Source organism: Lentzea rhizosphaerae (assembly GCF_042649515.1).
GTDB lineage: Bacteria > Actinomycetota > Actinomycetes > Mycobacteriales > Pseudonocardiaceae > Lentzea > Lentzea aerocolonigenes.
On record NZ_JBHRZI010000011.1, the window covers coordinates 854,395 to 910,093 of the forward strand.

Genomic DNA, 55,699 nt, shown 5'->3' on the forward strand with positions numbered 1-55,699 from the left:
CGGAGGCGCGATGACCCCAGGTAGTCCTGAAGCAGCGGACAACGAGCCGCAGACCCCAGCCGAGAAGTTCGATGACGAGCACTATCCCGCCTACACGATGGGCCGGGCCGCGGAACTGCTCAACACCTCGGCGAACTTCCTGCGCAGCCTGGACGAGGCGAAACTCATCGAGCCGCAACGTTCGGCCGGAGGGCACCGCCGCTACAGCCGCTTCCAACTGCGTCTGGCCGCCCGCGTCCGCGCCTTGGTCGACCAGGGCACCGGCCTCGACGCCGCCTGCCGCATCGTCACGCTGGAAGACCAGCTCCAGGAAGCTCGGGCGCTCAACGCCAGGATGACGCCTCCGCCGGCGCCCGAGGAGCCGAGCCCGCCGTTGCAAGGCGTGTGACCCCACATACCGGACCGTACAACGACGGCGTCCAGCAGAAAGCTCGTTCCAGGCCTCCATGCGGCGCTCGTGGCGACGTGAGACCGCCCGTGGAGCGTGACAAGAACAGATCTGCGCTGGTCAGGACCTGTTCAGGTCTCCAACCAGCGCAGATCAGGTGACTACGTGGGCGAGGTCCAACCGCGCAGTTCCGTGCGGCGCTTGATAGTCGATGGCAGGCCACGCTCGTCGGTGAACGTACCTACTTCGGGTCGTCAGAGTGCCACGGGTAGACGAAGCGTTCCGGACGCAGGCCCCACTCTCCGAGGGCTGCAGTCAGTTCCAGTTCGCTGGTGGCAGTCCTGGCTTTGACCAGGACTGCTCCCATGTCGTAGTCGAAGCCGTCGAGGCGATCAGCCTCGTAGTCCCAGTGCTGCAGGGTGAAGGTGCGAGCATCATCGGATCGTTTCCGGCCTTGGCTGCCGGCTTTGGCATCCGCCGGAGTGGCCACGGGCGTGATGTCGACGAATGCTCGACGGCCTGATCTGGAAGCCGGTACCTCGGTGACCAGTCGCTGTCCGAGCCGCAACGCGGTCAACTTGTCGGTGGGCCACTCCCCTCCGCCACTGGCCGGCCGGGACTGCAAACTCACGACGTCACCGCCACTTCGTGCTTCTCTGCCCGTTGTGGACGGGTGCAACGACCAGGTTCAGCACAACACCGGGCACGGCGAACCCGCAACGACGTTTCCAGTCTCTCCACGACGAAGGCCCCCGGCGTTGTTGACGGGGGGCCTTCGAAGCGGTCTGCGTGGGCGAGGTCAGCCGCGCAGTTCCATCGTGCAGCACTTCGGGCCGCCGCCCGACTTGCGCAGTTCCGAGATGTCCACGAGCACGGGCTCGAACCCGCGCCGCGCCACCTGCTCGGCCAGATGAACGGCCTCTACGGGCATCACCACGTGCTTGCCGTCGGAGACCGCGTTCAGGCCCAGGCAGACCGCGTCGTCGTCGTTGGCGATCACGGCGTCCGGGAAGAGGCGGCGCAGGACCTGTTGCGAGCCTGGCGAGAACGCCTCCGGGTAGTAGGCCACCAAAGGCGACGAAGACTGGTCGTCGAGCATGAACAGGGCCACGTCGAGGTGGTAGAAGCGCGGGTCGACCAACTGCAGGGAGACGACCGGGACGCCCAAGACCTCCTGGGCCTCCGAGTGGGCGTGCGGGTCGGTGCGGAAGCCTGTGCCGGCGAGCAGCAGGGAGCCGGTCCAGGTGAAGTCGCCCTCGGCCTCGTTCACGGCGGTGGGCATGACCACGGACTTGTAGCCGGCGCCGAGGAACCAGCGGCGGAAGTGGTCGGCTTCGGCCGCGCGCTGCTCTGCGCGGAAGCGGGAGCCCAGGACTCGGCCGTCGATGACCGTGCCGCTGTTGGCCGAGAAGACCATGTCGGGGAGGCCGGCGACCGGATCGATCACGTGGACCTCGTGGCCCAGGCGCTCGTAGGTCTCCTTCAGGGCCGTCCACTGCTCCACTGCCAGCGAGGTGCTGGTGGGCTGGGTCGGATCCATCCACGGGTTGATGGCGTACTCCACCGTGAAGTACGTCGGCGGGCACATGAGGTACCGACGGGTCGTCGGCATGCGCGTCGGCGCGAGGGGTGCGGCGATGTCGAGCGTGATCGGCTCGCCGGGCCCGGAGATGGATACCGTCATGGATCGAAATGTAAAGCCCAGCTAGACCATCGATCAACGCCGCGACATTGCGTCAACTAGGGCAGAATGTTGCGTGTGGACAGCATCGACCAGCGAATCATTTCGTGCCTCATGGCCAACGCTCGATCTAGCTACGCGGAGATCGGCAAAGAGGTGGGGCTGAGCGCGCCCGCGGTGAAGCGACGGGTGGACAAACTCCTGGACACCGGGGTTCTGCGCGGCTTCACGGCCGTGGTGGATCCGGAGGCGCTCGGGTGGGGTACTGAGGCCTTCGTCGAGGTGCACTGCAAGGGGAACGTGGCGCCGCACGACATCCAGCACCGGCTGGAGCCGATGGCCGAGGTCAGCGCCGCCTACACGGTGTCGGGGGCGGCGGACGCGATCGTGCACCTCAGGGCCGCGGACATCCACCACCTGGAGACGGCGCTCGAACGTCTCAGGGCCGTCGAGATCATCGACCGGACCGTGTCGACGGTGGTCCTGTCCCGGCTCCTGGACCGGCCGCTGGCACCCTAGGGCCATGGCTGAGGTTCTGCTGGAGCTCAACGACTCCGTCGCCGTGATCACGATCAACGATCCGGACCGGCGCAACGCACTCACGATCGACCTGTCGCAGGAGCTCGCGGACAAGGTTGCCCGAGCCGAGGAATCGGCCAACGCCTTGATCGTCACCGGCGCGCCGCCCGCGTTCTGCGCCGGTGCCGACCTCACGCAGCTCGGCGAGTCCAAGGACGAGGGGCTGCGGAAGATCTACAAGGGCTTCCTCGCCGTGGCCAACGCGACGATCCCCACGATCGCCGCGGTCAACGGGGCCGCGGTGGGTGCCGGCCTCAACCTCGCACTGGCGGCCGACGTGCGCGTCGCCGGGCCGAAAGCGCGGTTCGACGCGCGGTTCCTGCAGCTCGGCATTCACCCTGGTGGCGGCATGACCTGGATGCTGCAGAGGATCACCGGGCCGCAGACCGCGACGGCCATGACGTTGTTCGGGCAGATCCTGGACGCCGACGAGGCGGTGCGCACCAACCTCGCACTCACGAAGGCCGAAGACCCACTCGCAGTAGCAAAAGAGCTGGCCAGGGCCGCTGCTGAGGCTCCAGCTGAACTCGTACGGACCATCAAGGCGACCATGCGGGCGACCGATGCAATGCACGACCACGCGGAGGCGGTCGAGACCGAGCTGAGGCCACAGGTCGCTTCGATCGACACTCCAGAGTTCGCTGCCAGGCTTGCCGCGATGAAGGCTCGGATCAGCGGGCGGTAGGTGTTACCTTGAGTAACAGGTTTCGGGGGTGACGTCTGCCGCATTCGGGTATCCACTGGTAGTGCGGTGCCTACCGTCTAGTTAAGGACCCGGTGCGGCGAATGGGACGGTTTGTCTCGCCTGGTGGTACACGGCCGGTCTGGCGGGCGGTCCTGGCGACTACCCTCGATGTGGGGCACAGCCACCCTTGGAGAGAGGTATCGGCGTAGGAATGAGCACTGAGACCCGCAAGCTGGATCGCGTCGTGATCCGCTTCGCCGGCGACTCCGGTGACGGCATGCAGCTCACCGGAGACCGGTTCACGTCGGAAGCGGCGGCGTTCGGCAACGACCTCGCCACCCAGCCCAACTTCCCGGCCGAGATCCGCGCTCCACAGGGCACCCTGCCCGGCGTTTCGTCGTTCCAGCTGCACTTCGCCGACTACGACATCCTGACGCCCGGCGACCGTCCCGACGTCCTCGTCGCGATGAACCCGGCCGCGCTCAAGGCGAACGTCGTCGACCTGCCGGACGGCGGCATCCTCATCGTCAACACCGACGAGTTCACGAAGCGGAACCTGACCAAGGTCGGGTACGACTCGAACCCGCTCGAGGACGAGTCCTTGGAGCGCTTCCAGGTCCACAAGGTCGCCATGGCCACGCTGACCATCGGCGCGCTGGAGGAGACCGGGCTCGGCAAGAAGGACGCCGAGCGCGCGAAGAACATGTTCGCGCTGGGCCTGCTGTCGTGGATGTACCACCGGCCGACCGAAGGCACCGAACGGTTCCTGCGCGAGAAGTTCGCGAAGAAGCCGGACATCGCCGAGGCCAACGTCCTGGCGTTCCGCGCCGGCTGGAACTACGGCGAGACGACCGAGGCCTTCGCCGTCACCTACGAGGTGGCGCCCGCGAAGCTCAACGTCGGCACGTACCGCCAGATCACCGGCAACACGGCCACGGCGTACGGCATCGTCGCGGCGGCGCAGCGCTCGAAGCTGCCCGTCGTGCTCGGCACGTACCCGATCACGCCGGCGTCGGACATCCTGCACGAGTTGAGCAAGCACAAGAACTTCGACATCACCACGGTGCAGGCCGAGGACGAGATCGCGGGCATCGGCATCGCCCTCGGCGCGTCCTACGGCGGTGCGCTCGGCGTCACGTCGACGTCGGGCCCCGGCATCGCGCTGAAGTCCGAGACCATCGGCCTCGCGGTGATGACCGAGCTGCCGCTGCTGGTGATCGACGTGCAGCGCGGTGGCCCGTCCACCGGTCTGCCGACGAAGACCGAGCAGGCCGACCTGCTGCAGGCGATGTTCGGCCGCAACGGCGAGTCGCCGGTGCCGATCGTCGCGCCGCAGTCCCCGTCGGACTGCTTCGCCGCCGTGCTCGACGCCGCCAGGATCGCGCTCCAGTACCGCACGCCGGTGCTGTTCCTCTCCGACGGCGCGGTCGCGAACGGCTCCGAGCCGTGGCTGATCCCGGACGTCGACGCGCTGCCCGACCTCACCGTCGAGTTCGCGACCGACCCCGAGACGTTCCAGCCGTACTCGCGCGACCCGGAGACGCTGGCCCGCCCGTGGGCCGTGCCCGGCACGCCTGGTCTCCAGCACCGCATCGGCGGTCTGGAGAAGCAGGACGTCACCGGCAACATCTCGTACGACCCCGAGAACCACGACCGGATGGTCCGCCTGCGCCAGGCGAAGATCGACGGCATCGAGGTCCCGCACGTCGAGGTCGACGACCCGAGCGGCGAGGCGAAGGTCCTGGTCGTGGGCTGGGGTTCGTCGTACGGCCCGATCGGTGCCGCGGCACGCCGGGTCCGCAAGCTGGGCCTGCCGGTCGCGCACGCGCACCTGCGCCACCTCAACCCGTTCCCGAAGAACCTGGGCGAGGTGCTGCGCAAGTACGACAAGGTGATCGTGCCGGAAATGAACCTGGGCCAGCTGGCGTTGCTGTTGAGGGCGAAGTACCTCGTGGACGCCGTCTCGTACACCAAGGTGCAGGGCCTGCCCTTCAAGGCGGAGGAGCTGCAGGACGTGCTCGCTGACGTGATCAAGGGGGTGTCGGCGTGACCGCTATCGACCTCGGGATCCCGGGACTGACCGGAGTTCCCACCACCGACGAGAAGCAGACGGCCAGGGACTACAAGTCGGACCAGGAGGTCCGCTGGTGCCCCGGTTGTGGCGACTACATCGTGCTCAACACGATGCAGTCGTTCCTGCCGTCGCTCGGCCTCAAGCGCGAGAACATCGTGTTCGTGTCGGGCATCGGGTGCTCGTCCCGCTTCCCGTACTACATGAACACGTACGGCATGCACTCCATCCACGGCCGTGCGCCGGCCATCGCCACGGGTCTCGCCGTGTCGCGGCCGGACCTGAGCGTGTGGGTGGTGACCGGTGACGGTGACGCGCTGTCGATCGGCGGCAACCACCTGATCCACACGCTGCGCCGCAACGTGAACCTCAAGATCCTGCTGTTCAACAACCGGATCTACGGCCTCACCAAGGGTCAGTACTCGCCGACCTCCGAGGAAGGCAAGATCACCAAGTCGACCCCGGCCGGATCGCTGGACCACCCGTTCAACCCGGTGTCGCTGGCGCTGGGCGCGGAGGCCTCGTTCGTGGGCCGGGCGCTCGACTCGGACAAGGCGGGTCTGACCTCGGTGCTGCGCCAGGCGGCCGAGCACCGCGGTTCGGCGCTCGTCGAGATCTACCAGAACTGCCCGATCTTCAACGACGGCGCGTTCGACGTGCTGAAGGACGCGGACGAGGCACAGCGGCGGATCATCAACGTCGTCGACGGCGAGCCCATCCGGTTCGGTCGCGAGGGCGAGTACTGCGTGATCCGCGAGGGCTTCGGACTCGCGGTCGCGAAGTCCGCGGACGTGGACGCGAGCGACATCGTCATCCACGACGCGTCGGACCTGAACCTGTCGTTCGCGCTCTCGCGGCTGTCGACGCAGGACCTCTCGCACACCGTCACGGGTGTGTTCCGCAGGGCGAACAGGCCGACGTACGACGACAGCGCGCGGGCCCAGGTCGACGAGGCCAAGGCCGCGAAGGAAGCGGACCTGAGCAAGCTGTTGCACGGCAAGGACACCTGGACCGTGGTCGGCTGACCCGGACCGACGAGAAAGGCCCCCACCGAACGCGGTGGGGGCCTTTTTCACATGCGTTCAGGGAGCCGGGCGGAACCCGGCCTTCTCCGCGTCGGCCTCGGTGCGGAACCACACGTCCGCCCTCGTGTCCACGAAGTTCGCGGATCCCTCGGTGTAGTAACGACGACCGGTCAGCGTCGCCTTCACCGCGAAGTCCGCGGCCGGCGCGTGGCCGTCCGACTTCGGCAGCACCGAACCCGGACCGAACGGGGAGCGCGGGTTGAAGCCCTCCGGCTGCTGGTAGCGCGCCGACGGACCCGCCGCGCCGTTCGGGCGGCCACCCGTGGACGGCGAGAAGCCGACCGGGCGTGGGCGGGCCGGGAGTGCGGCGGGTGCGGGCGGGGCCTCCGGCTTCGGGGACTCGAAGGCCTGGAACGCCGGGAAGCTCTGCTGGCGCTGTGCCGTGGTGCGACGGGCCTCGCGGATCGGCAGGCCCGCCTCGGTCACGCGCTGGGGCAGGTCGGTCTCGACGACGACGGGCTCGGGTTCCGGCTCCGGCGGGGCGGCGAGCAGCGGCTCGTCGCTCGGCACGAACTTCGGCACGAACGGCTGGTCGTTGCTCGTGTCCGGGAGCGAGCGGGTCTGCCCGGTCGGCGGCAGCGGCTCGTCGGCGTCCAGCAGCGGTTCGAACAGCGAGCGCGGACGGTCGGCCACCGGCGCCGGGGCCGGGGGCGCTTCCGCGGCGTGCGAGAAGGCGGCGCCGACGCCACGCGGCGTGCGTTCCGGAGCCTCGTCGACCTCGGTCCGCGGCTCGAACGCCGAGAACGGCGCGGGAGCCGGGGCACCGGGAGCCGTGAACGGCTGGGAGTAGGGCCGGACAGGCTCTTCGTGAGCCGGCTCGGGCTCGCGGTAGGCGTGCGCCGGAGCCGACTCTGGCTCGGGTTCGGGCTCGGTGAACGCCTGCTCGTCGGTGTACGCCTGCTCGTCCGCGAGAGTCGTCTCGAAGACGCCGTTGCGCACGTGCGGCGCGTCCAGGTCGATCGGCTCGATCAACCCGGTCTGCTCGGCGGCCGTCTCCGGCTCCGGCTCCGGCTCGGTGAACCCGTCCAGCTGGCCGGAGATCTCGTCGCGCAGGCCGGGATACTCGCCGGTGAGGTCGGTGTCGGGCCAGCTGCTCTCCTCGACGGCGATGAACGTCGTCTGCTCGGAGCGGGTGCCGGCGGGCTCGTCCTCCTGCTCGTCGGCCTCGTCGAGGAAGACTTCCTGCTCCTGCTCGGCCCACACCTCGCGCGGCTGGTAGATGAAGTCGTCGGGGTGCTCGACCTCGGCCGGCGCCGTCGGCTCGCGGGTCGGCGGAGCGACCTCGGCGACGGGCTCGACGGTGGGCACGTACGACGTCTGCTCGACCGGGAGCTCCGGCTCGTCGTCGAAGTCGGCGGCCTCGAGACCGGACCGCGGCAGCACCGTCGTCATCTCGGCCGGGGTCTCCTCCGGCACGTCCTCGGGCGCGAGGCGCTCGAACAGCGAACGCGGACGGTCGTCCTCGGCGTCGGCCATGGCCTTCTGCTCGGCCAGCTGCTCCTCGAACCGGCGCTGCGCCTCCTCCGGCTCCAGGTACTGGCGGACCGGAGCGGACGGCTCCTCCTCCACGACCTCTTCGACGGGAGCCTCCACGGGCTCCTCGACGACCGGAACGGGCAGCGGGGCCGGGATGGGCGCCGGAGCCGGCACGGGCTCACCGAAGTAGGCCGGCGGCTCCACGTACGGCGCGGGTGCAGGCGCGGGCGTCGGCGCCGCAGGCGGGAGGGCCAGCACCTCGTCGGTCAGCGACCGCGGCGGCGCGTCGTCCCACTCGTCGACCTCGAAGTCGTCGGTGCGGACGGCCGTCGCGATCGGCGGGGCCGACCGGCGAGCGTCCTGAAGTTGATCTTCGAGGTCGGCGATCTGCTTGCGCGCGGGTCGGACCATCACCACCCAGGTGAGCAGCACTCCCGCGACGAACGCCAGCAAGCTCCACAGCCAGACCTGCCCGAAGACATTCACGGGTAAGCCCCTTCTACGACCACACTCGGCCCCCACTCACTCGGAAGGGTGAGCATGGCCAAACTACAGTGCCTTCGATGATGCTCCGTCACTACGCCGTTCAGCGCAAACAACCAGAGGAAACGCCAGCGTAGAGTGGGATTCTGTGCCGCCGCTGACGACTTCCTCCATCACTTCGCCAGAAGTTCACACCCAGGGGCGAGGAGTCACCTACGGCGCACTGGCCTACGTCCTTTGGGGACTGTTCCCCGCGTACTGGCCACTCCTCGTACCCGCCCAGCCGGTCGAGGTGCTCGCACACCGGATCGTCTGGTCGTTCGTCACGCTCGCCATCGTCGTCGCGGTGCTCAGGCGGTGGCGTCCTTTCCTTGAGTTATCAGGAAAAGGCTGGCTCATCGTTACCGCCGCGGCCATCTTGATCACGGCGAACTGGGGCACCTACATCTACGCGGTCAACAGCCAGCACGTCGTGGAGTCCGCGCTCGGCTACTTCATCACGCCGTTGCTCAGCGTCGCGCTCGGAATGATCTTCCTGAAGGAGCGGCTGCGGCTGCCCCAGGTCGTCGCGATCGCCGTGGTCGTCATCGCTGTGATCGTGCTCACCGTCGACTACGGCAGGCTGCCGGTGATCTCGCTGATCCTGGCCTGCTCGTTCGGGGTCTACGGGCTGCTCAAGAAGAAGGTGCCGCTCGACGCCATCTCCAGCCTCACCGCGGAGAGCGCCGTGATCGCCCCGATCGCGTTCGTCTACCTGCTCACGCTCGGCAGCGCGAACACCTTCACCACCGAAGGCACCGGCCACACGCTGATGCTCCTCAGCACCGGCATCGTCACGGCGGTCCCGCTGGTGCTGTTCGGCGCGGGCGCGCAACGGATCCCGCTGACCACCATGGGCATGCTGCAGTACCTCGCGCCGATCCTGCAGTTCGTCTGGGGCGTGTTCGTCGTGCACGAGCCCATGCCCGCGAGCCGGTGGATCGGGTTCGCCCTGGTGTGGCTGGCGCTCGCGATCTTCACGTTCGACGCGGTGAGGAACCGGCGCAAGCAGTCCCTCACCTGGCCTGAATGATTGGCGCGAAAAGCACGTTCGGGCCATCTATCGGCCCGAACGTGCTTTTCNNNNCCCCGCCAAAACAGTTAGCGGGAGCGGGCTACGCAGTAGGTGGCTAGCTCTTCGAGGGCGTCGCGGGCGGGGCACGGCGGCAGCTTGCCCAGCTCCGTGCGGGCCCGGTCCGCGTACTCGTCGAGGGTCTCGCGCGCCTTGTCCATGCCGGACGACCGACGCAGCAGCTCGAGAGCCTCGTCCACCAGCGCGTCGTCGTGGATCGGGCCCGCCAGCAGCTCGACGAGCCGCGTCTCGGACGGGTCCGCGAGCGCGTAGAGCATCGGCAGCGTCTTCACGCCCTCGCGCAGGTCGGTGCCCGGTGTCTTGCCGGACTGCGCCGACGGGGAGGCGATGTCGATGACGTCGTCGGAGATCTGGAACGCCGCCCCGATCACCTCGGCGTACCGGCGCAGCGCGTCCGTCTGCTCGTCGGTCGCGTCGGAGAACATGCCGCCGAACCTCGCCGCGGTGGCGATCAGGACGCCGGTCTTCTCCTCGATCACCCTGAGGTAGTGGGAGATCGGGTCCTCGCCGGGCTGCGGGCCGACGGTCTCGCGCATCTGACCGGTCACCAGGACCGAGAAGGTCTCCGCGATGATCCGCGCCGCGTCCGTCCCCAGATCGGCGGTCAGCCGTGACGCGTGGGCGAAGAGGAAGTCACCCGTGAGGATCGCGATGCTGTTGTCCCACTTGACGTTCGCGGACACCGCGCCGCGGCGCATGGTCGCCTCGTCCATGACGTCGTCGTGGTAGAGCGTCGCGAGGTGGGTGAGCTCGACCACAGTGGCCGCCTTGATGACCTTCTCCCGGTCCCAGTCGGCGCCGAACTGCGATGCGAGCAGTGTGAAGAGCGGGCGGATCCGCTTTCCGCCCGCCTCCACAAGGTGAAGCGAGGTTTCCGTGACCGGGTGGAACTCGCTCTGCACGACGTCGTGCAGGTTGCGCTCCACCTCGGCCAGGCCGACCTGGACTACCTCGGAGAGCACGGGGTCCACCAACGCGAACCCCGGTCCCTCATGCTCGCTACTGGTCACACCAGCAGCCTACGTACACCTAGCTGAGGAACGTGCCGGTACCCGCCCAATCGAGCACGAACGTGGGCCACAAACCGAGCACCAAGGTCACAACCGCACCCAACGTGATCGCGATCGTGGTGAACGCACCCGGCACGGTCACGGTCGGGCCGTCCGGAGCGGGCTCGCTGAAGTACATCAGCACGATCACCCGCAGGTAGAAGAACGCCGCGACGGCCGAGGCCACCAGGGCGATCACCACGAGCGGCGCCAGGCCGGCGTCGATCGCCGCGCTGAACACGACGAACTTGCCGATGAAGCCGGACGTCAGCGGAATGCCGGCCAGCGCCAGCAGCAGGAACGTGAAGACGCCCGCCACGATCGGCGACCGCTTCGCGAGACCCGCCCACTGCGACAGGTGCGTCGCCTCGCCGTCCGAGTTGCGGACCAGCGACACGATGCCGAACGCGGCGATCGTGGTGAAGCCGTACGCCAGCAGGTAGAACAGCGTCGCGCTCACGCCGGGCGCGGTGCCCTCCGGCGTCAGGGCGATCGAGCCGATCAGCAGGAAGCCCGCATGCGCCACCGAGGAGTACGCGATCATGCGCTTCACGTCGGTCTGCGTGAGACCCAGCACAGCACCGATCACCATCGACACGACCGCGACGCCGTACAGCACGCCGCGCCACTCCCACTGCGTGTTCTCGAACGCCACCGTGAGCACGCGCAGGATGCCGCCGAACGCGGCGACCTTGGTGCACGCGGCCATGAACGCCGTCACCGGCGTCGGCGCGCCCTGGTACACGTCCGGGGTCCACGCGTGGAACGGTCCGACGGCCGCCTTGAACAGCAGGCCCACCACCAGCAGGCCGAAGCCCGCGAACAGCAGCGTGTCGGAGCGGTCCGTGCCGGCCGCGGCCGTCGCGATCGCCGAGAGCTTCACCGAACCCGCGTAGCCGTAGAGCAGGGCCACGCCGTAGAGGAAGAACGCGGACGCGAACGCGCCGAGCAGGAAGTACTTCACGGCCGCTTCCTGCGAGAGCAGGCGACGGCGGCGAGCCAGGCCGCACATCAGGTACAGCGGCAGCGACAGGACTTCCAGCGCGACGAACATGGTCAGCAGGTCGTTCGACGCGACGAACGTCATCATGCCGCCGAGCGCGAACAGCGTGAGCGGGAAGACCTCGGTCTGCATGCCGGTCTTCGTCGCCTGCGCGCGGTCCTGGACCGTGCCGGGACGGATCGCGGCCTGGGCCACGAACGCACCACCCGGCTCCACCGAACGGTCGGCGATCAGCAGCACGCTGCCGAACGCCAGCACCAGCAACGTGGCCCACAGGAACAACGACGGCGAGTCGACCGCGATCGCACCCGCCAGCGTCGCCACGCCCTGGGCGGGGCGCTCCGACGTCGCGTAGAAGATCAGCGCACCGGTGGCGCCGACCAGCGTGGCGAGCGTGAGCACGAGCTGCACGGCCCACCGCTGGTGCTTGGGCAGCAAGGCTTCCAGCAGCACGCTCATGCACGCCGCGCCGAGTACGACGAGCAGCGGCGCGATGGCGCCGTAGTCGATCTGCGGCGCCTCGATCTGCTGCGCCTGAGCGACGAGAAGGTTCACGTCACTTGCCTTCCTGCACGGAGACCGGGTCGGTCACGCCGACCTCGGTCAGCGTCGCCCCGACGGACGGGGTGATCACGTCGAGCACCGGCTGCGGGTAGAACCCGAGTGCCAGCACGATGACTACGAGCGGTGCGAGGACCGCGATCTCGCGCCTGTTCAGGTCGCCGATCGCCGTCTTCTTCTCCGGGTCGCCGACCGCGCCCGGACCAGCGGCGGCACCGATGAGGGCGTCACCGCGCAGCGGACCGGTCATCACCCGCTGGTAGAGCCACAGCACGTACAGCGCCGCGAGCACCATGCCGACCGTCGCGATGATCGTGTAGACCGGCTGCGTCGGGAACGAGCCGATCAGCACCAGGAACTCCGAGACGAACGAGTTCGTGCCCGGCAGCGACAGCGTGGTCAGACCCGACAGCAGCAGCATGCCCGCGAGCAGCGGCGCTACCTTCGACATGCCGCCGTAGTCGGCGATCTTCGACGAACCACCGCGGGCGATCACCATGCCGATCACCAGGATCAGCATGCCGGTCGAGACCGAGTGGTTGAGCATGTACGACACCGAGCCCACGCCCGCCTGGGACGTGAACGCGAAGATGCCGAGCGCGATGAAGCCGAAGTGGGCGATCGAGACGTACGCGAGGAACCGCTTCATGTCCCGCTGGCCCGTGGCGAGCAACGATCCATAAAGGACACCGGCCACCGCCAGCACGAGCACGAGCGGCGCCAGGTTCTTCGACGCCGTCGGGAACATCGGCAGCAGGTAGCGCAGCATGCCGAACGTGCCGACCTTGTCCAGGATGCCGACGACGATCACCGTGACGCCGATGGGCGCCTCGGCGGCCGCGTCCGGCAGCCAGGTGTGGAACGGCACCAGCGGCGCCTTGATCGCGAACGCCAGGAAGAAGCCGAGGAACAGCCAGGTCTGCGTCGTCGCATCGGCGTCGCGGACCACGGTCACGAGCGTCGCCCAGTCGAACGTGCCCTTGCCGAGCTCGTCCGACGCCATCGCGTAGGCGCCGATCGCGGAGGCCAGCATGATCAGGCCGCCGAGGAACGAGTACAGGAAGAACTTGACCGCCGCGTACTGCCTGCGCGCGCCGCCGTAGCCGCCGATCAGGAAGTACATCGGGATCAGCATGACCTCGAACAGCACGTAGAACAGGAAGACGTCGGTGGCGGCGAACACCGCGACCGTCACGGCCTCCTGCACCAGGATCAGCGCGAGGTAGCCGCCCTGCGAACGACCGGCGGGCAGCTTCTCCGTCCAGCCGGCCCCGATGACGAGCGGGATCAGCAGCGCGATCACCGCGATCATCACCAGCGCGATGCCGTCGATGCCGAACGAGAGCCGCACGCCGAACGCCGGGATCCAGTCCACGCCGAACGCGAGCTGGATGCGGTCGCCAGAAGGCTTGTAGGCGAACCACAGCAGAACGGCGAGCACCAGTTCGACGACCGAGAACGCCAGTGCGACGAGCTTGGCCTTCGCGTCGTCCTTGCGCAGGAACGACACCACCAGCGCGCCGACGAGCGGCACGACCAGCAGCGCGATCAGAACCCAGGTCACGAGAACCTCACCACCAGGAGCGCCCCGAGCACGAAGATCGAGCCCAGCAGCATGGACAGTGCGTAGGAGCGGACGAACCCGGTCTGCAGCCTGCGCAACCGGCCGGAGCTACCACCGAGCAGCGCCGCGGTGCCGTTGACCAGACCGTCGACGCCCTTCAGGTCGAGGAACACCAGCGCGCGGGTGAGCCAGGTGCCCGGCCGCGCGAAGAGGGCCTCGTTCAGTGCGTTGCCGTAGAGGTCCGCACGCGCCGCGCGCACCGGGAACGACACCCGCGCCGGCCGCTCGACCGGCTGCTTGCCGCGGCCGAAGAGCAGGAACGCGAGACCGGCGCCGACGACCGCCAGCACGACGGTCAGGATTCCGACCATGCCGTGCGAGATGACGCCGTGCTCTTCCTTCAGCTCGCCCAGCGAGGGCTCCAGCCAGCCGGCCAGACGCCCGCCGGACGAGAGGAACCAACCGCCACCGACCGAACCGACCGCCAGGACGATCATCGGAACGGTCATCGACAGCGGGGACTCGTGCGGGTGGTAGTCGCGGCCGTCCTCGGACTTCAGGTCCTTCCAGCGGGGCTGGCCCAGGAAGACGAGGATCAGCAGGCGCGTCATGTAGAACGCGGTCAGCGCGGCACCGAGCAGGGCGACACCGCCGAAGACCCACGGGCGCCAGCCTTCGCCGGTGAACGCCGCCGCGATGATGGCGTCCTTCGAGAAGTAGCCCGCGAACGGCGGGATGCCGATCAGCGCGAGGTAGCCGAGCGTCCAGGTGACGAAGGTGATCGGCAGGAACTTGTACAGCCCGCCCATCCTGCGGATGTTGCCCTCGTCGTTCATGCCGTGCATGACCGAACCGGCACCGAGGAAGAGCCCGGCCTTGAAGAAACCGTGCGTCAGCAGGTGCATGATGCCCAGCGCGTACCCGATCGGGCCGAGGCCCACGGCGAGGATCATGTAACCGATCTGCGAGACCGTCGAGTACGCCAGGACCTTCTTGAAGTCGTCGTAGGCGCAACCGATGATGCAACCGATCAGCAGCGTGACGCCACCGATGATCATGACGACCAGGCGGCCGTCCTCGCTCAGGTTGTAGAGCGGGTTCGAGCGGGCGATCAGGTACACGCCCGCGGTGACCATGGTTGCCGCGTGGATCAGGGCGGACACCGGGGTCGGGCCGGCCATGGCGTCGGGCAACCAGGCCTGGAGCGGGAACTGACCGGACTTGCCGCAGGCGCCGAGGAGCAGCAGCAGCGTGATCGCGAGGACCTCGGCCGAGGAGAACTCGCTGACGCGGCTGAAGACCTCGGTGTACTGCGTCGTCCCGAGCTTGTTGAACATCAGGAAGATCGCGATGGCGAGGCCCAGGTCGCCGACGCGGTTCATCAGGAAGGCCTTCTTGGCCGCCGACGCCGCTTCCGGCTTGTACTGGTACCAGCCGATCAGCAGGTACGAGGCGAGACCGACGCCCTCCCAGCCGAAGTACAGGGTCACGAAACCGTTGCCCAGCACCAGCAGGAGCATCGCCGCGACGAAGAGGTTGAGGTAGGCGAAGAACTTCCGCCTGCCTTCCTCGTGCGCCATGTAGCCGATCGAGTAGATGTGGATCAGCGAGCCCACACCGGTGATCAGCAGCACGAACGTGAGCGACAGCGGGTCGATCCGCAGTCCGAACTCGACGGTCAGCGCGTTGACGTCGATCCAGTTGAACAGGTGCACGTTCTGCACCCGCTCCTCCGGCGACAGGCCGAGCGTCGAGAAGAACAGGGCGAGTCCGTAGCCGAACGCGCCGAGAATCGTGGCGCAGCCGAGCAGGTGGCCCCACTTGTCGGTGCGCTTGCCACCGACCAGCAGCACCGCCGCGCCGAACGCGGGCAGCGCCAACAACAGCCAGGCGAGAGAAGCGATCCCGCTGGCGGCAACAGGTTCCGTCACCGGTGACCCCTCAGTACTTCAGCAGGTTCGAGTCGTCGACCGAGGCCGAGCGACGCGTGCGGAAGATGGACATGATGATCGCGAGGCCGACGACGACCTCCGCCGCGGCGACGACCATCACGAAGAACGCCATCACCTGACCGTCGAGCGAGCCGTTGATCCGCGCGAACGTCACGAGGCTCAGGTTGACCGCGTTGAGCATGAGCTCGACGCACATGAAGACCACGATCGCGTTGCGGCGCACCAGGACGCCGACGGCGCCGATGCTGAACAGCAGAGCCGACAGCAGCAGGTAGTAGGTGGGAGTCACGACTCACTTCCCTTGAGCGCGTGCGCGTCGGCCTCGTGCCCGGTGCCGGCCGCCCCGGCGATGTCGTCCGACAGGGTGGACTTGTCGGTCGCCTCGATGACCTCGAACAGCGACTCCTCCGACACGCTGCCGTCGGGCAGCAGTGCGGGGGTGGCCACCGAGTTCGCGGTGGCGAAGACACCCGGACCGGGGATGGACCCGACCCGCTTGCCCTCCTGGAAGCGCTCCTCGACGAGTTCCTTCTGCGTCTTGCGGGCGGGCTTCCCGTCGCGGCCGACGAAGGCCAGGATCATCGCGCCGAGCGCGGCGGTGATCAGCAGCGCCGACGTGAGCTCGAACGCGAACAGGTAGTCCGTGAAGAGCTTCGTGCCGATGTTGCCGACGTTGCCGCCGTTCGTGGTGTTCGCCTCGGCGAGGCCCCTGGACTGGACCGAGGTGAGCGCGCGGCCGACGGAACCGATCATCAGCGCGGCGAACCCGATGCCGAGCAACGCGGCCGCGAGCCGTTGTCCGCGAATGACTTCGACCACGGAGTCCGAACTGTCGCGGCCGACCATCATGAGCACGAACAGGAACAGCATCATGATCGCGCCGGTGTAGACGATGATCTGCACGAAGCCGAGGAACGGCGCCTGCTGGATCATGTACAGCACACCGAGGCTCAGCATCGTCACCACGAGCCACAGCGCGGAGTGCACCGCGTTGCGCGCGAAGAGCATGCCGAGCGCGCCGGCCAGCGCGAGCGGGCCGAGCACCCAGAACGCGATGGCCTCACCAGTGGTGACGGTGTCGACCACGCGCTGCACGGGCTCCGGCTGCTGGGCCAGGAACTGCACGAGAAGGCTCACTGTCCGGCCTCCTTCGCCAGCTGCGGGCCGTTCACGTAGTAGTCGGTCTCGTTGTTGCCCAGCCGCATCGGGTGCGGCGGCTGCTCCATGCCGGGCAGCAGCGGCGCCAGCAGGTCTTCCTTGGTGAAGATCAGGTCCTGGCGGTTGTCGTCGGCGAGCTCGTACTCGTTCGTCATCGTGAGCGAACGGGTCGGGCACGCCTCGATGCACAGGCCGCAGCCGATGCACCGCAGGTAGTTGATCTGGTAGTCCATGCCGTAGCGCTCACCGGGCGAGTAACGCGCTTCCTCGGTGTTGTCGCCACCCTCGACGAAGATCGCGTCCGCCGGGCAGGCCCACGCGCACAGCTCGCAGCCGACGCACTTCTCCAGCCCGTCCGGGTGCCGGTTCAGCTGGTGACGGCCGTGGAACCGCGGCGCGGTCACCTTCTTGACCTCGGGGTACTCCTCCGTCACCACCTTCTTGAACATGGTGCCGAAGGTGACGCCGAAGCCTTTGAGGGACTCGAACATCCCTACTCAGCCTCCTTACCGGTGGTGACGGCTGCCGTGTCCTTGGGGATGTTGGCGACCTTGACCTTGCGCTTGGGCGCTGACTTGGGGACCGCGAGGTCGAGCGGAGGCACCGGGAAGCCGGAGCCGGCGAGCGGCACGCCCTTGGTGTCCTGGACCTTCTTGTCCGGCAGCAGGAACGAGACCAGCAGCACCAGGCCGACGACCACACCGAGCGCGATGAGCCGCTGTGCCGTGGAGAGCTGCTGGATCGCGCCGGTGCGGATGACCGCGACGGCCATGATCCAGACGAGGCTGGTCGGGACCAGCACCTTCCAGCCCAGCTTCATGAACTGGTCGTAGCGCAGGCGGGGAAGCGTGCCGCGCAGCCAGATGAAGAGGAAGAGGAACGCCAGCGTCTTGATGATGAACCAGAGCAGGCCCCACCAGCCGGTGTTCAGGAAGTCGCCGCTCCACGGCGCGTGGTAGCCGCCGAGGAAGAGCGTGGTCGCGAGCGCGGAGACGGTGACCATGTTGACGTACTCGGCGAGGAAGAACAGCGCGAACTTCAGCGAGCTGTACTCCGTGTGGAAACCACCGACCAGCTCCGACTCGGCCTCGGGGAGGTCGAACGGGGCGCGGTTGGTCTCGCCGACCATCGACACGACGTAGATCGCGAAGCTGGGGAACAGCAGCAGGCCGAACCAGGCGGGCGCGAACCCGAGCACGGTGGACGCCTGGGCTCCCACGATGTCACCGGTCGACATCGAGCCGGTGAACATGATCACCGCGACGATCGACAGGCCCATCGCGATCTCGTAGGAGATCACCTGTGCGGCGCTGCGCAGGGCGCCGAGCAGCGGGTACGGCGAGCCGGAGGCCCAGCCGGACAGCACGATGCCGTAGACGCCGAGCGACGAGCAGGCCAGCACCACCAGCACGCCGACCGGGAGGTCGACGAGCTGCAGCGCGGTCTGCTGGCCGAACATGTTGACCTCGCCCGCGAGCGGGATCACCGAGAACGCGAGGAACGCGGGGATGCAGGAGATCACCGGCGCGAGGAAGAACACCCACTTGTCCGCGAGGACCGGGCGGATGTCCTCCTTGAACGCGAGCTTCAGACCGTCCGCGAGCGACTGCAGCCAGCCGTTCGGGCCGACCCGGTTGGGGCCGGGACGGTGCTGCATCCTGGCGACGACCTTGCGCTCCCAGTTGATCATGAACAGGGTCATGACCACCAGGAACGCGAAGATCCCGACGACCTTGATCAGGACCAGCCAGATCGGGTCGTCCGCGAGGAGCTTGGCGGTGTCGCCGATCTCCGCTGCGAAGACGTGCTGGGTCATGACTTCACCCCAAAAGAAGTTCCGCCGCTGACGGAGACGATCGAGCCGTGGCCCGCGCCGAGAGTGGCCCGGACGGTCACGTCACCCGAGTTGGTGGGCAGCCAGATGACGCCCTCGGGCAGGTCGTCGGTCTCGACCGGGAGCGTGATCGCGCCGCGCTCGGTGGAGACCGTCACGTAGCCGCCGGTCTCCAGGCCGAACTGCTGCGCGGTGGCCTCAGCGACCTTCGCGACGACCGGGCGGGCGGTGCCGGCGAGGTGCGGTTCGTCCACCTGCAGCGAACCGTTGCCGATCAGGCGGTGCCACGTGGCGAGCACTGCCTTGCCGGCACCGGCCGGGGACTGCAGCGGCGCGGCGACGTTGAGCGAGGAGCCGCTCGGAGCGCCTTCGCCGAGGCGGGCCAGGTCGGCCGCCGCGGCCGCGGGCGTCTGCGTGAACAGGTCCGCGTCCATCTCCACCGCGAGGGTGTCGAGCACGCGGCAGTCCGGCAGCGCGCCGGTGCCTTCGAGCGTCGTGCCGAACTCGCGGCGGCGACCCTCCCAGTTGAGGTAGCTGCCGGACTTCTCGACCGCCGGGGCGATCGGGAGCACGACGTCGGCGTGCGCGGTGACCGCGCTCGGCCGCAGCTCCAGGCTCACGACGAAACCGGCCTGGGCCAACGCCTTCTCGGCCAGCGCCGGGTCCGGCAGGTCGAACGGGTCGACGCCGCCGACCACCAGGCCGGACAGCTGACCGTTCGCGGCGGCCTCGAGGATTCCGGTGGTGTCGCGGCCGGGGTTCGCCGGCAGCGAGCCCTCCTCGACACCCCAGGTGCGCTCGACCTCGGTGCGGGCCGCGGTGTTCGCGACGTGGCGGCCACCGGGCAGCAGGTTCGGCGTGGCACCGACCGCGAGCGCACCGCGCTCACCGGCACGGCGCGGGATCCACGCGACCTTGGCCCCGGTGCGCTCGGCCAGCTTCGCGACCGCGGTGAACGCGCCGGGGATCTCGGCGGCGCGCTCGCCGACGAGGATCACCGCACCGGGCTTTCCGAGCAGTTCGACGACGTCGGAAGCGTGCTCCGGCAACGCGTTCAGCGCGTTCGCCTCGGCACCGGGCACGCAGGCGAGCAGCGTGCCGAACGTCTTCTCCACGGCCGGGGTCGTGAACTGGCCGAGGTGGAAGACCTTCGTGGTGCCCTTGCGAGCCGACTTGCGCAGGCGCAGGAAGACGATCGGCGCTTCCTCCTCGGGCTCGAACGCGACCAGCAGCGCGGCCGGTGCCTTCTCGATGCCCTGGAAGGTGACGCCGTTGTCCGGGTTCGTGAACACCGTGGTGCCGGACAGGAACTCCAGCTCCTCGGCGCTGTGCGGCCGGGCGCGGAAGTCGATGTCGTTGGTGTGCAACGCGATCCGGGCGAACTTCGAGTACGCGTAGGCGTCCTCGACGGTCAGCCGGCCACCGGTGAGGACACCGACGCCGTTCGCGTCCCGTGCCGCGAGCAGACCGGCCGCCGCGACCTGCAGCGCCTCCGTCCACGACGACTCGCGCAGCTCACCGGTCTCGGCGTCGCGGACCATCGGCCGCGTGATGCGGTCGTCGGCCGTGGCGTAGCGGAAGGCGAACCGGCCCTTGTCGCAGATCCACTCCTCGTTGACCTGCGGGTCGTCACCGGCGAGCTTGCGCTGCACCTTGCCGCGCCGCCAGTCGGTGCGCTCGGCGCAACCGGAGGAGCAGTGCTCGCAGACGCTCGGCGTCGACACGAGGTCGAACGGCCGGGCGCGGAACCGGTACGCGGCGGACGTGAGCGCGCCGACCGGGCAGATCTGGATGGTGTTGCCGGAGAAGTAGCTCTGGAACGGCTTGTCCTTCGCCACACCGATCTGCTGCTGCGCACCGCGCTCCAGCAGCTCGATGAACGGGTCACCGGCGATCTGCGCGGAGAACCGGGTGCAGCGCTGGCAGAGCACGCAGCGTTCGCGGTCGAGCAGCACCTGCGTCGAGATGTTGATCGGCTTCGGGAACGTCCGCTTGTGCTCGTGGAACCGGGAGTCCGCGCGGCCGTGCGCGATCGCCTGGTTCTGCAGCGGGCACTCGCCGCCCTTGTCGCAGATCGGGCAGTCCAGCGGGTGGTTGATGAGCAGCAGCTCCATCACACCCTGCTGGGCCTTGTCCGCGACCGGCGAGGTCAGCTGGGTCTTCACGACCATGCCGTCCGCGACCGTCATCGTGCAGGAGGCCTGCGGCTTCGGCATCGGCCGGCCGCCCATCTCGACCTCGACGAGGCACTGGCGGCAGGCGCCCGCGGGCTCCAGCAGCGGGTGGTCGCAGAAGCGCGGGATGACCGTGCCGAGGCGCTCGGCCGTGCGGATCAGCAGCTCGCCCTTGGGCGCCACGACCTCGACACCGTCGATGACGAGCTTGACGTGACCCTCCGGGACCACCAGCTCGGTGCTGTTCTTGTCAGGGGCGATGGTCATGCGTTCGCTCCAGCCAGGACCTTGGAGTTCTGGTCGCAGAGAGCCAGGAACTCGTCCTTGAAGTACTTGATGCCACTGGTGATCGGGCTGACGGCACCGTCACCGAGCGCGCAGAAGGAACGGCCGAGGATGTTGTCGCAGACGTCGAGCAACGTGTCGATGTCGCTCGCCGTGCCGTTGCCCGCCACCATCCGCTGCAGGATCTGCACGAGCCAGTACGTGCCCTCGCGGCACGGCGTGCACTTGCCGCACGACTCGTGCTTGTAGAACTCCGTCCACTTCATGACGGCCCACGGCACGGACACGGTCTCGTTGAAGATCTGCAGCGCCGTCGTGCCGAGCATCGACCCGGCCTCGGCGGCACCCTCGAAGTCCAGCGGCACGTCGAGGTGCTCCGCGGTGAACAGCGGGGTGGACGAGCCGCCCGGCGTCCAGAACTTCAGCGGGATGCCGTCCTTCATGCCACCGGCCATGTCCAGCAGCTGCCGGAGCGTGGTGCCCATCGGCGCCTCGTACTGGCCGGGGTTCGTGACGTGACCGGACAGCGAGTAGATCTTCGGACCGGGCGAGCGGTCGCGGCCCATCTCGCGGAACCAGTCCGCGCCACCGTTGACGATGAAGGGAACCGACGCGATGGTCTCGACGTTGTTCACGACGGTGGGCGACGCGTACAGGCCCGAGGTCGCGGGGAACGGCGGCTTGAGTCGCGGCTGGCCACGACGGCCCTCCAGCGAGTCGAGCAGCGCGGTCTCCTCGCCACAGATGTACGCGCCGGCGCCGGCGTGGACCACCAGGTCGAGGTCGAACCCGCTGCCGAGGACGTCCTTGCCCAGGTAGCCCTTGGCGTAGGCCTCCTTGACGGCCGCGTTCAGCCGCCGGATGCAGTGCAGGACCTCGCCGCGGACGTAGATCGCCGCGAAGTTCGCGCGGATCGCGTACGACGTGATGATCACGCCCTCGATCAGCGAGTGCGGGTCCGCCATCATCAGCGGGATGTCCTTGCAGGTGCCCGGCTCGCCCTCGTCGGCGTTGATGACGAGGTAGTGCGGCTTGCCGTCGCCCTGCGGGATGAAGCCCCACTTCATGCCCGTGGGGAAGCCCGCGCCGCCGCGGCCGCGCAGCCCGGAGTCCTTGCACTGCTGGATGAGCTGGTCCGGGTGGGCCTTCAGCGCCTTGGGCAGGGCGGTGTAGCCACCGGTGCGCTCGTAGGTCTCGATCGTCCAGGACCTGGGCTCGGTCCAGCGCTTGGTGAGAACGGGAGTCAGCGGGTTGACCATTTGATCCCTACTTCTTTTCCGGCAGTGCAGGGAACTCGGCGTTCGCCGGCATCTTCGGGGCGTCCCAGCCGCGGTCCTTCGCGATCTGCGCGCCCCGCAACGTCTCCGGTGCCGCCGACGGGCCGTCGAGGTCCGCGTCGCGGCCCTCGAAGAACCCGGCGAGCTGGAGCTCGGCCTGCTTGAAGTCGGTGAGCGGTGCGCCACGGGTCGGGGCGGGCTTCTCCCCTGCCTGCAACGACTTCACCAGCTGCAGCGCCTTCTCCGGCGTCTGGTTGTCGTAGAACTCGTAGTTCACCTGGAGAACCGGGCCGAGGTCGCACGCGGCGAGGCACTCGGCGTGCTCCAGCGTGATCGAGCCCGGCGTGCCCGGCTCGCCCGCGGTCTCCTCGTGGCCCACGCCGAGGTGGCTCTTGAGCGTCGAGTAGATGTCGTCGCCGCCCAGTGCCGCGCACAGCGTGTTGGTGCAGACGCTCACGAGGTGCTCACCGCACGGGCGGCGCTTGTACATCGTGTAGAACGTCGCGACCGCGCTGACCTCGGCCTCGCTCAGGTCGAGCTGCCCGGCGCAGAACCGGATGCCGTCCTGCGAGACGTAGCCCTCCACCGACTGCACCAGGTGCAGCATCGGCAGCAGCGCGCTGCGGGACTGCGGGTAGCGGGCGATGATCGCCTGCGCGCGGTCCACAGTGGACTGGCCGAAAGTGGTGTTCTCAGCAGCCTGAGTCATCGGTCGCAACCACCCATCACCGGGTCGATCGAGGCGACGGCGGCGATCACGTCGGCGACCATGCCGCCCTCGCACATCGCGGGCATCGACTGGAGGTTCACGAAACTGGGCTCGCGCAGGTGCACGCGCATCGGCCTCGTGCCGCCGTCGGAGACGAGGTGGTAGCCCAGCTCGCCGCGCGGCGACTCGACCGGCACGTAGACCTGGCCCGCCGGCACCTTGAAGCCCTCGGTCACCAGCTTGAAGTGGTGGATGAGGGACTCCATGGACTGGCCCATGATCTTGCGGACGTGCTCGAGCGAGTTGCCCATGCCGTCGCTGCCGATCGTGAGCTGCGCGGGCCACGCGATCTTGGCGTCCTCAACCATCACCGGACCGGTCGGCAGGCTCTTCACGACCTGCTTGACGATCTTCAGCGACTGGTGCATCTCCTCGAGCCGCAGCAGGTACCGCGCGAAGCAGTCCGCCGCGTTCGAGGTCGGCACGTCGAACGTGTAGTTCTCGTAGCCGCTGTACGGCTCGATCTTGCGCAGGTCCCAGGCGAGGCCGGCGGAGCGCAGGATCGGGCCGGTGATGCCGAGCGCGAGGCACGCGTCGACGGGCAGGTAGCCCACGCCCGCGAGGCGGTTGCGCCAGATCGGCTGGCCGGTGAGCAGCTTGTCGTAGTCCGGGAGCCGCTTCTCCATGACCTTGACGAACGCGTTGATCTTCTCGACCGCGTCGTTCGGCAGGTCCTGGGCGAGACCGCCGGGGCGGATGAACGCGTGGTTCATGCGCAGACCGGTGAGGTGCTCCAGCAGGTGCAGGACTTCCTCGCGCTCGCGGAAGCCGGAGGTCATGCCGGTGAGGGCACCGAGCTCCATGCCGCCGGTGGCGAGCGCGACGAGGTGCGAGCTGATGCGGTTGAGCTCCATCAGCAGGACGCGGATCGCCTGCGCCTTGTCCGGCACCGTGATGCCGAGCAGCTTCTCGACGCCCATGCAGTAGGCGGCCTCGTGGTGCAGCGGCGCCAGGTAGTCCGTGCGCGTGACGAACGTGACGCCCTGGACCCAGGTCCGGTACTCGCAGTTCTTCTCGATACCGGTGTGCAGGTAGCCGATGACGCTGCGGGCGTGCGTGACGGTCTCGCCCTCGAGCTCCAGGACCAGGCGGAGCACGCCGTGCGTCGACGGGTGCTGCGGGCCGAGGTTCATGACGATGCGCTCGTCGTGGACGGCGTCCGCGAGCACCTCGTCCCAGTCGCCGCCGGTGACCGTGTAGACGGTGCCCTCGGTGGTGCGCCGTGAGTCGGCGATCTCCGGGGTCTCGGTGCGGGTGTTCACGTCGTCCGTGCTGTCGCTACCGGTCGCGCTGGTGTTCGTCCCGGTGGTGACGTCGGAAAGCCGCTCGGTCATGAGTACGACCGCCTCTGGTCCGGCGGAGGAATCTCCGCGCCCTTGTACTCGACCGGAATGCCGCCCAGCGGGTAGTCCTTGCGCTGCGGGTGGCCGTCCCAGTCGTCCGGCATGAGGATTCGGGTCAGTCCGGGATGACCGTCGTAGATGATCCCGAACATGTCCCAGGTCTCGCGCTCCTGCCAGTCCGCCGTCGGGTAGACCTCGACGAGGCTCGGCACGTGCGGGTCGTCGACGTCGACCGCGACCTCGAGCCGGATCCGGCGGCGGTAGGTCATCGACGTCAGGTGCGTGACCGAGTGCAGGCGCTGCGGCACGTCGGCGCCGTAGTCCACACCGGAGACGGAGCTGCAGAGCTCGAAGCGCAGCGACGGGGTGTCGCGGCAGATGCGCGCCACCTCCAGCAACGTCTCCGGCCTGAGGTAGAAGGTGATCTCGCCGCGGTCGACCGTCACCTGCTGCACCGTGTCGGCGGGCAGGCCCTTGTCGCTGATCGCGGCGAACAGCTCGTCGGCGACCTCGTCGAACCAGCCGCCGAACGGGCGCTCGGACGGAGCGGCCACGTGGGCGGGCAGGCGCAGGCCACCGAAGCCGGACGTGTCGCCGGAGCCGGTGACGCCGAAGAGGCCCTTGCGCTCCTTGCCCGCGAAGATCGGCGCTTTGGCCTCTGCGCCGTTGGTCTTCTCGAGGCCCTCGACAGCGCGGTCGGCGCTGGAGTGCTCTCCCCCTGGCTCGGTCACTTCTTCCTCGCAAAACGCTCGGAGGACGGGATGAGATCGGTGCGGTAGCCCGAGTCGGCGAGTGCCTTGGCGCGCACGGCGTTCAGCGGCTCGTCCATGATCTTGGCGTGGATCTTGAGGATCGCGTCCATCAGCATCTCCGGCCTCGGCGGGCAGCCCGGCAGGTACATGTCGACGGGCACGACGTGGTCGACGCCCTGCACCACCGCGTAGTTGTTGAACATGCCGCCACTGCTGGCGCACACGCCCATGGCCAGCACCCAGCGCGGCTCGGGCATCTGGTCGTAGATCTGCCGCAGCACCGGCGCCATCTTGTTGGTGACGCGGCCGGCGACGATCATCAGGTCCGCCTGGCGGGGTGAGGCCCGGAAGACCTCCATGCCGAAGCGGGCGAGGTCGTAGCGCGGACCACCCGTCGTCATCATCTCGATGGCGCAACAGGCCAGGCCGAAGGTGGCAGGCCACAGCGAGGACTTGCGGGTCCAGTTGACCAGCTTCTCGACGCTGGTCAGCAGGATGCCGTTCGGGAGCTTCTCCTCGAGACCCATGACTTCCTCAGTTCCAGTCGAGGCCGCCGCGACGCCACACGTAGACGTACGCGAAGCCGAGCGTGGCGACGAACAGGACGATCTCCACCAGCCCGAACAGCCCGAGCTTGTCGGCAGCGACGGCGAACGGGTAGAGGAAGACCATTTCGATGTCGAACAAGATGAAGAGCATCGCCGTCAGGTAGTAGGCGACGGGCATGCGCCCACCGCCCACGACCGGCTGCGGGCTCGGCTCGATGCCGCACTCGTACGCGTCGAGCTTCGCCTTGTTGTAGCGGCGGGGTCCGATGTAGGGCGCTGCGGTCACCGAGAACAGTGCGAACGCCCCGGCGAGCGCGAACATCAATACGAGGGGGAGGTAAGGGTCAAGCACGCTCCGTCGTCCTTTCCTCGCGGTCGACCGCACCCTAAGGGTGTTGTTGTCCGACTCGATTGTTAGGCGAACCTAACAACCGCTTGTGAAACAGTTCACAAGCTTGTGCACACTGTTGTGAAGTGATTCACAAGGTCGCTCGCCAGTGTAGAACGCCTGTAAATGACCTAGATCACAGGGTCTGACCTGGGGCTTTAACTTGGCCGACACATGCGAAACGGCACCGGCTCGTATTGAGCCGGCGCCGTCACCTATTCGGAGTAATTTATGCCGTCGGCGCGAGCTTCGTGGCGGCCACGATGAGGCGGTCCATTGAGTCGCCGTCCTTGGGGTCGTAGAGGCCCGCGAGCAGCTTGAGCACGAGTTTCATCAGGCGTTTCCGCGGCATTCCGTACTTCGTTGCGGTCCGCATGATCGCCGGGTTACCGATGAGCTTCGAGAAGACGTTCCCGAGCCGGTAGTAACTCCCGAGCGCCTGTTCGATCCGAACGGGGTAGCCGTGCAGCGCGCGTTCACGGTTGACGCCGGTCCGCGCGAGTGCCTGGACGATCGACTCGGACGCGATCTTGGCCGACTCCATGGCGTAGCCGATGCCCTCGCCGTTGAACGGGTTGACCATGCCGCCCGCGTCGCCGACGAGCACGAGACCCGCCCGGTAGTGCGGCTTGCGGTTGAGGCCCATGGGCAGCGCGGCACCACCGATGCGGCTGGTCGCGTTCTCCTCGCGGAAGCCCCACTCCTCCGGCGTCGCGTCGAGCCAGGAGCGCAGGAGCTGGCGGTAGTCCGTCGTGCCGTAGGCCTTCGACGTGCTGAGGATGCCGAGGCCGACGTTCACGCTGCCGTCGCCCATGCCGAAGATCCAGCCGTAGCCGGGCAGCAGCTGGCCGTCCGGCGCCCACAGCTCGAGGTGGCTTTCGAGGTAGTCGTCCTTGGTGCGCGGGCTGCTGTAGTAGCGGCGGACCGCGACACCCATCGGCTTGTTGTCGTCCTTCTGCAGGCCGACCGACAGGGCGAGCCGCGCGGACACGCCGTCGCAGCCGACGACGATGGGCGCCCGGTACGTGACCGGGTTCTTCTCCGGTCCCTGCTTGGCCTCGACACCGACGACCCGGCCGTTCTCGATGATGGCCTTGGTGACCGTCGTGTGCTCGTGCATGCGCGCGCCGGCTTGTTTGGCCGCGTTCGCGAGCATCTCGTCGAAGTCCATGCGCGGCCGCACGACACCGTAGTTGGGGAACGTGGCCAGGTCCGGCCAGTCCAGCTCCAGCGTGACACCGCCGCCGACGACCCTGAGCCCCTTGTTGTGGAGCCAGCCGTTGCTCTCGCGGGTGTCGATGCCCAGGTCGATGAGCTGCTTGACGCCGCGCGGGGTGAGCCCGTCGCCGCAGACCTTCTCCCTGGGGAAGGTGCTCTTCTCCAGCAGGAGGACGTCGAGGCCTGCCCTGGCGAGGTAGGTCGCCGCGGTCGAGCCCGCCGGTCCCGCCCCCACCACGATGACGTCGGCGTCCTCGTTGATCCCGCGCCTGCTCATCCAGACTCCCTAACGTGTGCCGTGACTCCCTCGCGACTCTAACCGCCCCTCCCTGAGACCCCACCGCCTCCGCCCGCTGCCGGACAGCACGCGGGGCCCCAACGTGTTCCCAGAGCGAACGAAAGCTCCCCGCGTGCACTTGAAGATCGCGAGTTGTCCACATGTCGATCAAGAGGCGGTTGAGGTCTGCGGCCGCATGCCGATGATTGATCGAGTGACATTTAAACGTTCGATCGACTACGGACTGCTCGCCGACGCCTTCGAGGATGCCGTGGCCACCCGCAGGCATCTACTGGCGCTCGGGTTCAGCAGCGCCACGCTGGCGAAGAAGTGCCGCCCAGGCGGAGGCTGGACCCGACTGTTCCTCGGTGTCTACCTGGTCACTGGCGGAACGCCGAGCAGGCGACAGCTTGTTAGAGGTGCGCTGCTGCGAGCCGGTCCGTTGACGTATCTGACCGGTTGTGAAGCCGCCCGCATGTACGGAGTGCGTCGAGTGCCGGCCGATCAACGCATCCATGTTCTGGTTCCTCATGGCCGCCGGGTGACGAGCCAAGGTTCACTGCTCGTGGAACGCAGCAACCGGCCGTGGGATGGAACGCTGATCAACGGGTTCCCCGTGGTGACGCTTGCTCGTGCGCTCATCGATGCTGCACGTAAAGAGAGCGGTCTCGACGTTGTGCGCGCTGTTATCGCGGATGCCGTTCAGCGCCGCCTCTGCTCACCTGGTGCACTCGCCGAAGAGCTCAAGAACCTGAGGCTGGGCGGCACCTCGCTGCCAAGACGGGTGTTGGACGAGGTCAGTGACGGCGTCCGTTCGGCCGCCGAAGCGTGGTCGCGCTCGTTGGTCCAGAGGTCCTCCTTGCCACTCCCGCAGTGGAATGTGCTGATCAGGAGCGCATCCGGGGCTCAGCTCGCCATCGTTGACGGCTGGTGGGACGAAGTGGGGCTCGCATGGCAGATCGACTCGGTGGAGTTCCACCTTGGCCCTGATGACTACGCACGAACGATGGCTCAGCACTCGGCGCTCTTGGCCAACGGCGTGATGACGATCCACACGGTGCCTTCACGCCTTAAGACGGACCCAGCGGGCGTAGTCGCAGAACTTCGGGGTGCCTACCGTGCTGCGGAGCAACGCGGCCGACCTCGGGTTTCAGCGACGCTGTGGCGTCCCGTCTAGGACACGCGGGGAGCTTTCGTTCGCTCTGAGAACACGAGAGGGCCCCGCGTGCGGCAAAGCAAGCGGGGGGTGGTTAGGGGGTTGGGGTGGGCGGCTCAGCGGGGGTGGGCTCCGGCTTGGTCGCGCGGTGCAGGGCCACCATGCCGCCCGTCAGGTTGAACCAGGCGACGTCCTCCCAGCCCGCCTGCGAGATGAGCTCGCCCAGCGCGCGCTGGTCCGGCCAGGTCGCCATCGACTCGGCCAGGTAGGAGTAGGCCGCCGGGTTCGAGGAGACGAACTTCGCGATCAGCGGCAGGAGCTTGAGCAGGTACCGCATGTAGACGAAGCGGAACGGCTTCCACACCGGGGTGGAGACCTCGCAGATCACCATGCGGCCGCCCGGCTTCACCACGCGGGCCATCTCGCGCAGGGCGACGACCGTGTCGTTGAAGTTGCGGATGCCGAAGGACACCGTGACGGCGTCGAAGGAGTTGTCCTTGAACGGCAGGCGCAGGGCGTCGGCGGCCACCTTCGGGACACGGCGGTGGGCACCGGAGGCGAGCATGCCGACGGAGAAGTCGGCGGCGACGCACCAGGCGCCGGACTCGGCGTACTCGACGGTGGACACAGCGGTGCCGGCGGCCAGGTCGAGGACCTTCTCGCCGGGGCGGGCGTCGAGCACGCGCCTGCTCCACTCCCGCCACCGCCGGTCGAAGCCCAGCGTCATGACCGAGTTCGTGCGGTCGTAGCCCTGGGCCACGCCGTCGAACATCTCGGCGACCTCGCGGGGGTTCTTGTCCAAGCCGGCTCGCGACATGGCCCAAGACTAAGTCAGGCCAGCTGAGATCATCTTCAGGGCACCTTCAGGGCCGTCAGCATGCCGTCGACCGCCGCGTGCCACGGGTACTCCTCCGCACGCGCGCGGGCGGCCTCCCGTGACCCCGACTCGAGGAGCTGCCGGGCGGCGAGCGCGAACGCCGCGGCGTGGTCGTCGACCGCCGCGCCGCACGACGGCTGGACGATCTCCTTCAGCGCGCTGCTCCTGCTCACGACGACGGGGGTTCCGCTGGCCAGGGCCTCCAGTGCCGCGAGGCCGAACGTCTCGTGCGGGCCGGGCGCGAGTGAGAGGTCCGCCGAGGCGAGCAGCGAGGCGACGTCCAGGCGTGACTTCACGAAGCCGAGGAACGTGACCGGCAGGCCCGCCGCGCGCTTCTCCAGGAAGGCACGGCGAGGGCCGTCGCCCGCGATCACCAGGCGTGCCGAGTGGCCCTGCTCGTGCAGTTCGGCGAGCGTGTCGACGGACCGTTCGACGTGCTTCTCCGGCGACAACCGTCCACAGTGGACGAGCAGGCTCTCCTCGCCCCGCAACAGGTCCCGCCGCAGATCGGCAGAGTGGCGGCGGGGCGTGAACGTGGTCAGGTCGACGCCGAGCGGCACCTGGGTGACGTTGCGCGCGCCGATGCGGTCGAACTCCTCGCGGGCGAACCCGGTCGTGCACACAACCGTGTCGTAGCTCGCGGCCATGCGCCGGTTGGCCCAGTCCGCGGCCCGCACCGCCGGGTGCTCGGGCAGCACGAACCGCAGCAGCCGGTCGAGGCGTTCGTGGGAGATCACGACGTTCGGGATGCCGCGCTCGCTCGCCCACGCGCCCATGCCGCGCAACGTCAGCCGGTCGGAGACCTCCAGCCGGTCCGGCTCCAGGTGCTCCACCAGCGCCTTCACCCGCCACGGGTCCACGACGCGGTAGCCGCCGGTGTACGGGATCTTCACCGCGGGCAGGGTGATGCGCCGGACGCCGCCGGGCAGCACCTCGTCGGCACGGCGGTCGCCCGGCACGACCAGCACCACCTCGTGGCCCGCCTGCGCGTAGCCGGTGCCGAGGTGGTGCAGTGCCGTGCGGAGCCCGCCCGACTTCGGTCCGTAGAAGTTGGCGAGCTGGACGATCCTCAAGCGGCTGCCCGGTGAGCGAGTCCGGTGACCGCGGCGTAGTGGCCCATCAGCTCGTCGCAGATCGCGGGCCAGGTGCGGGAGAGCACCGACCTGCGTGCCGCGAGACCGAACCGCTTGCGCCGCAACGGGTCCCGCAGCAGGTCCAGGTACTGCACGACGTCGTCCTCGAACAGGTACCCCGTCCGGCCGTGCCGCACGAGGTCGCGCGGACCGCCCGCGTCCGGCGCGAGCACCGGCAGCCCGGTCGCGAGCGCCTCCTGCACGGCCTGGCAGAACGTCTCGTGCGGTCCGGTGTGGATGAAGACGTCGAGCGACGCGTAGGCCTCGGCGAGCGCCTGACCGGTGCGGAAGCCCAGGAACTCGGCGTCGGGAAGATCGCGTTCGAGCTGTTCGCGGTCCGGGCCGTCGCCGACGATCCGCAGCTTCACGCCCGGCAGGCCGTGGAGCTCCCGGAGCCGGTGGACCTGCTTCTCCGGCGCGAGACGGCCGACGTAGCCGACCGTGAGCTCGTCGTTGTGCTTGGGGCGCGGGTGGAAGAGGTCGACGTCGACACCGCGGCCCCACCGGTGCACGCGCGGAACACCGTGCCGCTCCAACGCTTCCACCGCCGAGCTCGACGGCGCCAGCGTGCGGTCGGCGAGTGTGTGCAGGCGCCTGGTCCACCTCCACGCCGCGCGCTTGGTGAGCCCGAGCCCGTAGTTGCCCGCGAACCCGGCGACGTCGGTCTGGTAGACGGCGACGGTCGGCACGTCGAGCCTGCGGGCGGCCCGCAGCCCGTACGCGCCGAGCACGAACGGTGAGGCGAGGTGCACGACGTCGGGCCCGAAGTCCGCCAGCGCGTGGTGGACTCTGGGGCTCGGCACCCCGATGGGCAGGCTGGTCACCATGGGCACGTCGACGGAGGAAACTCTGACGACTGGCGTGCCGAGGTGGTCGTCGGCGCCGGAACCGGGCGCGACCACCAGAGCCTGGTGGCCACCTCGCCGCAGGTGTTCCAGCACGCGGAGAACGGAGTTGGTGACCCCGTTCACCTGGGGCAGGAAGCTCTCGGTAACGATCGCTACGCGCACAGAGGACACCCTGGGGTGCCAGCGTGAAGTCCACGTGACACTCAATTTGACGCGGTCCGAACACCTCACGTCGTGGCCAGGTGATCGTCGATTCGTCATCTTCGCGTCGGCTCCCGGTCACCGGACGCGGTGAAACTAGGCCAGCATGACCGTCTTGTCGTCCCGTCCCGCGCACCCGGTGGACCCCGGCCTGGTGTCCATCGCCCTGGAAGTGGCCGGTCGCCTGGCGAACGACGCCTCGGACGTCATCATGGCCACCGCCGGCCGCGGCGTGCGTCCCGACTCGGACGAGTCACCGTTCGACTGGGTCACCGACACCGACCGCACCCTGGAACGCCACACCCGCCGCGTGCTCACCAAGGAGTTCCCGTCGATCCCCGTGTTCTGCGAGAACTCCGACGCGGTCCCCGACGACTCGGAGTTCCGCTGGGTGGTCGACCCGGTGGACGGCACCGCGAACTACACCGCGGGCATGCCGTGGTGCGCCTACAGCCTGGCCCTGGTGGACCGCTGGGGCCCGGTCGTCGGCGTGGTGGCAGACCCGTACCGCTCCCAGATCTACGCAGCCGCCCGAGGCCGCGGCATGCGCGCGAACGGCACCCCGGTCCGCCTGACCGAACGCCAGGGCGACTCCCTGGTCGTGTGCACTGAGATGACCCGTTCCGGCCCATGGCCAGGCATGGGCGAATTCATCTCCACGGCCGCAACAGCCGGCACGGGCGTGCGCGTGCTTGGTTCGAAATGTCTGGCGGTGGCACAGGTGGCGTTGGGCCACGTCGCTGCCGCCGTGCTGCACGGCTACCACGAGTGGGACGTGGCCGGTGCAGTGTCACTGGCCGTGGAGTCCGGTGCGGTCGTGTTGGACAGACGAGGCGAGGGAGCCCAACTGCCCGTGGACGGCCTCCTGGTGGCCGCACCCGACGCCGCGGACGAGGTGCTGGGCTGGTGGCAGTCAGCGCTTCAGGTCGACAGCTGAGGCAGCTGCTTCTCGAGCATCTCGAGGTGGGTGCGCGCGTCGTCCAGCTCCGGGTGGTCGAACATCTGCAGCGCGACCCGGCCGACCTGGTTCTCGAACTGCTTGAAGTCGTGCGCGGCCTTGAGCAACCGCTGGTAGACGGGGTGCTGCTGGTCGACCGCGCCCAGCGCCCTGCCCAGCTGCGCGATCCCGCGCACGTCGTCGAGCTCCTTGGTCAGCTGCTCGCTGATCCGCTGCAGCCAGTCCTTGGCCGCCGACTTGGGCACGGTCTGCACGGCCGCGGAGACCCTGCGCGCCGACTCGGCGCAGCGTTCGACCTGCTCGGACCACATGTCGTAGGGCTGCTGGGGAGCCAGCGGGAAGTACGGCACCGGCGGGCGCGGCCGGTTGATCGAGCGACGGATCAGGCCGATGACCAGGCCGATCAGTGAGCCGGGGACCCCGCCCATCATCACGCCGGAGATGATGACCGCCGCGATGGAGATGCCGACCGAATCGGTGCTCTTCGCAGTGGCGGTCACGCCGATTGTCATGAGGGCACCCATGAGCACGAAACCGACCGCGGATCCCCACAGCACTGAACGAACGACGACACCCATGACTGGTGATCGTGCCACTTCCACGCCGTGTTGGTGGTCAAGCGTCGAAGTCGACCGTCACGGATTCGCTGGTCGGCAACGCCTGACACGTCAGCACGAACCCGGCCTCCACCTCGGACTGGTCGAGCGCGTAGTTCCGCCGCATCTCCACCGTGCCCTCCGTGACCAACGCACGGCACGTGCCACACACACCGCCCTTGCACGCGAACGGCAGGTCCGCACGCACGCGCTGGGCAGCGTCGAGGATCGGTTCGTCGGCGGGCAGCGGCAGCGTGGTCGACTTGCCATCCAGCACCACCGTCACGGAGGCGGCGGCGTCCACCACGGCCGCCGCACGACGTGGCGGGGGCGGCGGCTCGTCGACGTAGAAGAGCTCGTGGTGCACGTGTTCAGGGGCCACGCCGCGTGTGCGCAGCACGGCCGTGGCGTCCTGCACCATCTCGTACGGGCCGCACAGCCACCACTCGTCGATGCCGTCGAACGGCACGATGGTGTCGAACAGCGCGTTCAGCTTCGTAGCGTTCAGGCGGCCGGTGAAGAGCTCCACGTCGCGTGGTTCGCGGGACAGGACGTGGATCAGCTGGAACGTCGCCGGGTAGCGGTCCTTCAGGTCGGCCAGCTCGTCGGCGAACATCACCGTGTTGGTGCTGCGGTTGCCGTACATGAGCGTCACGCGGGCGCCGGTGGCGAGCACGGTCGCGGCGATCGACAGGGCCGGGGTGATGCCGGAGCCCGCGACCACCAGGCCGTGGTGCGTGCCGGTGCCAGAGGGCGTGAACTTGCCCAGGGGCGGCAGGACCTCGACCACGTCACCCGGAGACAGGCGGTCGACCAGCCACGTCGAGAACTGGCCGCCGTCGACGCGGCGCACGCCGATGCGCGGGGCGGCGCCGGTGGGGGCGCAGATCGAGTACGAACGGCGCTCGTCGCCCTGGCGCAGGGTCAGGTACTGGCCCGCGGTGAAGGCGAACTCGTCCGACAGGTCGGCGGGCACGTCGAACGTGACGGCGACGGCGTCGTCGCAGAGGCGGTCGACGCGGGCGACCGTCAGCTTGTGGAAAGCGGCTCGGCGCGACAACTCAGATCTCCTTGACGTGCTCGAACGGTTCGGCGCACGCGTTGCAGCGGCGCAGGGCCTTGCACGCGGTCGAGCCGAAGCGGGAAATCTCCGACGTGTTGGGCGAGCCGCACTGCGGGCAGGCGACCTGACGTGACGGCGGCACGAGGTTCAGCGGCACCGGGCCAGCAACGGAAGGTCCCACGCGCGCAGGGGGTGCGATGCCCGCCGATGCGAGCTTCGAGCGGCCCTCGTCGCTGATCCAGTCCGTCGTCCAGGCAGGCGACAGCGACAGGCGCACCTCGACCTCCGAGTAGCCCGCTGCGGTCAACGATCGGCGCAGGTCAGCGCCCATCTCGTCGATCGCGGGGCAACCCGAGTAGGTCGGGGTGATGGTGACGACCACGCGACCGTCCGCTTCCGACACGTCGCGCAGCACGCCGAGGTCCGCCAGCGTGAGGACCGGGAGCTCCGGGTCCCGCACGGCCGACGCGATCTCGAGTGCCGTCGTCACCAGACCGCTCCCGGCAGCGAGCGGTGCAGGTGCTGCATCTCGGCGAGCAGGTAACCCATGGCCTCGGTGTGCACGCCGTCGCGACCGGCCATGCCTGCGACGCGCGCGGCTCGGGTGTCCGCCGGGCGCGTGAGACCCGCGGCCGACAGCACCGCGTCGAGCACACCGTCCACTTCGGACTTCACCGAGGCCGGGTCGACCGCAACACCGGGAAGACGCGTTTCAACGGCGTGCGTGGCGAACAGCTCGTCCACGAACGGCCACACGCGCTCAAGACCGGCCTGCACGCGGCGGTGCGACTCGTCGGTGCCGTCGCCGAGCCGGACGGTCCACTGCGCGGCGTGGTCGCGGTGGTAGGCCAGCTCCTTCAGGCCCTTCTCCGCGATGGCGGCGAGCACCGGATCGGCCGAGCCGCGCAGCCGGGAGAAGAGCGCGAGACGCCACGACGAGAACACCAGAAGGCGCGCGATGGTCGTGCCGAAGTCGCCGCCGGGGCCCGGACCGCAGTCGATCTCGGCCAGGTGCACGTTGCGGAACTCGCGTTCGTCGCGCAGGTACGCCAGCTCGTCCTCGGACTTCCCGAGCACCTCGCCGGCGCGCGTCAGCAGCATGCGAGCCTGGCCCAGCAGGTCGAGGGCGATGTTCGCGAGAGCGATGTCCTCTTCCAGCTCGGGCGCGCGCGAGCACCACTCCGCGAGCCGCTGCGAGAAGATCAACGCGTCGTCGCCGAGCATCAGGCAGTACGCGGCCAAAGCGTCTTTGTCGACATCGGCCGGGAACTCGCGGTTCACGCCGGACAGGGCCTCGGAGAAGCCCGTCCCGAACGCCCAGTGCGCGTCTTCGTGGCCGAGAAGCGACTCGTAAGCGTTGTCGAAGCTCATAGGTGCGGCACGTCCTCGGGAATCGCGTAGAACGTCGGGTGCCGGTAGACCTTGTCCCCGGACGGCGCGAAGAACGGGTCCTTCTCGTCCGGCGACGACGCCGTGATCGCGGCCGCGGGCACGACCCAGATCGAGACGCCCTCGTTGCGACGCGTGTAGACGTCACGGGCGTTGCGCAGCGCCATTTCGGCGTCCGGCGCGTGCAGCGAACCGACGTGCACGTGGTTCAGGCCGCGCTTGCCGCGCACGAACACTTCCCACAGAGGCCAAGACGTGCTCACGCGGCACCTTCCTTCACAACAGCCTGCTTCTGGGCGTGCGCGGCAGCGGCCTCGCGAACCCAGGCGCCGTCCTCGTGCGCCTTGCGGCGGTGGGCGATGCGCTGCTCGTTGCAGACGCCGCCACCCTTGACGACCTGCCAGAACTCGTCCCAGTCCGGCGAGCCGAAGTCGTACTGCCCGCGCTCTTCGTTCCACTTGAGCTCAGGGTCGGGGAACGTCACGCCGAGCGCCTCGGCCTGCGGCACGCTCATGTTCACGAACTTCTGCCGCAGCTCGTCGTTGGTGTCGCGCTTGATCCGCCACGCCATGGACTGCTCGGTGTTCGTGGACTCCGAGTCCGGCGGGCCGAACATCATCAGCGCCGGCCACCACCACCGGTTCACCGAGTCCTGCACCATGTCGCGCTGCTGCTGCGTGCCGCGCATCATCGTCATGAGCAGCTCGTAGCCCTGACGCTGGTGGAACGACTCTTCCTTGCAGATGCGGATCATCGCGCGCGCGTACGGCCCGTACGACGTGCGACACAACGGCACCTGGTTGCAGATCGCGGCGCCGTCGACCAGCCAGCCGATGACACCGACGTCCGCGAACGTCAGCGTGGGGTAGTTGAAGATGGAGGAGTACTTCTGGCGGCCCTCGATGAGCTTGGTCGTCAGGTCCTCGCGGTCGGCTCCGAGCGTCTCGGTCGCCGAGTACAGGTACAGGCCGTGGCCTGCCTCGTCCTGCACCTTCGCCAGCAGGATCGCCTTGCGCCGCAGCGAGGGCGCGCGACTGATCCAGTTGCCCTCAGGCTGCATCCCGATGATCTCGGAGTGGGCGTGCTGGGCGATCTGCCTGATCAGGGTCTTCCGGTAGCCGTCGGGCATCCAGTCGCGCGGCTCGATGCGCGCTTCAGCCTGCACCGTGCGCTCGAAGCGCAGCTCCAGGTCATCCGCCATGCCCCGATGTTACACCTGAGTGCCGAATCTGCGTAGAACTGTCACAACTGCCCCGACGACCAGCCAAACAGCCACGAGGAACGAGCCGACGGGCAGCAGGCTGAGCACCGCCGTCCGTCCGGCGACGCGGGTGAGTTCGGGGTTGGTCTGGTCGTACTCGACCCGCACGTTGTCCCCGACGTTGAGCCCAGACGGGTACAGCACTCCCTGGGACGGGATGATCACGCGACCGTCCGGTGTGGCGTAGCGCACAACCGTCCTGTTGAAGGAGACGGAGTCGACCTGCGCGATCGCCTGCCCCATGTGCTTCTCGATGGCCACGTCGTCCCGCCAGCACGCTATGGGCAGAAGCACGCACACGAGCGTGACCACCCCACCGACGACGAGCAACGTTCTGCAGACCGCACGGCGGACGCGTACGCCGAGCGGAGGCTTGGTCAGTGCGTCGTCCACCACAACTGAGAAGTCTAGAGCCGGGCGGATGCCGCGCTTTCAGGTTGAGGTCCATACAGTCGGAGAGTGACCTCTGCACCCACATCGCGAGCACGGCAGCGAATCCGCGTCCGGTCGAGGCGGGACACAGCCTCCGACCTGCTCGGACTGCTGCCGGACCCGGAGCACGCGCTCGCCTGGGTGCGCGACGGGTCCGGCCTGGTCGGCTGGGGCGAGGCCGCACGGCTGGAGGTCAGCGGTCCAGACCGGTTCGCGCAGGCCGACAAGTGGTGGCAGGAGTTCTGCGCCCACCTCGACGTGGACGACGAGCTGGGCGTACCGGGCAGCGGCCCCGTCGCGTTCATCTCGATGGCCTTCGCCGACTCCCCCGGCGACTCGGTGCTGATCGTCCCCGAGGTGGTGGTCGGCCGCCGCAACGGCGAGCAGTGGGTCACCACGATCGGCGCCTCGGATCCGGCCCCTTTCGTCGCCCCTCTCTCGCGCCCGTCAACGGTCCGATACGCGAACGGCCAGCTGCCGGTCACGCAGTACCGCGAGGCCGTTCACGAGGCCGTTCTGCGGATGCGCGGCGGCGAGCTCGACAAGGTCGTCCTGGCCCACGACCTGGTCGCTCTGACGGACCGGCGCCTGGACCAGCGGTTCGTGCTGCAGGGCCTCGCGCGCCGGTATCCGGAGTGTTGGGCCTACGCGGTGGACGGTTTGGTCGGCGCTACCCCTGAGCTGCTGCTGCGCCGAACCGGCTCGGTGGTCGACTCACGCGTGCTGGCTGGGACGACGTGGCCACACGACGGTGTTTCGGACGAAGAGCTCGCTTCGGCGTTGATGTCGTCGGAGAAGAACCTCGAAGAGCACGACTACGCGATCACCTCTCTCGCGGAGACGTTGCGCCCTTTTTGCACGACGATGTCCGTGGAGGGACCTTCCGTCCTGCGGCTGCCGAACGTGTCGCACCTGTCCAGCGACGTGATCGGCACTCTCGAGTCGTCGGTGTCACTGCTGCACCTGGGTTCGGCCGTGCACCCGACGGCCGCGGTCGGGGGCACGCCCCGGCTGGACGCGACTCAGCTGATCTCGCAGCTGGAGGGCATGGACCGCGGGCGGTACGCCGGGCCGGTCGGGTGGATCGACGGCAACGGCGACGGGGAGCTCGGGATCGCACTGCGGTGTGCGCAGATCTCCGGCTCGACGGCGCGGCTGTTCGCGGGGTGCGGGCTCGTGGCGGACTCGGATCCGGACATCGAGGTGCAGGAGGCGCACGCGAAGATGCGGCCGATGCGTGAGGCGCTAGAGGGGCTTTAGGACGCTCGCGACGAAGGCCGCCTTGCCTTCCGTGTAAGCCTCACGGTCGTGGTCGCTGGTTTTGGCTAGTTGGCGTTTTAGTGCTTCGTACTGCCGGGCTTGGTCCGGGTTGTTGCGGAGGGCGTCGCGGAACCGGATCTGGTCGGTCCACCGCTGGTGGCCTGCTGGGATCACGTGCAGGTGGGCTACTCGGTGTTGTTGGGATGGGTCCGGCTTCACGAAGAAGCGGCGCCACGGGCGTTGGTCGAGTTCTGGGGGCACGTAGGACCAGCCTTCGGCGGCCAGGCGTTCTCGGGCCTGCTCGACGACGGTGTCCAGGTCAGTCACCGACGCCATCAGGTCGATGATCGGTTTGGCTGCCAGGCCGGGGATGGCTGTCGAGCCGATGTGCTCGATGCCGTCGACGAGCCATGGGGCGAGCAGGTCGGCCAGGTGGTCGGACTCCGCCTTTGCTCGGGCGGTCCATCGGGGGTCGTGCGGACGGACTTCTGGCCGCTCGTAGGCCCACGCTGGGGCTTCGCTCACGTTTCAGATCTGTTCGACGAAAGCGCGCCAGGCCGAGGTGCTGAAGGTCAGCACCTCACCGGCCACGTTCTTCGAGTCGCGGACACGCGCGTCGCGGGTGAGCGAGACCTCGACGCACTCACCCTCCGGCGTGCCGTTGCTGTAGCTGCTCTTACGCCAAGTGCGGTCCTGGGGCATCGAGATCCTCTCGCGGCAGGTTGACGTACTCCGCCAGCTTCCTCCGCGATTGTTCCTCATCCAAGGCGACCTCAGCCAAGCGATCGAAAACCAGTCTCGTGCGTGCGATCGCACCTCGATCCTGCACGAAAACCTGGGTCAGATCGGTCTCGCTGTAGGCGACCGGCATCGCCTTGTCGTACTCCCAGAGCAGGATTCCAGCCGAGTTCACAATCACGTCCGCAGGCACGACACGAACGATGTGTGCGTTGAACATCAGCTGTAGGTACTGGTCCGCCATGACCTGCTCGTCGCCGACACGTTGACGCAGAGCTAGCTCATGGATGTAGAACACGCAATCCGGCCGATCGTGCCGCCGCAAGATCGCCTGGCGGTCCATCCGGGCCTGCACGAGCGCCGGGATCTGCTCTTCGACGGTCATCCCGGCCGCTCGGCAGAGGCACTCGGCGTACCTCGCTGTTTGCAGGAGACCTGGCACGGTGAGCGTGTTGTAACTGAAGATCTTCGTGGCGGCCGACTCGGCCATCGCAACGGTGCGCAGGTTGCCCGGCAGCTGCACGATGTACTCGTCGAACGCGTAGCGGTAGCGCCGTTTGAAGTCCTCGAAGAAGTCGATGTCCTTGCCGCACATCGTCAGGAACTGGACCAGGTCGATCTCGCTGGGCCGCGCCTTGCCGTGCTCGATGGTGGAGACCTTGCTGGGGTCCCAGCCGAGCTGGGCGGCTACCTGGGCGCCTTTGAGGTTGGTGCAGGTTTCGCGTAGCCGGCGCAGTTCGTCACCCAGATCCCGGCTGTACGCGGTGGATGGAGTGGTTTGAGACATCCACCGAAGCTATGACTTGGATCTGATCCACGATACGGGCTCGTTCGGGTGAAAACGCTGACGCAGGGGTCCCCTCGAACCGGGAACCCCTGCGTCATAACGTACTCAGCAGGTCTGACAGAAAATCGCCGTCAAACAACCAATCACTTGTGCGCGTCCAGCAGCTCGTGCGTCAGCTGGATCTTCGCCCGCGACTTGGGCTCTGCCGCCTTGCCCACCGACAACGTCTGCGCCGCCACGTCCGACGAACGCCCCGGCGCCTGCGCCGGCTTGCCCTTCGTGAACAGCCACGTCTGGAACAGCTCGTCGAGCTGCTGCCCCGACACCCGCTCCGCCAGCGCGATGAACTCCTCGATCGTGGCGTCCGAGTACTTCTTCTCGGCCGTCCACGTGCGGAGGATCTCGAAGAACTTCTCGTCGCCCACGGCCACGCGCAGCGCGTGCACGGCCAGCGCGCCGCGATCGTAGACGGCGCCGTCGAACACCGCACCAGAACCGGGGTCGCCCGGCAGGACCTGCCAGAACGGGCTGTCGGCCGGGTACAGGTCGTAGGTGAAGTCGGCGTTCTCCTGTGCCGTGCCCTCACCGACGTGCTCGGACCAGAGGAACTCCGCGTAGGACGCGAAACCCTCGTTCAGCCAGATGTCGCGCCAGTGGTGGACCGACACGGAGTCGCCGAACCACTGGTGGGCGACCTCGTGTGCGACGACGTACGTGTTGGCGCCACGGCGGAAGAAGGCCGTGTCGTAGGTCGAGCGCGTCTGGTTCTCCAGCGCGTAGCCGAGGTCCGGGGTGACGACGCCGCCCTGCGCTTCGAACGGGTACGGGCCGAAGTTCTCCGCCAGGAAGTCGGTCACCTCGGGCGTGCGCTCGATGCTCGCCTTGGCCGCGTCGGCGTTGTCGCCGAGGCGCTCGGAGTAGGCGTTGACCGACGGCTGGCCGGACGGCGTGGTCGACTGGCGGATCTCGAACTGGCCGATCGTCAGGAACGTCAGGTACGTCGCCTGCGGCTTGGTGCTGCGCCAGTTCCAGCGGGTCCAGCCGTTGATCTGGCGGGTCTGGCCGACGAACGTGCCGTTCGAGATCGCCTCGACGCCGTTCGGGACGGCGACGTTGACGTCGAAGGTGGCCTTGTCGGTCGGGTGGTCGTTCGACGGGTACCACCAGGAGGCGATTTCCGGCTCACCGATGGCCAGGGCGCCGTCGGTGGTCTTGGTCCACGCCGTGAAGCCGTTGCGGTCCTTCACCGCGGACGGCGTGTCGGCGTAGGTGACGACGATGGTGAGGTTCTGGCCCTTCCTCACGCCACCGCGCGGCGTGAGGATCAGCTCGCCGTCGTCGGAGACGAACGAGGCCGGCGCGTTGTTCACCCGGACCGACTTCACCTTGAGCAGGAAGTCCAGGTTGAACTGCGTGAGGTCCTCGGTGGCCTTCGCCAGGATCGTCGTCGTGCCCGACAGCTGGTCGCCGTTCGGGTTGTAGTTGAGCCTGATGTCGTAGTGGGAGACGTCGTATCCGCCGTTGCCGTACTTCGGGAAGTACGGGTCACCGGCGCCAGGTGCACCCGGAGACGCGGCCAGCGCCGTCCCCGCGAAGAGCGTCATCGCGGCCGCGGACGCCACCGCGGTCGTCGCCTTGGATCTGATCGACATGCGCGGGACGCTATCCACCCATTTGCGGCACGAACCACCGACTTACGTATGTTTCCTATCTGCTGAAAACGTTTGACACAGTCGCCTTGAGACGTTGGTGCAACCCGCGCAGATCGTCACGTTTTGCCTGCACTTCGACCACTTGGAGGCCCTTGGGTGACGCAAGTGCGCTACGGAACTCCTCCTGGCCGTCCACTGTGGAGTGCGGAATTCGGTAGCCCGCGCACAAAGCGGTCAGATCCGTCCCGTGCGGCGTTCCGAAAATCCTCTCGAAACTGCGGCCGTACTCCGGGGCACCCTGTTCCAGCAAGGAAAAGATCCCGCCGCCGTCGTCGTTGAGCACGACGATCGTCAGGTCGGGCGCGCGGTCGGCCAGCAGGCCGTTGCTGTCGTGCAGGAACGTCAGGTCGCCCATCAACGCGTAGGCGGGCCCCTGGTGGCTCAGGGCGAGCCCGATGGCCGTGGACACGCTCCCGTCGATGCCCGCGGCGCCGCGGTTCGCGTGCACGGTGATGTCCGGACGCCGCTCGCCCGCGAAATCGACGTCGCGGATCGGATTGGACGAGCCGACGAACAGCAACGAGCCCGAGGGCATCGCCTGGGTGAGGTCGCGCGCGACGTGCAGGCCGGTCGGCCACGGCTCGGTGTCCAGGAGGTCGTCGACGGCGGCGCTGACGTTCTTGACCGCGCTCTGCCAAGCCTGAAGCCACTCGGCGTCGTGCTCGGACGGTTCGGGCAGCCAGGTCGACGCGTGCGTGGCGCTGAACTGCGTGTCCGGCCAGAAGGCCTGGTCACCGACAGCGTGGACGATCTCGGTGTCCTTCAGCAGCGCCTGCTGGCCCCTGGACAGCGTCACGCGGCCGACGACGAGCACCGCGTCCGGCCGCAGGTGCTCGGGCAGGCCCGCGTTGAGCAGCAACGTGCCGTGCCGCAGGCCGTTCGGCGCGGTCGGCTCGGCGATCACCGGCCAGCCGAGCTCGGACGCCCTGCGAAGACGTTCCGGACGGTCGTCGCCGAGCAGCACCAGCGTGCGCGCGGGCAGCTCGGACGGGCGGGTCTCGACGGTGACCGCGCGGTCGGTCGCGGTCCACGGGCCACCGCGGGCGGACACCGGCCACGCGTCGTCGGAGGGCGTCAGCGGCGGGCGGAACGGCACGTTGACGTGCGACGGGCCGTCGGTGGCGATCGCGCGGCAGACCAGCGAACGCGTCGTGGGCTCGTCGGCGCCCTCGGGCATGTGCAGGGTCGGGATGCCGAGGACGTCGTGCTGGTTGATCGTCTGGCTCGCCCCGGCGCGGTAGAGGTCGACCGGGCGGTCGGCGGTGAGCGCGATCAACGGCACGTTCGTCAGCTGCGCCTCGATGACGGCCGGGTGCAGGTTCGCGACCGCGGTGCCGCTGGTGCACGTCACGACGGCCGGCGTGCCCGTCTTCGCGAGGCCGAGCGCGAGGAACCCCGCGCTGCGCTCGTCGATCCGCACGTGCAGCGTGAGCAGGCCCTGCTGTTCGGCCTGGTGCAGTGCGAACGACAACGGGGCGTTGCGCGAACCTGGGGACAGCACGACGTGGCGGACGCCGTTGCGGACCAGTTCGTCGACGATCACCCTCGCCTGCGTCGTGGACGGATTCATACCGCCTAGAGTCTCAGATCGTGGCAGACCAGGAGCTCTTCGACCCGTCGCTGTGGAAGTCCGTCGAGGGCTTCGACTTCACCGACATCACCTACCACCGCGCCATCGACCAGGGCACGGTGCGCATCGCGTTCAACCGGCCCGAGGTGCGCAACGCGTTCCGGCCGCACACCGTGGACGAGCTGTACCGCGCGCTCGACCACGCGCGCATGTCGTCCGACGTCGGCTGTGTGCTGCTGACCGGCAACGGCCCCAGCCCCAAGGACGGCGGCTGGGCCTTCTGCAGTGGTGGTGACCAGCGCATTCGTGGCCGCAGCGGCTACCAGTACGCGTCCGGCGAGACCGCGGACACCGTGGACCCGGCGCGGGCGGGGCGGTTGCACGTCCTGGAGTGCCAGCGCCTGATCAGGTTCATGCCGAAGGTCGTCATCGCGGTCGTGAACGGCTGGGCCGCGGGTGGCGGGCACAGCCTGCACGTCGTGTGCGACCTCACGCTCGCGAGCGAGGAGCACGCGAAGTTCAAGCAGACCGACGCGGACGTCGGCTCGTTCGACGGCGGCTACGGGTCGGCCTACCTCGCGCGGCAGGTCGGGCAGAAGTTCGCGCGCGAGATCTTCTTCCTCGGCCGCACGTACTCCGCCGAGGAGATGCACAGGATGGGCGCGGTCAACGCCGTCGTGCCGCACGCGGAGCTGGAGACCACGGCGCTGCAGTGGGCGCGTGAGATCAACGGCAAGTCGCCGACCGCCCAGCGGATGCTCAAGTACGCGTTCAACCTGATCGACGACGGACTGGTGGGACAGCAGCTGTTCGCCGGTGAGACGACCCGGCTCGCGTACATGACCGACGAGGCCGTCGAGGGCCGGGACGCCTTCCTGGAGAAGCGCGACCCCGACTGGTCGAACTACCCGTACTACTTCTGATGATCGACGAGCTGCGCGCCGCGCTCAGCGGCGGAGAACCGCTGGTCGAGGGCCCGCTCGACGGCTGGGAGAAGCGGGCCGTGCTCGGCGTGCCCACCTCCGGGTCGACGGGCGAGCCGAAGACAGTGCTGCTCGACGCCGCGGCCCTCACCACCTCGGCGGAGGCCACCCACGAACGGCTCGGCGGGCCCGGGACGTGGCTGCTGGCGCTGCCCACCAGCCACATCGCCGGGGCCCAGGTCCTGGTGCGGTCGATCGTCGCCGGCACCACGCCCGGCGTGCTCGACATGTCGAAGGGCTTCCGGGCCATGGGCTTCGCGCACGCCGCCCGGCCGGTGCTGGCCCAGCCGGGGCGCCACTACACCGCGCTGGTGCCCACGCAGCTCTCCCGGCTCGTCGTGGGAGAGGGGCCGGGTCTCGAGTCGCTGCGGCAGTTCGACGGCGTGCTGATCGGCGGGGCCGCCACCCCGCCGAAGCTCCTCCAGCAGGCGCGCGCGCTCGGCGTGCAGGTCGTCACCACGTACGGCATGAGCGAAACGGCCGGTGGGTGTGTGTACGACGGTGAGCCGCTACGAGGCGTACGCGTGCGCACCGACGACGTGATCGAGATCAGCGGACCGGTGCTGGCGCTGGGCTACCGCGGCAGCCCGGAGCCGTTCGGCGAGTGGTTCCGCACCGGTGATCTCGGGCGGCTGCGGGACGGGCGGCTGGAGGTGCTGGGCCGCGCCGACGACGTGATCGTGACGGGCGGCGAGAAGGTGCCTCCGGTGCTGGTGGAACGGGCCCTGTCGACGGTCGAGGGCGTGCTGGAGGCGTGCGTCGTGGGCGTGCCGGACGACGAGTGGGGCCAGGTCGTGGCCGCGGTCGTCGTTGCTCGCGGGGTGGAGCCGTCGGTGGACGAGCTGAAGGCCGCCGTTGCGGACGCCGTGGGGCGGGCGGCGGCGCCGAAACTGGTGCGGTTCGTGTCCGAGCTGCCGTTGCGGGGGCCGGGCAAAGTCGACAGAACGGCTGTAGCGGACCTTTTTAGGTGAACCTTTACCGCTGAGGACGACCCTGCCCGCGAAGCGCGCGGACCCCACCGCGCGCGTTGGCGATGGGGGTTTCTCATGCGCTACCTGTTACCGCTGGTCGTCGGAGCCACGTTGGTGGTCGGACTGGCCTCTCCCGCCCAGGCCGCGGGCAACGAGTGGTCCGCCGACCTCAGCGGCCACGCCGTCACCTGGGGCGGCTCTCCCCGGACGGGCCTGATCGAGCTCGGGTCGCACAGACTCGCTGAGCCCGCCAACGCGGTCACGGCGGCGGTGACCGGCGATGGCGTGGTCGACGTGCGCGGTCTGCGTCCGGACGGTCAGTGGACCGAGTGGCTCCAGGCGCCGGCGACGTTGCCGGTGACCACCTCGACCGTCCAGACGCGCGTGGTTCTCAGCGGTGGCAAGGCGTCGCGCGTGAAGCTGACGGCTTCCAGCGTGCCCGCGGCTTCGGAGGACGTTTCCGTTGCTGCTGCTGGACGTTCGTACCGCGTGTACGCGACGCGCGAGGGTCTTGTCGGTGGCACGACGGCGAACGGGCACACGATCCGTTCGCGTGACCACTTCGTGGCGTTGCCATCGCGGCGTGGCCTGGCGCCCAACAACTCCGGCAGCTACAGCGTGCAGGTGTGCGCGTCGAACGGCCGTTGCGAGTGGGCGCCGGTGTGGGACGTCGGTCCGTGGAACACCAAGGACGACTACTGGAACCCGTCCTCGACGCGGGAGATGTGGAAGGACCTGCCGCAGGGCAAGCCGGAAGCACAGGCCGCGTACGAGAACAACTACAACGGCGGCAAGGACCAGTACGGGCGTGAGGTAGCGAACCCCGCCGGCATCGACCTGGCCGACGGCACGTTCTGGGACGGCCTCAAGCTGACCACGAACTCCTGGGTGACCGTGACCTACCTGTGGACCGGCTCCGGTCCTGTGGGGACGGTGCGCACGTCCGCGGCCAACGGCACGGTGAACGTCCGCAGCGGCGCGAACTCCTCGACGTCGCAGGTGGGTCTGGCCGCGAATTACGCCCAGGTCAGGGTCACGTGCCAGCTCACGGGCGAGTCGGTGACGGGCACGCAGGGCACCTCGAACGTCTGGTACCGCATCGCGTCCGGCAAGCACGTCGCCAAGGCGTACGTGGCGGGCGTCTCCGGAGCGACCAACTGCTGATAGGCCCGTTGGCGGGTCCTCAGTGGTCATGGCGGAGGATGGAGGCATGGCCTCAGTCGTCCAGTGGATCCAGGGGACCCGCCCCCGCACCCTGCCGAACTCGATCGCACCCGTGATCGTGGGCGCGGCGGCGGCACACCACATCGACGAGTTCAAGCCCGTCTACACGGCGCTCGCGCTGCTCGTCTCGGTGGCGTTGCAGATCGGCGTGAACTACGCCAACGACTACTCCGACGGCATCCGCGGTACCGACGACAACCGGGTGGGACCGTTCCGCCTGACCGGTTCCGGTGCGGCGGAGCCCTCCAAGGTGCGGCTGGCGGCGTTCATCTCGCTCGGCATCGGCGCGCTGGCGGGGCTCGCGCTGGTGGCGCTGTCCGGGTACTGGTGGATGATCGCGTTCGGCGCGGTGTGCATTGCCGGGGCGTGGTTCTACACCGGCGGCAAGCGTCCGTACGGCTACGCGGGGCTCGGCGAGATCGCGGTGTTCGTGTTCTTCGGCCCGGCCGCGGTGCTGGGCACGCTGTACGTGCAGACCGGTGAGATCACCGGGATCGGCATCGGCGCGTCCATCGCGATGGGGTCGATCTCGGCCGCGGTGCTGGTGGCGAACAACCTGCGCGACATCCCCACGGATGCCGTGTCGGGCAAGCGAACCCTGGCCGTCGTGCTGGGCGACAAGGACACCCGCCGGCTGTACCTGGCGCTGGTGGCCGTGCCGTTCCTGATCGCTCTCGGCATGACCGTGCGGGTGCCCTACGCGTTGCTCGGGTTCCTCGCGGCGCCGGTGCTGCTGCCCGCCGTGCGCCGGGTGGCCGCCGGGCGTGGCGGCCGCGACCTGATCCCGGTGCTGCAGTTCACCGGGATCGCGATGCTGGCCTGGGCGGTCCTGGTCAGCGCCGGTCTGTTCCTCGACTGAGGCCTGTCACCACGCGTCTTCGGTGAACTGCGTCGGCTCGTCGTCCTCGGTGCGCGCGGGCCGGCGCGGCGGTGGTGGCGGGGCCGTCTCGCCCTTGATCAGCTCGTCGAGCCTCGCGCGGTCGGCCTCCAGGGCCTGACGCACCAGCGGATCGTGGCTCGCCTCGCCGGTGAGGACCTGACGCCAGCTCAGGCCCGCGCCGCGCGCGATGCGGTCGGCGAGCTGGCGCATCGCCGGTGAGGCCTCGCTGGACTTGGCGAACTGCACGACCCTGCGGACGTCCTCAGTGGACGGTTCCCTGGCCTTGAGCCCCTGCTGGGCGGACCGCATCGCGCGGTCCGTCTCGGCGACGGCGTTCGTCAGGAAGTCCTCCGCCGCGAGGATGTCCGGTGTCCGCCAGGCCGTCATCACCACTTGTCCTCCGCGAAGATGTCGGGGTCGTTCTCGTCACCGTCGTCGCCCCGGCCTCTGCGCGGACCCTGCGCGTTCATGATCTCGTCGGCGGTCATGCCCTCCTGCAGCATCTGGAACGCCTGCTTCATCTTCTTGACGTTCTCCTGCTGCATGGCCTGCACGTCAGGATCCTGGGCGGCCTTGCCGGAGACGACGTCCTCCCAGGAGAACTCGCCCGCGTCCACCTTGCGCTTCAACGCCTTCAGCGCTTCCGGCGCGTCCTTCTCCTGCGCCGCGCGTTCGACCTGCTGGGCGATCGCCTTGAAGTCGACGGGCGGGATCGGCGGCAGCGGCGTGTCCTTGAGGCGGTTCGCGAGGTCCTGCGCCTCCTTGAAGCGCGCGTCGACCTGAGCCTCCGCCGCGCGCAGCTCCGGCGTCTTCCAGCTGTCGTTCGGGGTGGTCATCTGCTAGTTCTCCCTGCCGAAGAGACCGCGCCGGATCGGCCTCGCCTCGCCGCGGATGTCGCTCACCTCGGCGCGTTGGCCGAGGGTGCGCCACTGCCGGAAGTCTACTTCGGACAGACCGAGCCGCTGGGCCGTTTCGTAGTTCTCACCGACGAAGTGCAGCACGGCCTGGTCGCCCAGGACGCCGATGATCTCGAACTCGGCTCCCCGGTACGTGCAGAGCGTGCGCACGAATTGGAGGTCCTCGACGACCGCGTCCGGCACCTCGAGGAACCCCTCGGTGAAGTCCGGCGGTGCGGGCTGGCCGGCCAGCGGGTGCAACAGAACCGAGCCGGGCGTGGGCCCGAAGTCGACGTCGAAGTCCTGGCCGCGGTACCTGCCGATCAGTCCACGACGGACGGTCGGACGCAGCGGAACCGGTGCCTGCCAGTACCTTCCGGGTCCGAAGCCGACGTCACCGGTGGGGATCCAGCCGGTCTGGCGGTTGACGTACTTGCCGACGCTGCGCCCCTCGCCGTTCGGCTCGAACCGCCACAGCTCGGTGCCCGCGGGGAGCTCGGCGAGCTCCATGACGTACTCGGGGATCGGCTGCGCGCTCGGGGTGTAGCCGGTGCCGGTGAACGGCACCGGGTAGACGCGCGTCGTGCCCATCTTCTGCGCGCCTCCGAGCGTCGGCCCGCCGAAGCTCGTGTCGAAGATCTCCGTGGTGTGGGCGAGGAAACGCAGCAGGTACTGCGTGCCCTTCGGCCAGTCGTCGACCTTGTCGACGCCGAACGCCTCGGCGAACTCCTCCGACGTGCCCTGCGGGAAGTCCTGCCCACGCGTGACGAACCCGGCGGCGCGGTGCGGCTCGAACTTGCCCGGCACGACGACGTTGCCCAGGTAGAGCTGCGCGATCGCGGGGTGCACGATCTTCTGCAGGATCGTCTCCGGCCCGATGCCGGCCGCCTTGCGCACGGCCTGTGGAGTGCTCATGCCGGGTTGTTCTCCTTCCACCGCGCCAGGAAGTCGGTGCGGTCGACCTGCACGTCCGCGAGCTCGTCGACGTCGAGCGTGGCGTGGTAACCGTTGTACTGGTCGCCTTCGAGACCGTTCTCCGCCGCCCAGACGTACTCGCCGCCCGCGTACCCGGCCTCCGCCTTGCCGTTGTCGATCTTGACGACGTTGAACGGCTGCCCGCGCCAGGTCGCGGTGCAGGTCTCGCGGTACCAGGCGTCGAGTTCCCTCGTGGCGACCGTCTTGAGCTCACGGTTGCCGTACGTCTGGAAGCCGTCTTGGTTCGCGTAGGTGACGCCCGGAACCTTGCGGATCCAGACGTGGTCCGGGCCTTCCGCGCCCGCGAAGAACACCTCGCCGCGGTACTCGGCCATCTCCTGGGAGTACTGGGTCATCAGAGCTTCGTCCAGCCGAACTTGCGGTCGTACACGGCGTGCAGTTTCTCAGTTCCGTCCGAGTTGACCTGCCAGATCTCGGCACGATCCGGCAACGGCGTGCCACCGTCGACGCGCCACTCGGGCACACCGCCCATCGTGTACCCGGTCCCGGTGAAGGGGTCGTACCCGTCGTAGACCTTGGACGAGCCACCCGCCGCTGCCATCTGCTTCTGGCTGGCCTCGTAGTGCGCCTGCTCCTGCGGCGACGCGTAGTCCGCCACGTCCTTCTTCGGCCCGCCGAACGGCACGTTGTGGGCACCGGCGTTCTGATCGGTGACCTCGTACCGCAGCTGCATGGCCGACGGCGCCCCGTCCGGGATCGGCGTCCAGCCCTTGCCCTTGTCGTCGAGGGCGAGCCCGTCCCGCAGCCCGGCCGGCGTGTTGATGTCGACGACGTCCTGCCCGCGTGCGACAGAGCCGCCCAACTGCCCCTGCCAGGTCTCCTGCTTGCTGCCCGCGGCGTGCGGGGTGTCGGGCAGGTAGGTGCTGAGCGCCTGCTGGTTCAGCGCCTTGGTGACGATGTCGCCGGTGCCGACCGTGATCTGGTTGCGGACGTCGGCCACGTGCTGAGCCTCGGCCGCGCTGAGGTCGGTGGAGAGCTTCTGGCTGAGCTCGACGTACCGGTCCCTGTCAGCCTGGTTGGGCAGGATCTGCTCGAGCTGGTGCTGGTAACCCTGCCCCTGCGCCGCCATGGCCGCGGCGTCGAAGTGCCCCTTGAGGTCGGGCCCGCTGGGGGCGGGGTTGGCGCCGCCGCCGTCGCCGTCGCCGGGGTGGCTCGGGGATGCGTCGTCGGTCTGCAGCTTGGGGTCGGGTTCGTGGGCGGGCGGGGCGTCGTGGTCGGGCTGGGGGTCGAGGGGTTTGACGTCGTCGGCGCCGCTGGTGTCGGTGTCGTGGGGCTTGTCGGTGTCGGCCCGGTCGTCGCCGTCGTGAGGCTTCGCGTCGTGCGGCTTGGTGCCGTCCGGCCCGTCGTGGGGCTTGGTGTCCGTCGAACCGGTGGGGGTGGTGTCGTGCGGACGGGTGCCACCGTCGTGCGGCGTCGTGCCGCCTGAGCCGCTGGGCGTCGAGTGGTCCGGGCTCGGGTGTCCGGGCAGGCCACCGCCGGTGCTCGGGGACGGGTGTCCCGGAGGCGACGGAAGGCCGCCGCCTGCGCTCGGCGACGGGTGCCCAGGAGGTGAAGGCAGGCCTCCGCCTGAACTCGGCGACGGGTGTCCCGGAGGGGAAGGCAGGCCGCCGCCTGAGTTCGGAGTGGGGTGACCGGGAGGCGACGGGAGGCCGCCGCCTGCGGAGGGAGCGGGGGCCGTTGCCGTGCCGGAGCTTGCGCTCGGGTGTTCGGGAGGCGTGGGCAGGCCGCCGGAACCACCCGGCGTCGGGTGCGCGCCAGGGCCCGACGGGTGGCCGCCGGAGTTCGGCGGAGTCGGCAGACCGCCGCCGGCGCCACCCGGATGCGTGCCGCCGGAGCCTGGCGTCGGGTGCGCGCCCGCGCCCGACCCGTGGCTACCGGTGCCGGAAGGCGGGGTCGGCACGCCACCAGGCCGCGCCCCTCCCGAGGCCGGCGTCTGACCGGGCGCGGTCGGGAGGCCCGGCCCGCCGTGTCCGGGAGGCGTGGGCAGACCGGTCGGAGGCTTTGCCTGCCCGGACGGGGTGCCTGCGCTCGGGAAGGCCGGGACGCCGGAGCCACCTGGGCGTGAGCCCGAGCTCCGGGTTTGGTCGCCGCCTCCACCAGGAGCCATGGGAGCGCCCATCGGCATCGCGCCGCCCATGGGCGTCTGGGAATGAGACGGCGGGGCTGCGGTGGGAGCTGCGCCCGCCGCGTGAGTCGTGTCCAGACGCGGTGGAGCGCCTGTTGGGGCGCCGGCGTGACCGGTCGGGACGCCAGCAGGCGCGTGACCACCGGTCGGCACACCACCGCCGCCACCACCACCCGAACCACCCGAGCCCGAACCCACCGACGGCGGCGCCGACACGGCAGGACCACCGACCGTGGCGGCGTGCGTCGCAGGAGCGTCGGAGCCGTGCAGCGTCGGGGGCGCGGACACCGGAGCACCACCAGGAGCCACGGACGTCACCGCGGCCGCCTTGGTGCCGTCGGCGGACGAACCCGGCGGCGTGTAGACCTCGTGGACCTTCGAGCCGATGTCGTGGCCCCGGTCGGCGATCTCGGTCGCGGAGTCCTTGATGGACGTCATGTCGTCGTGGATGTCGTTGACCGCGTTGCGGACGTCACGACCGGCCTCGGCCACCTCCTGGGTGGCGTTCATGGCCTCGGCGAGGGTGTCGGCGTCCTTCAGCTTGCCGATGGCCGAGAAGACGCGGCCGACGGCGTCGAAGAGCGCCTTCACGTCCGAGATGAGCTTCTGGACCGTGTCGATGATGTCCATGACGCGCCGGTAGATCTGGTACGCGTTCCAGACCATCTCGGCGGCCTTGATCCAGCCCGCCAGCGGGATCCAGACGGTGGCGGCGGCTTCCAGGAGCTTGTTGACGAGGTAGTCGAGCAGGCGCGCGGCCTGCTTGCCCAGGGCCTCGGCGCCCGAGGCGACCGTGTCGAAGCCCTTGGCGATCAGCTGGGCGACGCCCATCTCGGCCAGCAGGCCGGCCTTCCAGCCCAGGGCGATGTACTTCTCGTGGGCACGTGCGGCTTCGCCGTCCCAGTGGCCGCGCACCTTGCCCACCGCGTCGGTGAGGTTGTACGAGACGTCGTTCATCGCGTTGCCGACCATGCGCCACGCGTCGCCGTCGGCACGGATCTTCGTCCAGTCGCCGGTGATCGGCGTGATGATCGTGGCGACCAGCGACTCGCCGGTGACCGCCTCGAACACCCAGTTGACGGCCTGCACGCCCCAGCCCTGGTCCTGCAGGACGTCGTTGAGCGAGGCTCTGTCGATCTCCGGCTGCTTCAGGGACGCCACGACCGGGCGCGGGTCGGAGTAGGAGGTGGTCACTTGAGGAGCCCCCCGAAGATCACCATCTGCGCCCGGTCCACGTCCTCGTAGACCTGAGCCGTCGCGTCCACCGCCGACGCCGTGCCCTCCAGCTTCGACTTGCCGTAGTCGAGCGTCTCGTCGAACAGCGCGCGCACGACGTCCACGCCCGGCTGGAGCAACGAGAGCAGGCCCGTGAAGCCGCCCTTGTCGCACGCCGTGGCGTGGACGTACTTGCGGATCGTCTCGAACTCTTGGGCTTCGGTGCGCAGGTACTCGGCGTACGCGCGCAGCTCGGCCGCGTCGGTGAACAGCGACGACACAGCGTCCCCCCTGCGGACTCAGGTGCTCAGGTCACGCTGTGACGCAGAACTCTCGTCACCAGTTCCCCGTGCGGTGGAAGTTGTTCAGGCGTTCGAGGCACGGATCGAGATCCATGTCCTGTGCAGCTACCCATGAGTCGTCGTAATAGGTGTTCGCGTAACGCTCGCCGCCGTCACAGAGCAGAGTCACCACGCTGCCGCGGGTGCGAGACTGCCGCATCTCGGCCACGATCTGGAACGCTCCCCACAGATTCGTACCGGTCGAACCGCCGACCCGCCGCCCGAGCAGGTCCTCCACGAACCGGATGGTCGCCACCGATGCCGCGTCCGGCACCTTGATCATGCGGTCGATCACCTGACCGATGAACGACGGCTCCACCCGCGGCCGCCCGATGCCCTCGATCCGCGAGCCGCGCGTGCCCACCAGGTCGGGGTTGCCGTCCCGCCACGCGTCGAAGAACACCGAGTGCTCCGGGTCGACGACGGCCAGACGCGTCGAAAGCTTCTGGTAGTGGATGTACCGGCCGACAGTGGCCGACGTGCCGCCCGTGCCCGCCCCGACGACCACCCAGTCCGGTTCCGGCGACGGTTCGAGCTTCATCTGGTCGAAGATCGACTCGGCGATGTTGTTGTTGCCCCGCCAGTCGGTCGCGCGCTCCGCGTGGGTGAACTGGTCCATGAAGTGGCCGCCGAGCTCAGTGGCCAGCCGCCGCGACTCGTCGTAGATCGCCGACGGCTCGTCGACGAAGTGGCACCTGCCGCCCTGCCGCTCGATCAGCGAGACCTTCTCCGCCGAGGTCGAGCGGGGCATCACCGCGATGAACGGCAGCCCCAGCAGCCGTGCGAAGTAGGCCTCCGACACCGCCGTGGAACCGGAGGAGGCCTCGATCACGGGCGTGCCGCCGGTGATCCAGCCGTTGCAGATCGCGTAGAGGAACAACGACCGCGCCAGCCGGTGCTTCAACGAGCCCGTGGGGTGCGTCGACTCGTCCTTCAGGTAGAGGTCGATGCCCCAGTCGAGCGGCAGCGGGTAGCGCAGCAGGTGCGTGTCCGCGCTGCGGTTGGCGTCCGCCTCGATGATCTTGACGGCCTCGCACACCCAGTGCCTGGTCCTGCTGCAACAACGGTCAACGGAGGTACTCACAGCGGCACGATAGCCGCGCAAACGGCCTAAGCCTGAGTGAGAGGACCTTCGTCACCACGCAATTCGGACCGGAGCTTGTCCCGCTCTGCCCTGCGCGCCGCCTGGTGTTCGTTCAGGCCGGCCGCGACACGCTGCCGCAGCCCCTTGAAGATGAACAACGACGCAGGCAGCGCCACGACCACGCCGACCGCGAGCGCGGGCAGCAAAGGAACGTTGAACAACATGAGTGCGCCCGTCACCACCGCGACGAGACCGAGGCGGGCGAGAACGTACAGCGTCACATCACGAGCCAGCACCCGTTCAGGTTACGTCGCCCGCTTCGTCACCGGTGTTCGGGCGCCCCTCGAACCGCGTGGACAGCACCACGGTCGTGCGCGTGCGGGCCACGCCGTGAATGCGCCGCAGCCGGCCGAGCGAGCGCTCCAGGTCGTCCACGGTCGCCACCCTGACCTTCACGATGAACGACTCGTCGCCCGCCACCCGGTAGCAGGACTCGACCTCGATGAGCTCGCTCAACGCGTCCGCGACCTCGTTGTCGTCCGCGATGTCGGTGGGGTGGATGCCGATCAGCGCGGTGACGCCCAGGCCGACCGCGCTGGGGTCGACGACCGCGTGGTAGCCGACGATCACGCCGCTGGCCTCGAGCTTCCCGACCCGCTCGTGCACGGCGGAGGCGGACAGGCCGACCTGCCTGCCGAGGTCGGCGTACGTGGCCCGTCCGTTGGCGCGCAGTGCGGCGATGATCTGTCGATCAAGAGCATCCACGTGGACACCTTAGGCGCTCCACACGCGTGCACGTTGTCCCGGTCACATGTCCGGTTCGCCCCCTGCGTCCCTTACTACCTCTTTACCAAAAAACAAGCGTTCGAGTACCTGATGGGTCAGATGCCACGATCAGACCGGAACGTCTGATCTGAGGAGGACGAGTGACTGCAGCCACCGAGCGGCTCTTGACGCCTGGGGAAGTCGCCAATCTGTTCCGGGTCGACCCGAAGACCGTGACCCGATGGGCCACCGCAGGTCGCATCGGCTCGATTCGCACCCCTGGAGGACATCGCAGGTTCCGTGAGACCGAGGTGAAGGCTCTGCTTTCGGAGCTGACGACCGAGGCGACTGAACCCGTCCGCCACTGAAACCGTAGTAATCCCTGTGCCGCGGGTAATCTCGTGGCAAAGGGAGGTGGCGACCAGATGATCTACCTGCTGGCGGTGATCGGTGCGCTCACCGTGGCTGTGCTCGTGTGGCGAGCGTTCGCCCCGCAGCATTCGGAG

58 protein-coding genes (1 of these 58 cut by a window edge) are annotated in these 55,699 nt (G+C 68.8%); 15 read left to right on the forward strand and 43 right to left on the reverse strand.

Features of this window, described 5'->3' with window-relative positions; translation table 11 throughout:
• Nucleotides 1-10 precede the first annotated feature (10 nt).
• Entirely contained in the window at nt 11-388 is a 378-nt protein-coding gene (locus tag ACFOWZ_RS11635) for a MerR family transcriptional regulator (protein WP_382372649.1), read from the forward strand.
• 241 nt (nt 389-629) lie between these two features.
• Here the strand turns inward: ACFOWZ_RS11635 and ACFOWZ_RS11640 are convergent, their stop codons facing one another.
• Together ACFOWZ_RS11640 and ddaH are read right to left on the reverse strand one after the other, a co-directional pair.
• Nucleotides 630-1,019: a hypothetical protein gene (locus ACFOWZ_RS11640; protein ID WP_382371869.1), complete on the reverse strand. Its 390-nt coding sequence runs from the start codon at nt 1,017-1,019 to the stop codon at nt 630-632.
• 168 nt (nt 1,020-1,187) lie between these two features.
• A complete protein-coding gene (ddaH, locus tag ACFOWZ_RS11645) occupies nt 1,188-2,000 on the reverse strand; it encodes a dimethylargininase (protein ID WP_382372651.1) in 813 nt (270 codons plus the stop codon).
• A 147-nt stretch (nt 2,001-2,147) separates the two neighbouring features.
• Here ddaH and ACFOWZ_RS11650 point away from each other — a divergent pair, with 147 nt between their 5' ends.
• The 4 genes from ACFOWZ_RS11650 to ACFOWZ_RS11665 all read left to right on the forward strand — a co-directional run bounded on the left by ACFOWZ_RS11650 (nt 2,148) and on the right by ACFOWZ_RS11665 (nt 6,429).
• Nucleotides 2,148-2,588, forward strand: a complete 441-nt coding sequence (locus ACFOWZ_RS11650; RefSeq protein WP_035913697.1) for an Lrp/AsnC family transcriptional regulator — start codon at nt 2,148-2,150, stop codon at nt 2,586-2,588.
• 4 nt (nt 2,589-2,592) lie between these two features.
• Nucleotides 2,593-3,333, forward strand: coding sequence for an enoyl-CoA hydratase (locus ACFOWZ_RS11655; RefSeq protein ID WP_382371871.1), 741 nt, complete (start codon nt 2,593-2,595; stop codon nt 3,331-3,333).
• A gap of 211 nt (nt 3,334-3,544) precedes the next feature.
• Nucleotides 3,545-5,383: a 2-oxoacid:acceptor oxidoreductase subunit alpha gene (locus ACFOWZ_RS11660; protein ID WP_382371873.1), complete on the forward strand. Its 1,839-nt coding sequence runs from the start codon at nt 3,545-3,547 to the stop codon at nt 5,381-5,383.
• A complete protein-coding gene (locus tag ACFOWZ_RS11665; protein WP_382371875.1) occupies nt 5,380-6,429 on the forward strand; it encodes a 2-oxoacid:ferredoxin oxidoreductase subunit beta in 1,050 nt (349 codons plus the stop codon). Before ACFOWZ_RS11660 ends, ACFOWZ_RS11665 begins: the two co-directional genes overlap by 4 nt.
• A 57-nt stretch (nt 6,430-6,486) precedes the next feature.
• Here the strand turns inward: ACFOWZ_RS11665 and ACFOWZ_RS11670 are convergent, their stop codons facing one another.
• A complete protein-coding gene (locus tag ACFOWZ_RS11670) occupies nt 6,487-8,451 on the reverse strand; it encodes a LapA family protein (RefSeq protein WP_382371877.1) in 1,965 nt (654 codons plus the stop codon).
• Nucleotides 8,452-8,596: 145 nt separating this feature from the next.
• Here ACFOWZ_RS11670 and rarD point away from each other — a divergent pair, with 145 nt between their 5' ends.
• The gene (gene rarD, locus ACFOWZ_RS11675; protein WP_382371879.1) at nt 8,597-9,520 is read left to right on the forward strand and encodes an EamA family transporter RarD; all 924 of its coding nucleotides are present in this window, start codon (nt 8,597-8,599) and stop codon (nt 9,518-9,520) included.
• A 68-nt stretch (nt 9,521-9,588) separates the two neighbouring features.
• Here rarD and ACFOWZ_RS11680 read toward each other — a convergent pair whose 3' ends face one another.
• The 16 genes from ACFOWZ_RS11680 to ACFOWZ_RS11755 form a co-directional block, all read right to left on the reverse strand.
• Nucleotides 9,589-10,554, reverse strand: coding sequence for a polyprenyl synthetase family protein (locus ACFOWZ_RS11680; RefSeq protein WP_382372653.1), 966 nt, complete (start codon nt 10,552-10,554; stop codon nt 9,589-9,591).
• Nucleotides 10,555-10,609: 55 nt separating this feature from the next.
• A complete protein-coding gene (gene nuoN, locus ACFOWZ_RS11685; protein WP_382371881.1) occupies nt 10,610-12,187 on the reverse strand; it encodes an NADH-quinone oxidoreductase subunit NuoN in 1,578 nt (525 codons plus the stop codon).
• Nucleotide 12,188: 1 nt separating this feature from the next.
• The gene (locus tag ACFOWZ_RS11690) at nt 12,189-13,757 is read right to left on the reverse strand and encodes an NADH-quinone oxidoreductase subunit M (protein ID WP_382371883.1); all 1,569 of its coding nucleotides are present in this window, start codon (nt 13,755-13,757) and stop codon (nt 12,189-12,191) included.
• Nucleotides 13,754-15,688 carry an NADH-quinone oxidoreductase subunit L gene (gene nuoL, locus ACFOWZ_RS11695; protein ID WP_382371885.1) on the reverse strand — a complete coding sequence of 645 codons (1,935 nt, stop codon included), beginning with the start codon at nt 15,686-15,688 and terminating at the stop codon, nt 13,754-13,756. Before nuoL ends, ACFOWZ_RS11690 begins: the two co-directional genes overlap by 4 nt.
• Before the next feature lie 10 nt (nt 15,689-15,698).
• Complete coding sequence (gene nuoK / locus ACFOWZ_RS11700; RefSeq protein WP_030473209.1) at nt 15,699-15,998, reverse strand: NADH-quinone oxidoreductase subunit NuoK; 300 nt, start codon at nt 15,996-15,998, stop codon at nt 15,699-15,701.
• On the reverse strand, nt 15,995-16,846 hold the full coding sequence (locus ACFOWZ_RS11705; RefSeq protein ID WP_382371888.1) for an NADH-quinone oxidoreductase subunit J: 852 nt from the start codon (nt 16,844-16,846) through the stop codon (nt 15,995-15,997). The genes nuoK and ACFOWZ_RS11705 overlap by 4 nt, the downstream gene beginning before the upstream one ends.
• Nucleotides 16,843-17,358 carry an NADH-quinone oxidoreductase subunit NuoI gene (nuoI, locus tag ACFOWZ_RS11710; RefSeq protein ID WP_030473211.1) on the reverse strand — a complete coding sequence of 172 codons (516 nt, stop codon included), beginning with the start codon at nt 17,356-17,358 and terminating at the stop codon, nt 16,843-16,845. The genes ACFOWZ_RS11705 and nuoI overlap by 4 nt, the downstream gene beginning before the upstream one ends.
• A gap of 2 nt (nt 17,359-17,360) precedes the next feature.
• Nucleotides 17,361-18,656 carry an NADH-quinone oxidoreductase subunit NuoH gene (gene nuoH / locus ACFOWZ_RS11715; RefSeq protein WP_382372655.1) on the reverse strand — a complete coding sequence of 432 codons (1,296 nt, stop codon included), beginning with the start codon at nt 18,654-18,656 and terminating at the stop codon, nt 17,361-17,363.
• A gap of 23 nt (nt 18,657-18,679) precedes the next feature.
• Entirely contained in the window at nt 18,680-21,142 is a 2,463-nt protein-coding gene (locus ACFOWZ_RS11720; RefSeq protein ID WP_382371890.1) for an NADH-quinone oxidoreductase subunit G, read from the reverse strand.
• Entirely contained in the window at nt 21,139-22,419 is a 1,281-nt protein-coding gene (nuoF, locus tag ACFOWZ_RS11725) for an NADH-quinone oxidoreductase subunit NuoF (protein WP_382371892.1), read from the reverse strand. The genes ACFOWZ_RS11720 and nuoF overlap by 4 nt, the downstream gene beginning before the upstream one ends.
• A 7-nt stretch (nt 22,420-22,426) precedes the next feature.
• Entirely contained in the window at nt 22,427-23,146 is a 720-nt protein-coding gene (gene nuoE, locus ACFOWZ_RS11730; RefSeq protein ID WP_382371894.1) for an NADH-quinone oxidoreductase subunit NuoE, read from the reverse strand.
• Entirely contained in the window at nt 23,143-24,540 is a 1,398-nt protein-coding gene (locus ACFOWZ_RS11735; RefSeq protein WP_382371896.1) for an NADH-quinone oxidoreductase subunit D, read from the reverse strand. Before ACFOWZ_RS11735 ends, nuoE begins: the two co-directional genes overlap by 4 nt.
• A complete protein-coding gene (locus tag ACFOWZ_RS11740) occupies nt 24,537-25,280 on the reverse strand; it encodes an NADH-quinone oxidoreductase subunit C (protein WP_382371898.1) in 744 nt (247 codons plus the stop codon). Before ACFOWZ_RS11740 ends, ACFOWZ_RS11735 begins: the two co-directional genes overlap by 4 nt.
• Nucleotides 25,277-25,828, reverse strand: a complete 552-nt coding sequence (locus tag ACFOWZ_RS11745) for a NuoB/complex I 20 kDa subunit family protein (RefSeq protein WP_030473218.1) — start codon at nt 25,826-25,828, stop codon at nt 25,277-25,279. Before ACFOWZ_RS11745 ends, ACFOWZ_RS11740 begins: the two co-directional genes overlap by 4 nt.
• A gap of 7 nt (nt 25,829-25,835) precedes the next feature.
• Nucleotides 25,836-26,201: an NADH-quinone oxidoreductase subunit A gene (locus ACFOWZ_RS11750; protein WP_030473219.1), complete on the reverse strand. Its 366-nt coding sequence runs from the start codon at nt 26,199-26,201 to the stop codon at nt 25,836-25,838.
• A 265-nt stretch (nt 26,202-26,466) separates the two neighbouring features.
• Entirely contained in the window at nt 26,467-27,732 is a 1,266-nt protein-coding gene (locus tag ACFOWZ_RS11755) for a geranylgeranyl reductase family protein (RefSeq protein WP_382371901.1), read from the reverse strand.
• Nucleotides 27,733-27,865: 133 nt separating this feature from the next.
• Here ACFOWZ_RS11755 and ACFOWZ_RS11760 point away from each other — a divergent pair, with 133 nt between their 5' ends.
• Nucleotides 27,866-28,909: a hypothetical protein gene (locus ACFOWZ_RS11760; RefSeq protein ID WP_382371903.1), complete on the forward strand. Its 1,044-nt coding sequence runs from the start codon at nt 27,866-27,868 to the stop codon at nt 28,907-28,909.
• A gap of 73 nt (nt 28,910-28,982) precedes the next feature.
• On the opposite strand, the gene ACFOWZ_RS11765 is transcribed toward ACFOWZ_RS11760, so the two are convergent.
• The 3 genes from ACFOWZ_RS11765 to ACFOWZ_RS11775 are packed head-to-tail and all read right to left on the reverse strand — an operon-like array spanning nt 28,983 to nt 31,908.
• The gene (locus ACFOWZ_RS11765) at nt 28,983-29,705 is read right to left on the reverse strand and encodes a demethylmenaquinone methyltransferase (protein WP_382371905.1); all 723 of its coding nucleotides are present in this window, start codon (nt 29,703-29,705) and stop codon (nt 28,983-28,985) included.
• 35 nt (nt 29,706-29,740) lie between these two features.
• Nucleotides 29,741-30,838, reverse strand: a complete 1,098-nt coding sequence (locus tag ACFOWZ_RS11770) for a glycosyltransferase (protein ID WP_382371907.1) — start codon at nt 30,836-30,838, stop codon at nt 29,741-29,743.
• Nucleotides 30,835-31,908 (reverse strand): glycosyltransferase family 4 protein, encoded by a 1,074-nt coding sequence (locus ACFOWZ_RS11775; RefSeq protein WP_382371909.1) that lies wholly within the window; start codon nt 31,906-31,908, stop codon nt 30,835-30,837. Before ACFOWZ_RS11775 ends, ACFOWZ_RS11770 begins: the two co-directional genes overlap by 4 nt.
• A gap of 145 nt (nt 31,909-32,053) precedes the next feature.
• On the opposite strand from ACFOWZ_RS11775, the gene ACFOWZ_RS11780 reads away from it, so the two are divergent.
• Nucleotides 32,054-32,884, forward strand: a complete 831-nt coding sequence (locus ACFOWZ_RS11780) for an inositol monophosphatase family protein (protein ID WP_030473225.1) — start codon at nt 32,054-32,056, stop codon at nt 32,882-32,884.
• On the opposite strand, the gene ACFOWZ_RS11785 is transcribed toward ACFOWZ_RS11780, so the two are convergent.
• Genes ACFOWZ_RS11785 through ACFOWZ_RS11815 form a run of 7 tightly spaced genes read right to left on the reverse strand, consistent with a single transcriptional unit; the run spans nt 32,869 to nt 37,610 of the window.
• A complete protein-coding gene (locus tag ACFOWZ_RS11785; protein WP_382371911.1) occupies nt 32,869-33,483 on the reverse strand; it encodes a hypothetical protein in 615 nt (204 codons plus the stop codon). The two genes, ACFOWZ_RS11780 and ACFOWZ_RS11785, sit on opposite strands and share 16 nt — an antisense overlap.
• A 37-nt stretch (nt 33,484-33,520) precedes the next feature.
• The gene (gene paaE / locus ACFOWZ_RS11790; protein WP_382371913.1) at nt 33,521-34,561 is read right to left on the reverse strand and encodes a 1,2-phenylacetyl-CoA epoxidase subunit PaaE; all 1,041 of its coding nucleotides are present in this window, start codon (nt 34,559-34,561) and stop codon (nt 33,521-33,523) included.
• Between the two features lies 1 nt (nt 34,562).
• Nucleotides 34,563-35,054 carry a 1,2-phenylacetyl-CoA epoxidase subunit PaaD gene (gene paaD, locus ACFOWZ_RS11795; RefSeq protein WP_382371915.1) on the reverse strand — a complete coding sequence of 164 codons (492 nt, stop codon included), beginning with the start codon at nt 35,052-35,054 and terminating at the stop codon, nt 34,563-34,565.
• Nucleotides 35,051-35,935, reverse strand: coding sequence for a 1,2-phenylacetyl-CoA epoxidase subunit PaaC (gene paaC, locus ACFOWZ_RS11800; RefSeq protein WP_382371917.1), 885 nt, complete (start codon nt 35,933-35,935; stop codon nt 35,051-35,053). The genes paaD and paaC overlap by 4 nt, the downstream gene beginning before the upstream one ends.
• Nucleotides 35,932-36,216: a 1,2-phenylacetyl-CoA epoxidase subunit PaaB gene (paaB, locus tag ACFOWZ_RS11805; protein ID WP_030473230.1), complete on the reverse strand. Its 285-nt coding sequence runs from the start codon at nt 36,214-36,216 to the stop codon at nt 35,932-35,934. Before paaB ends, paaC begins: the two co-directional genes overlap by 4 nt.
• Entirely contained in the window at nt 36,213-37,154 is a 942-nt protein-coding gene (gene paaA, locus ACFOWZ_RS11810) for a 1,2-phenylacetyl-CoA epoxidase subunit PaaA (protein WP_382371920.1), read from the reverse strand. The genes paaB and paaA overlap by 4 nt, the downstream gene beginning before the upstream one ends.
• 9 nt (nt 37,155-37,163) lie before the next feature.
• Nucleotides 37,164-37,610: a DUF3592 domain-containing protein gene (locus ACFOWZ_RS11815; protein WP_382371922.1), complete on the reverse strand. Its 447-nt coding sequence runs from the start codon at nt 37,608-37,610 to the stop codon at nt 37,164-37,166.
• Nucleotides 37,611-37,673: 63 nt separating this feature from the next.
• Between ACFOWZ_RS11815 and ACFOWZ_RS11820 the strand changes: the two genes are divergently transcribed.
• Nucleotides 37,674-38,906, forward strand: coding sequence for an isochorismate synthase (locus ACFOWZ_RS11820; protein ID WP_030473233.1), 1,233 nt, complete (start codon nt 37,674-37,676; stop codon nt 38,904-38,906).
• Here the strand turns inward: ACFOWZ_RS11820 and ACFOWZ_RS11825 are convergent.
• The 5 genes from ACFOWZ_RS11825 to menD form a co-directional block, all read right to left on the reverse strand.
• Nucleotides 38,892-39,431 carry a GrpB family protein gene (locus ACFOWZ_RS11825; RefSeq protein ID WP_382371924.1) on the reverse strand — a complete coding sequence of 180 codons (540 nt, stop codon included), beginning with the start codon at nt 39,429-39,431 and terminating at the stop codon, nt 38,892-38,894. The two genes, ACFOWZ_RS11820 and ACFOWZ_RS11825, sit on opposite strands and share 15 nt — an antisense overlap.
• Nucleotides 39,432-39,434: 3 nt before the next feature.
• On the reverse strand, nt 39,435-39,608 hold the full coding sequence (locus ACFOWZ_RS11830) for a DUF397 domain-containing protein (RefSeq protein WP_382371926.1): 174 nt from the start codon (nt 39,606-39,608) through the stop codon (nt 39,435-39,437).
• Entirely contained in the window at nt 39,583-40,431 is an 849-nt protein-coding gene (locus ACFOWZ_RS11835; protein ID WP_382371928.1) for a helix-turn-helix domain-containing protein, read from the reverse strand. The genes ACFOWZ_RS11830 and ACFOWZ_RS11835 overlap by 26 nt, the downstream gene beginning before the upstream one ends.
• Before the next feature lie 143 nt (nt 40,432-40,574).
• Nucleotides 40,575-42,083, reverse strand: a complete 1,509-nt coding sequence (locus tag ACFOWZ_RS11840) for a M1 family metallopeptidase (RefSeq protein WP_382371930.1) — start codon at nt 42,081-42,083, stop codon at nt 40,575-40,577.
• 55 nt (nt 42,084-42,138) lie between these two features.
• Nucleotides 42,139-43,713 carry a 2-succinyl-5-enolpyruvyl-6-hydroxy-3-cyclohexene-1-carboxylic-acid synthase gene (gene menD, locus ACFOWZ_RS11845; RefSeq protein ID WP_382371932.1) on the reverse strand — a complete coding sequence of 525 codons (1,575 nt, stop codon included), beginning with the start codon at nt 43,711-43,713 and terminating at the stop codon, nt 42,139-42,141.
• A gap of 20 nt (nt 43,714-43,733) precedes the next feature.
• On the opposite strand from menD, the gene ACFOWZ_RS11850 reads away from it, so the two are divergent.
• The 4 genes from ACFOWZ_RS11850 to ACFOWZ_RS11865 all read left to right on the forward strand — a co-directional run bounded on the left by ACFOWZ_RS11850 (nt 43,734) and on the right by ACFOWZ_RS11865 (nt 47,750).
• Entirely contained in the window at nt 43,734-44,636 is a 903-nt protein-coding gene (locus ACFOWZ_RS11850) for a 1,4-dihydroxy-2-naphthoyl-CoA synthase (RefSeq protein ID WP_382371934.1), read from the forward strand.
• Nucleotides 44,636-45,667: an o-succinylbenzoate--CoA ligase gene (gene menE / locus ACFOWZ_RS11855; protein WP_382371936.1), complete on the forward strand. Its 1,032-nt coding sequence runs from the start codon at nt 44,636-44,638 to the stop codon at nt 45,665-45,667. Before ACFOWZ_RS11850 ends, menE begins: the two co-directional genes overlap by 1 nt.
• 75 nt (nt 45,668-45,742) lie before the next feature.
• Nucleotides 45,743-46,831, forward strand: a complete 1,089-nt coding sequence (locus ACFOWZ_RS11860; protein WP_382371938.1) for a hypothetical protein — start codon at nt 45,743-45,745, stop codon at nt 46,829-46,831.
• A gap of 46 nt (nt 46,832-46,877) precedes the next feature.
• Nucleotides 46,878-47,750, forward strand: coding sequence for a 1,4-dihydroxy-2-naphthoate polyprenyltransferase (locus ACFOWZ_RS11865; protein WP_382371940.1), 873 nt, complete (start codon nt 46,878-46,880; stop codon nt 47,748-47,750).
• Between the two features lie 6 nt (nt 47,751-47,756).
• Here ACFOWZ_RS11865 and ACFOWZ_RS11870 read toward each other — a convergent pair whose 3' ends face one another.
• Genes ACFOWZ_RS11870 through ACFOWZ_RS11910 form a run of 9 tightly spaced genes read right to left on the reverse strand, consistent with a single transcriptional unit; the run spans nt 47,757 to nt 55,193 of the window.
• Nucleotides 47,757-48,158, reverse strand: a complete 402-nt coding sequence (locus ACFOWZ_RS11870; RefSeq protein ID WP_382371942.1) for a hypothetical protein — start codon at nt 48,156-48,158, stop codon at nt 47,757-47,759.
• Complete coding sequence (locus tag ACFOWZ_RS11875; RefSeq protein WP_051784792.1) at nt 48,158-48,607, reverse strand: hypothetical protein; 450 nt, start codon at nt 48,605-48,607, stop codon at nt 48,158-48,160. The genes ACFOWZ_RS11870 and ACFOWZ_RS11875 overlap by 1 nt, the downstream gene beginning before the upstream one ends.
• A gap of 3 nt (nt 48,608-48,610) precedes the next feature.
• A complete protein-coding gene (locus ACFOWZ_RS11880; RefSeq protein WP_382371943.1) occupies nt 48,611-49,582 on the reverse strand; it encodes a hypothetical protein in 972 nt (323 codons plus the stop codon).
• Nucleotides 49,579-49,998 carry a hypothetical protein gene (locus tag ACFOWZ_RS11885; protein WP_382371944.1) on the reverse strand — a complete coding sequence of 140 codons (420 nt, stop codon included), beginning with the start codon at nt 49,996-49,998 and terminating at the stop codon, nt 49,579-49,581. Before ACFOWZ_RS11885 ends, ACFOWZ_RS11880 begins: the two co-directional genes overlap by 4 nt.
• The gene (locus ACFOWZ_RS11890; RefSeq protein ID WP_382371945.1) at nt 49,998-52,982 is read right to left on the reverse strand and encodes a hypothetical protein; all 2,985 of its coding nucleotides are present in this window, start codon (nt 52,980-52,982) and stop codon (nt 49,998-50,000) included. The genes ACFOWZ_RS11885 and ACFOWZ_RS11890 overlap by 1 nt, the downstream gene beginning before the upstream one ends.
• Nucleotides 52,979-53,284 carry a hypothetical protein gene (locus ACFOWZ_RS11895; protein WP_051784793.1) on the reverse strand — a complete coding sequence of 102 codons (306 nt, stop codon included), beginning with the start codon at nt 53,282-53,284 and terminating at the stop codon, nt 52,979-52,981. Before ACFOWZ_RS11895 ends, ACFOWZ_RS11890 begins: the two co-directional genes overlap by 4 nt.
• 55 nt (nt 53,285-53,339) lie before the next feature.
• Nucleotides 53,340-54,428 carry a PLP-dependent cysteine synthase family protein gene (locus tag ACFOWZ_RS11900; protein ID WP_382371946.1) on the reverse strand — a complete coding sequence of 363 codons (1,089 nt, stop codon included), beginning with the start codon at nt 54,426-54,428 and terminating at the stop codon, nt 53,340-53,342.
• A 26-nt stretch (nt 54,429-54,454) separates the two neighbouring features.
• Nucleotides 54,455-54,724, reverse strand: a complete 270-nt coding sequence (locus tag ACFOWZ_RS11905) for a DUF4229 domain-containing protein (protein WP_382371947.1) — start codon at nt 54,722-54,724, stop codon at nt 54,455-54,457.
• A 4-nt stretch (nt 54,725-54,728) separates the two neighbouring features.
• Nucleotides 54,729-55,193, reverse strand: coding sequence for an Lrp/AsnC family transcriptional regulator (locus ACFOWZ_RS11910; RefSeq protein ID WP_382371948.1), 465 nt, complete (start codon nt 55,191-55,193; stop codon nt 54,729-54,731).
• Between the two features lie 161 nt (nt 55,194-55,354).
• On the opposite strand from ACFOWZ_RS11910, the gene ACFOWZ_RS11915 reads away from it, so the two are divergent.
• Nucleotides 55,355-55,561, forward strand: coding sequence for a BldC family transcriptional regulator (locus tag ACFOWZ_RS11915; protein ID WP_030473853.1), 207 nt, complete (start codon nt 55,355-55,357; stop codon nt 55,559-55,561).
• A 57-nt stretch (nt 55,562-55,618) separates the two neighbouring features.
• Nucleotides 55,619-55,699 carry the 5' end (the start) of a hypothetical protein gene (locus ACFOWZ_RS11920; RefSeq protein ID WP_086667950.1) on the forward strand. Its footprint extends 87 nt past the window's final position, so 81 of the gene's 168 nt are visible here — the first part of the coding sequence; it begins with the start codon at nt 55,619-55,621; its stop codon lies beyond the right edge, outside the window.

What these genes read in the sequence shown, in the direction of transcription:
- ACFOWZ_RS11635 (WP_382372649.1), top strand. Translation starts at nt 11, where the DNA reads ATGACCCCAGGTAGTCCTGAAGCAGCGGACAACGAGCCGCAGACCCCA.
- ddaH (WP_382372651.1), bottom strand. Translation starts at nt 2,000, where the DNA reads ATGCCGACGACCCGTCGGTACCTCATGTGCCCGCCGACGTACTTCACG.
- ACFOWZ_RS11655 (WP_382371871.1), top strand. Translation starts at nt 2,593, where the DNA reads ATGGCTGAGGTTCTGCTGGAGCTCAACGACTCCGTCGCCGTGATCACG.
- ACFOWZ_RS11660 (WP_382371873.1), top strand. Translation starts at nt 3,545, where the DNA reads ATGAGCACTGAGACCCGCAAGCTGGATCGCGTCGTGATCCGCTTCGCC.
- nuoI (WP_030473211.1), bottom strand. Translation starts at nt 17,358, where the DNA reads ATGTTCGAGTCCCTCAAAGGCTTCGGCGTCACCTTCGGCACCATGTTC.
- ACFOWZ_RS11720 (WP_382371890.1), bottom strand. Translation starts at nt 21,142, where the DNA reads ATGACCATCGCCCCTGACAAGAACAGCACCGAGCTGGTGGTCCCGGAG.
- nuoF (WP_382371892.1), bottom strand. Translation starts at nt 22,419, where the DNA reads ATGGTCAACCCGCTGACTCCCGTTCTCACCAAGCGCTGGACCGAGCCC.
- nuoE (WP_382371894.1), bottom strand. Translation starts at nt 23,146, where the DNA reads ATGACTCAGGCTGCTGAGAACACCACTTTCGGCCAGTCCACTGTGGAC.
- ACFOWZ_RS11735 (WP_382371896.1), bottom strand. Translation starts at nt 24,540, where the DNA reads ATGACCGAGCGGCTTTCCGACGTCACCACCGGGACGAACACCAGCGCG.
- ACFOWZ_RS11745 (WP_030473218.1), bottom strand. Translation starts at nt 25,828, where the DNA reads ATGGGTCTCGAGGAGAAGCTCCCGAACGGCATCCTGCTGACCAGCGTC.
- ACFOWZ_RS11755 (WP_382371901.1), bottom strand. Translation starts at nt 27,732, where the DNA reads ATGAGCAGGCGCGGGATCAACGAGGACGCCGACGTCATCGTGGTGGGG.
- ACFOWZ_RS11765 (WP_382371905.1), bottom strand. Translation starts at nt 29,705, where the DNA reads ATGTCGCGAGCCGGCTTGGACAAGAACCCCCGCGAGGTCGCCGAGATG.
- ACFOWZ_RS11780 (WP_030473225.1), top strand. Translation starts at nt 32,054, where the DNA reads ATGACCGTCTTGTCGTCCCGTCCCGCGCACCCGGTGGACCCCGGCCTG.
- ACFOWZ_RS11785 (WP_382371911.1), bottom strand. Translation starts at nt 33,483, where the DNA reads ATGGGTGTCGTCGTTCGTTCAGTGCTGTGGGGATCCGCGGTCGGTTTC.
- paaC (WP_382371917.1), bottom strand. Translation starts at nt 35,935, where the DNA reads ATGAGCTTCGACAACGCTTACGAGTCGCTTCTCGGCCACGAAGACGCG.
- paaA (WP_382371920.1), bottom strand. Translation starts at nt 37,154, where the DNA reads ATGGCGGATGACCTGGAGCTGCGCTTCGAGCGCACGGTGCAGGCTGAA.
- ACFOWZ_RS11830 (WP_382371926.1), bottom strand. Translation starts at nt 39,608, where the DNA reads ATGCCCCAGGACCGCACTTGGCGTAAGAGCAGCTACAGCAACGGCACG.
- ACFOWZ_RS11835 (WP_382371928.1), bottom strand. Translation starts at nt 40,431, where the DNA reads ATGTCTCAAACCACTCCATCCACCGCGTACAGCCGGGATCTGGGTGAC.
- ACFOWZ_RS11840 (WP_382371930.1), bottom strand. Translation starts at nt 42,083, where the DNA reads ATGTCGATCAGATCCAAGGCGACGACCGCGGTGGCGTCCGCGGCCGCG.
- menD (WP_382371932.1), bottom strand. Translation starts at nt 43,713, where the DNA reads ATGAATCCGTCCACGACGCAGGCGAGGGTGATCGTCGACGAACTGGTC.
- menE (WP_382371936.1), top strand. Translation starts at nt 44,636, where the DNA reads ATGATCGACGAGCTGCGCGCCGCGCTCAGCGGCGGAGAACCGCTGGTC.
- ACFOWZ_RS11860 (WP_382371938.1), top strand. Translation starts at nt 45,743, where the DNA reads ATGCGCTACCTGTTACCGCTGGTCGTCGGAGCCACGTTGGTGGTCGGA.
- ACFOWZ_RS11865 (WP_382371940.1), top strand. Translation starts at nt 46,878, where the DNA reads ATGGCCTCAGTCGTCCAGTGGATCCAGGGGACCCGCCCCCGCACCCTG.
- ACFOWZ_RS11870 (WP_382371942.1), bottom strand. Translation starts at nt 48,158, where the DNA reads ATGACGGCCTGGCGGACACCGGACATCCTCGCGGCGGAGGACTTCCTG.
- ACFOWZ_RS11875 (WP_051784792.1), bottom strand. Translation starts at nt 48,607, where the DNA reads ATGACCACCCCGAACGACAGCTGGAAGACGCCGGAGCTGCGCGCGGCG.
- ACFOWZ_RS11880 (WP_382371943.1), bottom strand. Translation starts at nt 49,582, where the DNA reads ATGAGCACTCCACAGGCCGTGCGCAAGGCGGCCGGCATCGGGCCGGAG.
- ACFOWZ_RS11885 (WP_382371944.1), bottom strand. Translation starts at nt 49,998, where the DNA reads ATGACCCAGTACTCCCAGGAGATGGCCGAGTACCGCGGCGAGGTGTTC.